Origin of the sequence: Streptosporangium carneum, assembly GCF_027922005.1 — a bacterium.
Taxonomy (GTDB): domain Bacteria; phylum Actinomycetota; class Actinomycetes; order Streptosporangiales; family Streptosporangiaceae; genus Streptosporangium; species Streptosporangium carneum.
This window is the reverse complement of record NZ_BSEV01000009.1, coordinates 84,860-142,530: the sequence shown is the minus strand read 5'-3', so window position 1 is coordinate 142,530 and position 57,671 is coordinate 84,860. Positions and strand designations below refer to the sequence as shown.

Below are 57,671 nucleotides of genomic sequence, written 5' to 3'. Positions count from 1 at the left end.
TGTCCTTGCGCGCCGAGATGATCCCGTCGACCACGTTGCCGCCGACGTTGCGGATGGCCGACAGGCCGAAGCGGACGTCGGTGCCGCGCGGGGTGAAGTCGAAGTCGGAGTCGTTGACGTCCGGCGGGAGCACCTTGATGCCCATCCGGCGGCACTCGTTGAGGTAGAGGGCCGACTTGTCCTTGTCGTCCTTGACCGAGGTCAGCAGACCTGCCATGTACTCGGCCGGATAGTTGGCCTTGAGGTACGCGGTCCAGTAGGAGACCAGCCCGTAGGCGGCGCTGTGCGCCTTGTTGAAGGCGTAGTCGGAGAAGGGCAGCAGGATGTCCCAGAGGGTCTTGATCGCCGCGGCGGAGTAGCCGTTGTCCTTCATGCCCTGCTCGAAGGACTCGAACTGCTTGTCCAGCTCGGCCTTCTTCTTCTTGCCCATCGCGCGGCGCAGAAGGTCCGCTTTGCCGAGCGAGAACCCGGCGACCTTCTGCGCGATGGCCATGACCTGCTCCTGATAGACGATCAGACCGTAGGTCGTGCCGAGGATGTCCTCCAGCGACTCGCGGAACTCCTCGTGGATCGGGGTGATCTCCTGCTGGCCGTTCTTGCGCAGCGCGTAGTTGGTGTGGGAGTTGGCGCCCATCGGGCCCGGGCGGTACAGCGCGCCGACGGCGGAGATGTCCTCGAAGTTGTCGGGCTTCATCAGCCGCAGCAGCGAGCGCATGCCGCCGCCGTCCAGCTGGAACACCCCCAGGGTGTCGCCCCTGCCGAGCAGCTCGTAGGTCTTGCGGTCGTCCAGCGGGAGCTTGAGCAGGTCGATCGCGGTGCCGGTGTTGGCCTCGATCATCTTCAGGCAGTCGTCGATGATCGTGAGGTTGCGCAGGCCCAGGAAGTCCATCTTCAGCAGGCCGAGCGTCTCGCAGGTCGGGTAGTCGAACTGCGTGATGATCACACCGTCGGAGTCGCGGCGCATGATCGGGATGTAGTCGGTCAGCACCTCCGAGGACATGATGACGCCCGCGGCGTGCACGCCGGTCTGCCGGATCAGCCCCTCCAGGCCCCTGCCGAGGTCCATCGCCGACTTGACGTCGACGTCCTCGTCGTACAGCCTGCGCAGCTCGCCGGCCTCGTTGTAGCGGGGGTGAGCGGAGTCGAAGATGCCCGACAGCGGGATGTCCTTGCCCATCACCGCGGGCGGGAAGGCCTTGGACACCTTGTCGCCCAGCGCGTACGGGTATCCCAGAACGCGGGCCGCGTCCTTGATGGCCGCTTTCGCCTTGATGGTGCCGAAGGTGGCGATCATGGCGACCTTGTCGGCGCCGTACTTCTCCGTCACGTAGCGGATCACGTCACCGCGGCGACGCTCGTCGAAGTCGATGTCGACGTCGGGCATGGAGACGCGGTCGGGGTTGAGGAACCGCTCGAAGATCAGGCCGTGCGGCAGCGGGTCGAGGTCGGTGATGCCCAGCGCGTAGGCGGCCAGGGAGCCCGCCGCGGAACCACGCCCGGGGCCGACCCGGATGCCGTTGTTCTTGGCCCACATGATGAAGTCGGCGACCACGAGGAAGTACGAGGGGAACCCCATCTGCAGGATGATGTCCATCTCGTAGTCGATCTGCTTCTGATGGACCTCGTCGACGCCCTCGGGGAAACGGCGGTCCATGCCCCGCCGGATCTCCTCGCGGAACCAGCTCTCCTCGGTCTGCCCCTCGGGCACGGGGAAGGTCGGCATCAGGTTCTTGAAGCCGAACATGCCGGTCGGGTCGACCTTCTCGGCGACCAGCAGCGTGTTGCGGCACCCCTCGGCCCACAGGTCGGAGGAGTCGACCGCGCGCATCTCGTCGGCGGACTTGATGTAGTAGCCGCTGCCGTCGAAGCGGAACCGGTCGGGGTCGGACAACTGCTTGCCGGTCTGGATGCACAGCAACGCGTCGTGGGAGGTCGCGTCCGACTCGTAGGTGTAGTGGGAGTCGTTGGTGACCAGCGGCGGGATGTTCAGCTCCCTGGAGATGCGGGTCAGCCCGTCGCGGACCCGGCGCTCGATGTCGAGCCCGTGGTCCATGACCTCCAGGTAGTAGTTGTCCTTGCCGAACAGCTCCTGGAACTTCGCCGCCGCCGCGACCGCCTCGTCGTACTGGCCCAGGCGCAGGCGGGTCTGCACCTCGCCGGACGGACAGCCGGTCGTGGCCATCAGCCCCTCGGAGTGCTCGGCGAGGGTCTCGGCGTCCATCCGGGCCCACTTGCGGACGAAGCCCTCGGTGTAGGCGCGCGAGGAGAGCTTCATCAGGTTCTTCAGGCCGCGCTCGTTGCGCGCCCAGATCGTCATGTGGGTGTAGTAGCCGCCCGCGGAGACGTCGTCGCGCTTCTGGTGCGGCTCACCCCACAGCACCGGCTTCTTCTGGTGCCTGGAGGCCGGGGCGACGTAGGCCTCGATGCCGATGATCGGCTTGATCCCGGCGCCGGTCGCCTGCCTGTAGAAGTCGTAGGCGCCGTGCATGTTGCCGTGGTCGGTCATCGCGATGGCGGGCATGCCCAGGTCTCCGACCTGTTTGAACATCTGCTTCAGACGGGCGGCTCCATCGAGCATGGAGTACTCCGTGTGAACGTGAAGATGCACAAACGAGTCGGACATGCGGCCTCGTTCCTCCCCCTAGTCGCGTGTCGGCGTGGGAAGCCTACGCCGTTCGCCGCCCTTTGGGGGCACCCGACGCCCTGCACGTGGAGTGACGATTGGATACTGTCCGTAACATCGTTTCCAGGCGGGGCAAACGGGGGGAAGCCATGAGGACCGACGAGGGCTACAGCCACGCGCTCGGCAATCGCCAGGTGCAGATGATAGCGATCGGCGGCGCGATCGGCGTGGGCCTCTTCCTCGGCTCCGGCGGGCGGCTCCAGGCGGCGGGCCCCGCGCTCGTGCTGTCGTACGCGACCGCCGGGCTCGCGGCGTTCTTCGTCATGCGGGCCCTCGGCGAGCTGGTGCTGTACAGGCCCACCTCGGGCTCCTTCGTAGACTACGCCGCCGACTTCGTCGGGCCGTGGGCCGCCTTCGCCAGCGGCTGGATGTACTGGCTCAACTGGGCCTTCACCGGCATCGCGGAACTGACCGCGATCTCCACGTACGTGGGCCTGTGGGCCCCGCAGTTCCCCCGCTGGGTCACCGCGCTCGTCGCGCTGGCGTTCGTGCTGGTGGTCAACCTGCTGTCGGTGCGGCTCTTCGGCGAGCTGGAGTTCTGGTTCGCCATGCTCAAGGTGCTGGCCATATGCGCGTTCCTGGTGGTCGGGCTGACGCTGGTGATCTTCGGGACGTCCCTGGGCGGGAGCACCGCGGGGGTCGGCAACCTCGTCGACCACGGCGGTTTCCTGCCCAACGGGTTCCCGGTGGTCCTGATGAGCCTGCAGTCGGTGGTCTTCGCCTACGCCTCGATCGAGCTGGTCGGCATCGCCGCGGGCGAGACCAGGAATCCCAGGGAGATCATGCCCAGGGCGATCAACGGTGTGGTCTGGCGGATCGCGATCTTCTACGTCGGCTCGGTCCTGCTGCTCGCGATGGTCCTGCCGTGGACCGCGTACGGCCCGGGCCAGTCGCCGTTCGTGACGGTCTTCACCGCCCTCGGCGCCCCCTGGGCGGCGGACGCCATGAACCTCGTCGTGATCACCGCGGCCATGTCGTCGTGCAACTCGGGCCTGTACTCGACGGGGCGCATCCTGCGGGCCATGGCCCTCAGGGGCGAGGCCCCCGCCTTCGCCGGGCATCTCGGCTCCCGCCACGTCCCCTACGGCGGCATCCTCATCACGGCGGGCGTGCTGTTGTCCGGGGTCGCCCTCTACTACTTCGTACCGGAACGCGCCTTCAACATCGCGACCGCGGTCGCCTCCCTCGGCGTGATCACCACCTGGGGCGCCCTCGTCTTCTGCCAGCTCCGCCTCCGCCAGGCCGCCGAGCGGGGCCTGCTGGAACGCCCGCGCTTCCGGATGCCGGGCTCGCCGTACAGCAACTGGCTCACCCTGGGCTTCCTGGCGCTGGTCGTGCTCCTCATGCCGTTCGCGGACGCCGACCAGCGCGTCGCCTTCCTCTGCATCCCGCTGCTGGCGGTCGCCATCACCGCCGGGTGGCGGATCGTCTCCTCCCGCCGCGACCGGTCACCCCTTGATCAATAGTACGTTACACGATATATATCGAATGTGGCCTTACGCGAGCAGAGCTATCTGATCCTGCTGGCCCTCTCCGAGGGCCCCCTGCACGGATACGGCGTGATCAAAACGGTTCGGGAGCTGTCCGAGGAGCGGGTACGGCTCGGCGCGGGCACCCTCTACGGCGCGCTCGACCGGCTGGCGGCCGACGGCCTGGTGGCCGTGGTGGGCGAGGAGGTCGTCGGGGGCCGCCACCGCCGCTACTACGACCTGACCGGGCACGGCCGCGAGGTCCTCACCGAGGAGACCGCCCGCCTGTCCCGGCTGGCCGCCACCGCCCGGCGCCGCCTGGACCCCGGACTCGGCCTGGAGACGTGAGTCCCCTCCCCCGCCCCGCCGCGCACGGGCCCGGTCCGGAGCGGACGCCCTCCGTGTCCCGTCCGGGTGCGGACCAGCCGCTCTCCGGACAGGACACGACGTCCTCTCGGCCGTGGCGGGCGCAGGCCCTAGGCCTGGGCGTTCGCCGCCCGCTCCTCCGCCAGGTGCAGGCCCGCCTCGATGACCGCGTTCATGATGGACGCGAGCCGCGCCTCGCCCAGGGTCGGGGCCCTGCGGGCCATCTCCTCGACCAGGCGGCGCTCGCGGTCCATGTCACGGCCGGCGAAGCCGCCGACGGGCTTGAGGCGCTGGATGGTGCCCGCGAGCTCGGCGCGGCGCTCCAGGAGGACCGCGAGGGCCGCGTCGACGCGGTCGATGGCGCTCCGCGCGGCCAGGACGGAGTCGGGGACCTCGGATCGGGTGACCGCTCCGACGATCCGCACGGCCTCCTGCGCGGCGAGGGCGGTCCGCTCGGCGGCGTCCTGGGCCAGCAGGAGCCCGTCGGCCCCCGCCGCGACGGCCGCCGCGGCCAGGGCGGGCTCCTCGCCGAGGTCGGCCAGGACAGGACGCCCGGAACGTCGCCTCGCCTCCCGCATCAGGGCCAGGTCGAGGGTGATCCCCGCCTGGTGCGTACGGCTGCCGCTCTCGCAGAGCACCACCCGGTCGTTGCCCTCGGCGACGCAGTAGTCGGCGATGGCGAGCCACTCCTCCAGGGTCGCGGCGGGACCGCGCTGGACCACCACCGGCAGGCCGAGCCTGGCGACCGCCCTGACCAGCTGGAAGTCCTGCATCCAGGCCGCGCCGACGATCACCCCTTCGACGTCGGCGACGATCTCCGGCAGGTCGGCCGCGGAGAACGGCTCGACCAGGATCGGCCCGGCCCACTCCGCGCGGACCGCGGCGACGGTCTCCGCCGCGGGCACCCGCCCGTGGTGGTCGCGCAGGCTGACCCAGCGGGCGTCCGCCCCCGCTCCGCCGATCACCACGGCCGGTCCGGCCCCCACCGTGAGCGTCCCCACCTGTACGGCGCCGCGCTCCAGGTGTGCGGTCAACGACATCTCGGCTCCCCATGCTCAGCCGGCGCGCACATCCCGTGGTCCGGCGAATCGTAAGAAACAAAAAAGGCAGAGACTGTGGCGTCTCTGCCCCTGCCGGCTCCGAACGGTCGCTACGTCACGCTGTCACGACCGGCTCCTCGGAGCCGGCTCGATAAACACGGAATAGCTAGTCATGAAAACGACGATAGGGCATCTCAGCCCCAGACGCCACTTGCAGGTCAACACCTCCGTGGGTACGGACTTCCAGATCCCAGGAGAGTCGATCACCCACCTCGGCCTATGAGAGTATTCGGGGGTTTAGAAAGGGGTAGGTGCGGTTGATGGCCGAAGCACAGCCTGAGGGACGTCGCGTTGCCTCCCGCTACCACCTGCTCGAACCCATCGGCCGGGGTGGCATGGGCATCGTCTGGCGGGCGCACGACGAGCTCCTCGACCGGGAGGTCGCGGTCAAGGAGGTCCGCTACGCCGACTCTCTCGGCGAGGACAACCAGGAGGACTTCAACCGGCGCACCAAGCGCGAGGCGCGTGCCGCTGGACGGCTGACGCACCCGAACGTGGTCGTCGTCCACGACGTGGTCGAGGAGGACGGCAGGCCCTGGATCGTCATGCAGCTGGTGGAGTCCCGCTCGCTCGGCAGGGTCCTGCGCCAGGACGGGCCGTTGCCCGCCAAGCGGGTCGCCGAGATCGGGCTGGCGGTGCTGGAGGCGCTGCGCGCCGCCCACGCCCAGGGGGTGCTGCACCGTGACGTCAAACCGGAGAACGTGCTGCTGGCCGACGACGGCCGGGTGGTGCTGACCGACTTCGGCATCGCGACGCTGGAGGCGGAGACCGCGCTGACCATGACCGGGATCGCGGGCACGCCCGCGTTCATCCCGCCTGAGCGGATCAAGGGCGCCAGCGCGCAGCGCGAGTCGGACCTGTGGTCCCTCGGGGCCACGCTGTACGCGGCCGTCGAGGGCAAGCCCCCGCACGACCGGGGCGGGGCGCTGCCGACCATGCACGCCGTGCTGAACGACGAACCCGAGCCCCCGGTGAACGCGGGGCGGCTCACCCCCGTCCTCGAGGGGCTGCTCCGCAAGGACCCTGAGCTGCGGATGTCCTACGAGGAGGCCTCGCGGCTGCTGCGCGAGGTGGTCGAGGACGACGACAGGCAGCGGCGGCCCGCCAGGACGGCCGTCATGCCCTCGGTGGCCGTCACCCCCGCGCCGACGCCCGTGGACGCGGATCCGGGGACGAGCGCGGCGACGGCCGAGACCGACCCGGGGATCCAGTACCGCGCGGAGGACCTGCCCGCGACGGGAGTGAAGCTCGGCTCCCCCGCGCAGGACGCCCCGGCGCGACGGCCCGAGACGGCCGAGCCCGCGGAGCGGGAGCCTCGGGAGCCTCGGGAGCAGGGCCGGCGACCGGGGTCGGCGCCCGCCTCGAAGCCTGCGCCGGTTCCGGGGGCGGACTCCGCCTCCGGAGCCGTCTCCCCTCCCGGACCGGTCAGGACGCCGCCGCGGAAACCCGTTCCCGGCCCGGCCCAGGCGCCGCGGAAACCCGATCCGGTGTCCGGGCAGGCCGGGCGTCCCGCGTCCGCCCCGGCGCGGATCCGGACCCCTGTCTCCGCCCCCGTCCCCCGCCCGGCCCCGGCTCCCGCCGCCAAGGCGGGGCGCGAGCCCGTCCCTCCGGTGCGCCGGGTCCAGGAGTCCCCGGCCGGGGTCGCGCCCGTCCCCAGCCGGGACCTCCTCGCCGACCTCAAGCCCTCCTCCCCCCGGGCCGTGCCGATGGAGGAGTATCTCGCCACGTCTCCCTCGGGAGTGCCGGAGGAGCCCTCCAGGTCGCCGCTGAGGCGGGCCCTGCTGCTCATCGTGCCCGCGCTCGTGATCGTCGGACTCGTCGCGGGATGGCTCGGGATGCGTTCCGGCCAGACGACGGGCGGTCTGCCCGCGCCGCGCCCCAGCGAGCCGAACGGGTCCGGCCTGCCCGCCGAGACGAGCGGGAAGCCCACCTCCGAGCCCTCCTCGGGCGACAGCCCGAGTCCCAGCCCGACCAAGAAGGAGAAGGACTCCAAGCTCCCCGACGGCTGGCACACGCACAAGGACGGCAACGGGTTCTCCGTCGGCCTGCCGAAGGGATGGGGCGTGGACCGGCGCTCCGGGCAGTCGGTGTGGTTCCGCGGTCCCGACCGGGTGAGCTACCTGCTGATCGAGTACACCGAGAACCCCAGCTCCGACCCGAAGAAGGACTGGCAGGAGCAGGAGCGCTACAGCCGGAGCTCCTTCAACGGCTACAAGCGCGTCCGGATCGACAAGGTCGACTACATGAAGAAGGCCGCCGACTGGGAGTTCACCTGGAACATGAGTTCCGGCAAGGCACGGGTGATCGACCGGGGATTCATCACCGAGGGCGGCCGGGGATACGCGATCTACTGGCACACTCGGGCCGACGAGTGGGACAAGAACCTGGGTCTCTTCAAGGGGTTCACCGCGACCTTCTCCTCGAAAAAGTAGGGAAGCGTCCTGACCGGCTACGATGCGTTGGTTTGGGAGGGGCGGGGAGAATGACCGAACGGAAGGTGGCGGGCCGATACCGCCTGCTGGAACCCATCGGCGAAGGCGGGATGGGCGTCGTCTGGCGGTCCCACGACGAGCTTCTCGACCGGATCGTCGCGGTCAAGGAGGTTCGCTACCGGGGGGTCGACGAGGCGGCGCGCGTCGACCTGAACCGGCGGACGATCCGGGAGGCGAAGACCGCGGGGCGGCTCGACCACCCCTCTGTGATCATCGTGCACGACGTGGTCGAGGAGGAGGGCAGGCCGTGGATCGTCATGCAGCTGGTCCGGTCGCGCTCCCTGGGCGAGGTCGTGCGCCAGGCGGGGCCGCTCTCCCCTGATCGGGTCGCCTCGGTCGGGCTGCACGTGCTGGGCGCGCTGCGGGCGGCGCACGCCGCGGGGGTGCTGCACCGTGACGTCAAGCCGGAGAACGTGCTGCTGGCCGACGACGGCCGGGTGGTGCTGACCGACTTCGGCATCGCCTCGATGACGCAGGAGACCGGGATCACCCGCACCGGCGGGATGGTCGGCACCCCCGCCTTCCTTCCCCCCGAACGGCTCCACGGGATGTCCGCGACCCCCGAGTCCGACCTGTGGTCCCTGGGGGCGACGCTGTACGCGGCCCTGGAGGGGCATCCGCCGTTCGAGCGCCCGACGGCCGCGGCGACCATGATGGCGGTCCTGAACGGCGAGCCCAGCCCCATGTCGCACAGCGGGCCTCTCGCCTCCGCGATCCTCGGCCTGATGGCCAGGGAGCCCGCCGCCCGGATGTCCGCCGACGAGGCCGAGGCCCTGCTCACCCGCGCCTCGGCGGACCGCCTCCCCGGCGGGGCCGCCACGGGCGACCGGTCCGCGCAGGCGGGCCCGGCCGCCCACCACGGCCGTGCGCCGCACGCGGGGCAGCCGCAGACCGGGCAGCCGGCGTACGACGCGGGACCCTACGGCGCCGCGTCGTACGCCGGAGCGCCCCACAACGGAGCACCTCACGCCGGGGACCCCCACACCGGCGCCCCGTACGGCGCGCAGGCGTACGGGTCGCACGGCGTGGAGGCGTACGGCGCCGCCCCGCACGCCGGAACCCCGCACGCCGGGGACCCCTACGCGGGCAACCAGTACGCCGTGGAGCGACGCCGCGCCGAAGAGGCCCGGTACGCCGCGGACGCCAGGTACGCCGGGGAGGCGCCGCGTCCCGCGGGCGTGCCGCCCACCGCCTGGCTTCCCCAGCACGGCCCTCCCCAGCACGGGGGGCAGCCGCCCCTCCCCCACGGCCAGGGGCACTCGCCGCGCACCGGCCCCACCCACGGTGGGCTGCCCTTCCAGCTCACCCACCCCTCCGGCCAGCCGCACCACGGCGACCTCCCGCACGCGGGGCGGACGCCGGCCACGAACGACCCGTTCCAGTCGCTCCACCCCCACAGCCCGACCAGGACGGAGCACCCGCTCCCCGGCGCCGACCCGTTCCAGCCGTCCTTCCCGGACCCCTCCGCCCAGGCGGGGCAGCCCTTCCAGCCCGCCGAGCAGCCGTACCCCGGCCCCAGGACGCGGCGGGGGCAGCACGCCTCGGACGACGACCCCACGTCGGCGCGGCGGCGTCCCGCCACCCGGCGGACGGCCCTCATGGTGGGCGCGCCCGTGCTCGCCCTGGCGGTCGGGGTCGGCGGATGGCTGGTGCTCCGCAACCTGGGGGGCGAGCCGGGGGACGTCCCGACCTCGCCGACGGCCACCGCCGCGGTCCCCGGCACGACGGTCTCCCCTTCCAGGTCGCCCAAGCCGTCCAGGACCTCCCGTCCCACCGCCTCGGGCCGTCCGACCCAGCTTCCCGACGGCTGGCAGCTCTACCGCGACCCGCTCGGCTTCAGCGTGGGGATGCCGCGCGGCTGGACGACCAAGCGCTCCGCCGGGCGCGACCGGGTGGAGTTCAGGGCTCCGGGGTCGGACGCCTTCCTGTGGATCGAGTCGACGGAGGACCCGGAGACGGACCCGGTCAGGCACTGGGAGAAGGTCGAGAAGGGCGGGCTGGCCAGGAAGCTCTGGCCGGGGTACGAACGGGTCGGCATCACCCCGCGGAGATATCGTGGGCTGGAGGCTGCCGACTGGGAGTTCACCTACCTGAAGAACGGCGTCCGGACCCACGTCCTGGACCGGGGGTTCCGCACGGCCGCCGGCCGTCCCTACGCGATCTACTGGGAGAGCCCCGAGTCCGAGTGGGACCGGACGTTCTTCGACAGGTTCACCGAGACCTTCAGACCGTGACGGGCCTGGGGGCGGGCCGGGAGACAGGACTGGGAGCGAGACAGGAGACCTGGCCCGGGGCGGGCCGGGAGGCCGGGCCGGAGACCGGCCTCGGGGCGGAGCCGGAGGCCGCGCGCTTCTGGCGAAACCCGGCGCTGCCCGGGGTCGACCTGCTCAGGGCCAGATACGTGACCCACAGGTTCACCCGGCACGCGCACGACGGATACGCCATCGGGGTGATCGTGTCCGGCGTCGAGGAGTTCGACTACCGGGGCGCCCGGCACCGCGCGGGCGCGGGAAGCGTGGTTCTCGTCGACCCCGAGCAGGCGCACACCGGGCACGCGGGCGAGCCGGACGGCTGGGCCTACCGGATGCTCTACCCCTCGGTCGAGGTCATCGCCGAGATCGCCGCCGAGCTGCTCGCCGGGCGCGGCACGCCGTACTTCCCCGAGGCCGTCGTCTCGAACCCGCACAGCGCGACGCTGCTGAGGGCCGCGCACGACGCCGCCGAGCGCGGCGACGACCTGGCCTCCTCGACACTGGCCCGCGCGGCCTTCGGCACGCTGCTGCGACACCACGCGGGCCGCCTGCCACCGGAGACGCAGCTGTCCGACGACCCCAGGGCGGTCCGGCTCGCGCGGGAGATCCTGCACGAGCGGCTCGTCGACCCGCCCACGCTGGAGGATCTGGCGCTGGCCGTACGGTCGAAGCCGTTCGCCCTCATCCGGGCGTTCAAGGCGGCGACGGGGCTGCCTCCGCACGCCTACCTGAACACGCTGCGAGTCCAGCGGGCCCGCGGACTGCTCGACTCCGGCGTGCCGCCCTCGCAGGTCGCCGGCGATGTGGGGTTCACCGACCAGGCCCACCTGACCAGGCACTTCAAACGGATGGTGGGCGTTCCCCCTGCCGCGTACCAACGTGCAGGAACGTACAAGACCCGGCCCTGAAGCCGGACATAACCTCGTCCACATGGAAACATCCACTCGTTCCTCAGCAATCAGGGACGGACTGGGAGTGGGGATCGCCGTCGGACTGGCCGGGCTCGCCTTCGGCGCCAGCGCGGTCACCGCGGGACTGAGCGTCACGCAGGCGTGCGTGCTGAGCCTGTTCGCCTTCACCGGCGCCTCGCAGTTCGCCATGGTCGGCGTCGTCGCGGGCGGCGGGAACCTCGTCGCGGGCACCGCGGGCGCGCTGCTGCTCGGAGGCCGCAACAGCCTGTACGGCCTGCGCATGGCCGACGTGCTGGGGGCCAGGGGCGGGCGCAGGTTCCTCATGGCCCATGGCGTGATCGACGAGACGACCGCGGTGGCCATGGCCCAGCCGGACGACGAGTCGGCCAGGACGGGCTTCGCCGTCACGTTCGCCAGCCTCTACCTGACCTGGAACCTCACCACCCTGCTGGGCGCGGTGGGGACCTCCTGGATCTCCGACCCGGCCGTGCTCGGCCTGGACGCGGTCGGTCCCGCGACGTTCCTCGCGATCCTGTGGCCCAGGCTCACCGGCGACGGCCCGGAGACCCGCACGCTGCGGACGATCGCGGCGGGCGGCGCGGCGATCGCGCTGGCCGCGACCCCGTTCACCCCGCCCGGCGTGCCCGTGCTCATCGCGGCGGTCGCCGCGCTCGCCGTGATCATGAGGAGGCCCCGGTGAGCGCTGTGTGGTGGGCTGTGATCGCCACCTGCGCGGGGTGCTACGCGCTGAAGCTGGCCGGGCTGTCCGCGCCGCGCAGGCTGCTCGACCACCCGCGGGTGCAGCGCTTCGCGGCGCTGGTCCCGGTGGCGCTGCTGGCCGCGCTGATCGCGGTGCAGACCTTCGCGCACGGCCAGTCGCTGCTGGTGGACTGGCCGCGTACCGCGGGGCTGGGAGCGGCCGTCGTGGCGCTGCTGCTGCGCGCGCCCTTCCTGGTGGTGATCGCGACGGCGGCCGTCGTCACCGCTGGGCTCCGCTGGCTGGTGGCCTGAGCGGGAGCCGTACCCGGAACGTCGCCCCCTCGCCGGGGCCGGAGGTCGCCCCGGCGTCGCCGCCGTGCGCGGCGGCGACGGCGGCGACGATCGACAGCCCGAGGCCCGCGCCCCCCTGACGGCGGGCACCGCCGCGGGCGTGCTCTCCCCGGTGGAAGCGTTCGAAGACCAGGGCGGCCTGCTCCTCGGTGAGCCCCGCCCCCTCGTCGGCCACCTCGATCACGGCGTGCGGGGCCTCGGCCGTGATCCTGACGACCGCCGGAGTCCCCTCCGGGGTGTGGCTGAGCACGTTGGCGAGCAGGTTGCCGACGATCTGGCGGATCCTGGCGGCGTCGCCGAGCACCTCGACCGGTCCTTCGCACTCCAGCGACAGCGGTCTGAGCGGTTCGATGGCCAGGGTGTCGGCGATCGCGTCGGCCGCCAGGGCGGTCAGCTCGACCGGGGCGCGCTCAAGGGGACGGCCCTGGTCCAGCCTGGCCAGCAGCAGCATCTCGTCCACCAGCGAGCCCATCCGGGTGGCCTCCGCCTCGATCCTGCTCATGGCCTTGGCCAGGTCCTCCGGCCTGGTGGCCGCGCCGCGCCGGAACAGCTCGGCGTACCCCCTGACAGAGGCGATCGGGGTGCGCAGTTCGTGGGAGGCGTCGGCGACGAAGCGGCGCAGCCGGTCCTGCGACGCCTCCCGCTCGCGGAAGGCGTCCTCGATCTGGGCGAGCATCTGGTTGAGCGCGTGACCGAGACGGCCCACCTCCCCGGTGAGCGGCGCCGTCTCGACCCGGCGGCCGAGGTCGCCCCCGGCGATGGCGGCCGCGGTCTCGACGATGCGCTCCAGCGGGCGCAGGCCCCGGTGGACGAGGTGCGCCGCCAGGAGGGTCAGGCAGACCAGCGCGAACAGCGACGAACCGATCATGACGTAGGCGATGCGCTCGGTCAGCTCGTCGGAGGCCGCCTCCAGCGCCTGCGGCGTGGTCAGGGCGAGCAGCCGGGAGCCGCCGGGCCCGCGCCAGTCCTGCAACGCGCCGAACGTCGCCCCCGCCGCCATGCCCAGCGCGAGGGCGACCAGGACGACGGCGGTCAGCACGAGGCGGACCCGCAGCGACATCAGTCCTCCCTCGGCAGGCGCAGGACGTATCCCACCCTGGGCACGGTGTGGATGAGGGGCGGGTCGAAGGCGTCGACCTTGCGGCGCAGGTAGCTGACGTAGGTCTGCACGATCCCGTCGTTGCCGCCGAAGTCGTACTCCCAGACGTGGTCGAGGATCTGCCGCTTGGAGACGACCCTTCCCGCGTTGAGCGCCAGGAAGCGCAGCAGCTTGAACTCCGTCGGGGTGAGGTCGACGCGGCGGCCGTCCCGCCGCACCTCGTGGGCGTCCTCGTCGACGACCAGGTCGGCGAAGGTCAGCCTGCCGCCGCCCGGGTCCGTCCGCCTGGTCCGCCGCAGCACGGCCCTTATCCGGGCGATCAGCTCCTCCAGGCTGAACGGCTTGGTGACGTAGTCGTCGCCCCCCACGGTCAGTCCGCTGATCTTGTCCTCGGTGGCGTCGCGGGCGGTGAGGAAGACCACCGGCGCCTGTGAGCCCGTGCTCCTGATCCGACGGCAGACCTCCGTGCCGAGCACGTCGGGCAGCATCACGTCCAGGACGATCAGGTCGGGGTCGAAGGCACGGGCCAGCGCAACCGCCGCGGCCCCCGTTCCGGCGATCGCCGTCTCGAATCCCTCGTAGCGCAGGGCGGTGGCGACGAGATCGGCGAGATAGGGCTCATCATCTACGACCAATATGCGGCTCACGCGACCAGTCTGGCCTGAAAGATCGCACGGAAGGCGCGAAGAACCCCGTGAACGAGGATTCACACGCCGCTCTAAGAACGGGCACAGGGCGGTCAAAGATCTTTTTGTTGGACTGACGGGCATGAAGAGACTTTCGGCCTTCGTCCTGCGGCGCAAGGGGCTGGTCGTCCTGCTCGCGCTGCTGGGACTTCTGGCGGGCATGGGCGCGACCCCGATCGCGATCCAGCGCCTCTCGGAGGAGTACTCCCACCCGGGCATGCCCGCCTTCGACGCCAACCGGGAAATCGTCAGGATCTACGGGAACGGCGGTTACCAGCGGCCGTTCGTCCCGGTCGTCGTGTTCCCCGAGGGGACGCGGGCCGAGGACCGGAGACAGGAGCTGGGCCGCGCCTTCGCCGCCGTCTCCGCCAGGCTGCCCACGTCCCGGGTGGTCTCCTACGCCGACACCGGCGACCCCCGGCTGATCGGCTCCGACGGCAGGACCTCCTTCGGGCTGGTCTTCCCCGGCGCCTACTCCGACGGCAGCCCGCCGGGCGGCGGCCTCGGGGAGACCCCGGACGAGGGCCCGGTCATCGTCGAGGCGATGACCCCCGCGCTGCCTCGGGGCACGAGCGTGCGCGTGACGGGCCTGGACACGCTCGCGCCCGGCGTGGACGCGGGCGGCGTCGACGTCCCTGCCAAGATCGGCGTCGGCGTGCTCGCCTCGGTGATCGTCCTGCTGCTGGTGTTCCGCTCGGCGCTGGCCCTAGTGCCGCTCCTCGTCTCGATCATGTCGATCTTCCTGGCGTTCGTCGTCATCCTGCTGCTGACGTTCGCGATGACCGTGCACGACGTGGCGCTCACCACGATGCCCCTGCTGGGGCTGGGCATCGCGGTGGACTACTCGTTGCTGCTGGTGGCCCGCTGGCGCGAGGAGCAGGCGGGCGGGTACCGGGGCGACGAGGCCGTGCACCGGGCGATGGCGGGCGCGGGACGCGCGGTGCTGTTCAGCGGCATGGCGGTCGCGACCGGGCTGGTGACCATGGTGGTGCTTCCGGTGCCGTTCCTGCGCAGCCTGGGCCTGGCCGGAATGGTCATCACGGCGACGAGCGTCGTCTCGACGCTCACCGTGCTGCCGGTGCTGCTCGCGCTGGCCGGGCGGCGTCTGGAGCGCGGGCGCGCCAGTGAGGGCGGTGAGCGGCCCCGCTTCCGTCGCGAGGCGAGGGCGGGAAGGGCCTGGTCGGCGTGGGCGCGCGGGGTGGTGCGGCTGCGCGTGCCCGCCGCGTTGCTCACCGGGGGACTGCTGGTCGCGCTGACGGTGACCGCCCTGGGCGTCGATCTCGGCCTGCCGGAGAGCGGGGACCTGCGCACCTCGGGCCCCGGTCACGAGGGGCTGGCGGCGCTGCGCGAGGCGGGCGTCCCCGTGGGCTCGATCACCCCGTTCGACGTGCTGGTCACCGGGGACCCCGGCCAGGCCGTCCAGCGGCTGAGAGGCGTGGAGGGCGTGTCCACCGTGCTCGCCCCCGACACCCCGTCCTGGCGCCGGGACGGGACCGCCGTCGTCACCGTGCTGCCGATCGCGGAGAACGGCGCCGCGGCGGGCGAGGCCACCGTCTCCCGGGTGCGCGAGGCCGCGCCGTCGAACGCGCGGGTCGGCGGCAACGCGGCGCAGAGCATGGACTTCCAGGAGCGCGCCTACGGGGCGTTCCCCTGGATGCTCGCCCTGATCGCGCTGGTCACGTTCGTGATGCTGGCGCGGGCCTTCCGCTCGCTGCTGCTGCCGCTGAAGGCGATCGTCCTGAACCTGCTCTCGCTGGGTGCGGTGATCGGCGCGATGGTGCTGCTGTGGCAGTTCGGCTGGGGCACCAGGCAGCTGCTGGACATCCAGCCGACCGGGTCGATCGGCGAGTTCGTGCCGCTGACCGTCTTCGCCTTCCTCTATGGCCTGAGCATGGACTACGAGGTGTTCATCCTGGCCAGGATGCGTGAGGAGTACGACAGGTCCGGCAGCACCGAGCACGCGGTCGTCGAGGGCGTCGGCCGTACCGGGCGGCTGGTCACCTCGGCGGCGCTGATCCTGTTCGTCTCCTTCGCCGCGCTGGCCATGACGCCGGAGCTGGACGTGAAGGTGTTCGCCAGCGGCCTGGCGCTGGGCGTCCTCCTGGACGCCACCCTCATCCGGGGCGTCCTGGTCCCGGCGGCGGTCGCGATGATGGGCCGCTGGAACTGGTGGCTGCCCGTCTGGGCCGCGCGACTCCTGCGAACCGAGCCGTCAGCGCCGCGCGACGAGGGCTCCGCGCCCGTCCGGATCCCCGAACCCGCCTGAGCCCGGACGCCGGGCCCCGCGACAGGGGCCGGGGCCGGCACGAGGCTCCGAAAGTTCACCCCAGATGCTGATCATTGCGGCGGTCTGCGTGATTCGTCCTGAATACCGGGACGGATCGGGGGTAGTCGGCAGCCCATGACCGATTCTCAGGGGATCATCGGCACGCGGTACCGGCTGCTGGAGCACATCGGCCGGGGGGGAATGGGCACGGTCTGGCGAGCGAAGGACGAGGTTCTCGGCCGCGACGTCGCGGTCAAGGAGGTCATCCCCTCGCCGGACCTGACGGGCCCCGAGCGTGAGGTGTTCACCCTCAGGACGCTCAGGGAGGCCCGCGCGGCGGGCAGGATCGGCCACCCGGGCGTCGCCACGGTCTACGACGTGATCGAGGAACACGGACGTCCGTGGATCGTCATGCAGCTGGTCGAGTCCAGGACGCTCGGGGCGGTGGTCCGCGAGGACGGGCCGCTGCCTCCGGTCCGGGTGGCGCAGATCGGGCTGGAGGTGCTCGGGGCGCTGGTCGCCGCCCACAACGCGGGAGTGCTGCACCGCGACGTCAAACCGGACAACGTGCTGCTCGCCAGGGACGGCAGGGCCGTGCTGACCGACTTCGGCATCGCGGTGCTGGAAGGCGACTCGTCGGTGACCAGGACCGGCGCCCTCATCGGCACCCCGGCGTTCATCGCGCCGGAGCGCGCGGGCGGAGGGCCCGCGGAGTTCGCCTCCGACCTGTGGTCGCTCGGCGTGACGCTCTACGTGGCGGTCGAGGGCCGCTCGCCCTTCGAGCGCGCCCACCCGCTGGCGACGCTCAGCGCGGTCATGCACGAGGAGCCCGCCCCCCTCAGGCACGCCGGGTCCCTGGGACCGGTGATCTACGGCCTGCTCCGCAAGGACCCCGCCCAGCGCATGTCCGCCCAGGACGTGCAGATCCACCTGCGCTCCATCGTGAACGGGACCGCCCCCCAGGCCACCATGCCGATCGACCTGCCCGTCCCCGTCCCCGTGCCGGTGACCGGCCAGGTCGCGGAGCAGATCGCCGGGCAGGTCCCGGGGCGGGGGACCGCACCCGGGACGCCGCCCGTCGCGGCGGCGCCTGCCGGCGGCGAGGACGCCGCGGCCGTCCCCGGCGCGCGGCGGCGACGCCCGGCCGCGCTGGCCAGGGTCGCCGCGGCGCTCGCGGTCGCCATGACCGCGGGCGGGGCGGCCTGGGTCGCGCTGAACTCCTCCCCCGGCGTCTCCGGGGAGCCGTCGACCTCGGCGAGCACCCCCGCGGGGAACGGCTCACCCCGGACGAGGCCCGAGCAGGCCAGGCTGCCCACGAAGAAGAAGCCCGCGCCCACGGAGACCGAGCGGGAACCCGCCGCTCCCCCGGTGACCCCGGACGAGCCGCAGAGCGAGCCTCCGCCGTCGACGAGCGAGCCCTCCGAGGCTCCCCCGAAGAAGGGCCCGGAGAAGGACTCCAAGGACCCCGAGAAGGACTCCGGCAAGGATCAGAAGCCGGATTCCGACAAGAAAGACGACAAGGGCAAGGGCAAGGGCGGCGGCAAGGGGCAGGAGAACGAGGACGGCGCGGACTCGGGCAACGGCGAGAGCGGCTCGGAGCCCGAGCAGGGGGACGAGCAGAGCGCGGGCGAGCAGGACCAGGGGGACCAGCCGTTCGGCGAGGTCGACCCCGGGGCCGCGCTGGAGACCCTCGCGAAGGTCTCCTGATCCCGGCCGGAGGCCGGTCCGCCTCAGAGCCCGGCCGCCCGCCTTCGCCTCCGCGGCGGGTGTCAGGAGGCCGTCGTGACGGCCGTCACCAGGACTCCTCGCCGACGACCTTCAGGGCGTGGGCGAGGTCGTCGGGATAGTCGGTGGTGAAGCCGACCCACTCGCCCGTCGTCGGATGCTCGAACGCCAGGGAGACGGCGTGCAGCCACTGCCGGGCGACGCCCAGGCGCGCGGCCAGCGTCGGGTCGGCGCCGTACATCATGTCGCCGACGCACGGGTGGCGCAGCGCCGACATGTGGACCCGGATCTGGTGGGTCCTGCCGGTCTCCAGCTTGATGTCCAGCAGCGACGCGGCGCGGAACGCCTCGATCGTGTCGTAGTGGGTGACCGACTCCTTGCCTCCGGCGACGACCGCGAACCGGCCGTCCCCCGAGGGGTGCCGGTCGATCGGCGCGTCGACCGTGCCGCGCAGCGGGTCGGGGTGGCCCTGGACGAGCGCGTGGTAGCGCTTGTCGACCGTGCGTTCCTTGAAGGCCCGCTTCAGCCGCGAGTAGGCGTGCTCGCTCTTGGCCACGACCATGGCGCCGGTGGTGTTGGCGTCCAGCCGGTGCACGATGCCCTGCCGCTCGGCGGCGCCGCTGGTCGCCACCCTGTGCCCGGTGCCGAGCAGGCCGCCGATCACGGTCGGCCCCGTCCATCCGGTGGTCGGGTGGGCGGCCACGCCGATGGGCTTGTTGACGACGACGATGTCGTCGTCCTCGTAGACGATCGTCATGCCGGGGACCGGTTCCGCCACCGGCGTCGGCGCGGCCGGCGGCGGGGGGAGGGTGACGTCGAGCCACGCGCCCGCGTGGACCCGGTCCGACTTGGCGGCCGGCGAGCCGTCGACCAGCACGTCGCCGTCGACGATCAGCTCGGCCGCACGGGTGCGCGAGAAGCCGAACAGCCGGGACAGGGCCGCGTCGAGACGCTCGCCCTCCAGCCCGTCGGGGACCGGGAGACTCCGCTGTTCAGCCATCACTCTTGCTCTCTGTCCCGTTCTCCGCGTCGCTCTTCGCGGTGCTCTCCGTGGCGTTCTGTGTGGTGTTCTGTCCGGTGTCGCGCGTGCCGTCGATCTGGTACCCCCGCCAGGCGAGGAAGACGGCCAGGATGCCCCCGCAGACGATGGCCGAGTCGGCGACGTTGAAGACCGGGAAGTGGCCGGGGAAGGCCTCGACGAAGTCGACCACGTGCCCCTGGAGTCCTCCGGGCGCGCGGAAGAGCCGGTCGGTCAGGTTGCCGAGCGCCCCGCCGAGCATCAGGCCGAGCGTGACGGCCCACGGCAGGCTGCGCAGGTTGCGCGCGGTGCGCAGGATGGCGACCACGACGCCGCTCGCGATGATCGTGAAGACGATGGTCATGCCGGTGCCGATGCTGAAGGCGGCCCCCGCGTTGAAGATCACCCGGAACTGGAGCAGATCGGGGATCAGGACGAACGGCTCCCTGCCCTCGAGCGTCCTCAGCACGATGGTCTTCGTCAGCAGGTCGAGGCCGTAGACGACCACCGCGAGGGTCGCCAGCACGGCCAGCCTGCGGGCCCGCCTAGGGACCGCTCGCGAGCCCTCGGCGCCGCCCCCGTCAGCGACGGCGTCGGCGCCGGCGCCGGCGATCCCCTCGCCGACGCCGTCGGCCGCGCCGCCGGTCAGCGGCGCTCCTCCCGCTGCTTGCAGACCACGCACAGCGTCGCCCTCGGGAACGCCTGAAGGCGCTCCTTTCCGATCGGCTTGTGGCACGATTCGCACACTCCGTAAGTCCCCGCGTCGATCCGGGCGATCGCTCGCTCGTTCTGCGCGACCAGATCGCGCGCATTCAGGGTAAGGGCGATCTCACGTTCCCGCTCATACGTCCTGGCGCCCGCGTCCGCCTGGTCGTCTCCGGCTCCGTCGGTGACGTCGCTCGAGGCTATCTCGCTCTCGGCCCTGACGATCTCCCGGTTCAGCTCCTCGATCTCCGCGGCCAGCCGCCCGCGGACCTCCGCGAGTTCCTCGGCCGACCAGGTGACGGCGCTCCCGTTCTCCGACGGTGCCACCGCGCTCTCGTCCGCGCGTACAGTCGCGGCCATGGCGGCCTCCTTGCTCGATCGGACCGTCTCCAATGTGGTAAACGGTGCGGGCAGCTTAGGTCTCCCATAACAGAACGGCAAACGACCCGCCGTGATGTTTACCACTCCCGTAACATCCGGCCCCCTCCTCCGGATTCCACCTCCGACCTCGACGTACGGAAGATATTCGGGAAGTTTCGCGCGGGTGTGTGCGTTATGGTGTGAGCCTGCAAGGCGTTGATGGGGACGACTACCTCCGAGCCCCTCGCGTGAGCGACCCGGGGACGGTGCGAGCCCGGGGCGATGCCCGGAGGGAAAATCACCCCTGAGCCGCCGGAAGAACGGTCGCGGTGACCCAGTAGAACCGGCAGCAGAGCCAAAGGAAGAGGGCCTTCTCCCGAAGGCCAAGGAGGGTGGTACCGCGGGGCCCATGGCCTCGTCCCTCCACGCCACTGCCAGCACCAGCGTGGAGGTTCCGCCCGTCATGTCCGCCTATTTCCGCTCTCTTCCCGCGCAGGTCGCCCTGCCCGCGCTCGAACACGAGGTGCTCGACCGCTGGCGTGACGGCAAGGTCTTCGAGCGCTCGGTCGAGCAGAACGTCGGCGGGCCCAACTGGGTCTTCTATGAGGGTCCCCCCACCGCGAACGGCATGCCCGGCGTGCACCACGTCGAGGCCCGCGTGTTCAAGGACCTCTTCCCCCGATACCGGTCGATGCGCGGCTACAACGTGCCCCGCAAGGCGGGCTGGGACTGTCACGGCCTGCCGGTCGAGGTCAGCGTCGAGAAAGAGCTCGGCCTCTCCGGCAAGAAGGACATCGAGGCGTACGGCATCGCCGAGTTCAACGCCAGGTGCCGCGAGTCGGTGCTGCGGCACGTGGACGCCTTCGAAGAGATGACCGAGCGGATGGGCTACTGGATCGACCTGTCCCAGGCCTACCGCACGATGGACCCGTCCTACGTGGAGTCCGTCTGGTGGTCGCTGAAGGTCATCTTCGACAAGGACCTCCTCACCCGCGACTTCCGGATCACGCCCTACTGCCCGCGCTGCGGCACCGGTCTGTCCGACCACGAGCTGGGCCAGCCCGGCGGCTACGAGACCGTCACCAGCCCGTCGGTCTACGTCCGCATGCCCGCCGTCTCCGGGCCGCTGGCCGACCTCGGCGCCTCGCTGCTGATCTGGACCACCACCCCCTGGACGCTGGTGTCCAACACGGCGGTCGCCGTGCACCCCGACGTGACCTACGTCGCGGCCCGCCCCGCCGGGTCGGAGGAGGTGCTGGTGGTCGCCGAGCCGCTGCTCGCCTCCGCCCTGGGCGAGGGCGCCGAGGTGCTGGCCTCCTTCCGGGGCTCCGAGCTCGAGCACACCGCCTACTCGCGCCCCTTCGACCTGGTCGACATCCCCGGCGCGCACTACGTGGTGCTCGGCCACTACGTCACCACCGAGGACGGCACGGGCCTGGTGCACCAGGCTCCCGCCTTCGGCGCCGACGACATGACCACCTGCAAGCGGTACGGCCTGCCGGTGGTCAACCCGATCGGGCCCGACGGGCGCTTCCTCGACAGCGTCCCCCAGGTCGGCGGCCAGTTCTTCAAGGACGCCGACGAGGGCCTGACCGCGGACCTGCGGGCGCGCGGCCTGCTGTACCGGGGCGGCCACTTCGACCACAGCTATCCGCACTGCTGGCGCTGCCACACCGCGCTGCTCTACTACGCGCTGCCCGCGTGGTACATCCGCACCACCGCGATCAAGGACCGGCTCCTCGCTGAGAACGAGAAGACCAACTGGTACCCCGGGACGATCAAGTGGGGCCGGTTCGGCGAGTGGCTGCGCAACAACGTCGACTGGTCGCTGTCCCGGTCGCGCTACTGGGGCACGCCGCTGCCGCTGTGGGTCTGCTCGGCCGACGACTCGCACATCACCTGCGTCGGCTCGCTCGAGGAGCTCGGCAGGCTGTCGGGGCAGGACGTCTCCGCCCTCGACCCGCACCGCCCCTACGTGGACGACGTCACCCTGCCCTGCCCCACCTGCGGCGCCGAGGCCCGCAGGGTGCCCGACGTGATCGACGCCTGGTACGACTCGGGCTCGATGCCCTTCGCCCAGTGGGGCGCGCCGCACCAGAACGCGGAGATGCTCCAGGAGGCCTACCCCGCGCAGTTCATCTGCGAGGCCACCGACCAGACGCGCGGCTGGTTCTACTCGCTGATGGCGGTCGGCACGCTGGTCTTCGACAGGTCCTCCTACGAGAACGTGCTCTGCCTGGGCCTGATCCTCGCCGAGGACGGCCGCAAGATGAGCAAGCACCTGGGCAACGTGCTGCAGCCGATCCCGCTGATGGAGCAGCACGGCGCCGACGCGCTGCGCTGGTACATGGCCTGCTCCGGCTCGCCGTGGGCGGCCCGCCGGGTCGGGCACGCGGCCATCGAGGAGATCGTCCGCAAGGTCCTGCTGACCTACTGGAACACCGCGTCGTTCTTCACCCTCTACGCCAACGCCGAGTCGTGGTCGCCGTCCCGGCTCTCCGAGGCCCCCGCGTACGGCGAGCGCCCGCTGATCGACCGCTGGGCGCTGGCCGAGCTGCACCGCACCGTGGCCGAGGTCACCGCCGCGATGGAGGACTACGACACCGCCAGGGTCGGGCGGCGTCTGGCCGACTTCCTCGACGACCTGTCCAACTGGTACGTGCGTCGCTCGCGCCGCAGGTTCTGGTCCGGTGACTCCTCCGCGTTCGCCACGCTGTACGAGTGCCTGGAGACGGTCACCCGCCTGATGGCGCCGGTGACGCCGTTCGTCACCGACTACGTCTGGGACGTCCTGCGCGACACCGACGCGCCCTCCTCGGTGCACCTGGCGAGCTGGCCCTCGGTGACCGAGGAGCTGCTGGACGAGACGCTGTCGGAGCAGATGGCGCTGGTCCGCCGCCTGGTCGAGCTCGGCCGCTCCGCCCGCGCCTCAAGCGGGGTGAAGACCCGCCAGCCGCTCGGCCGCGCCCTGGTCGGCGCCCGCGGCTGGAGCGCACTCTCCCAGGAGCTGCGCGACCTGATCGCCGACGAGCTGAACGTGCAGGGCCTGGAGGACCTGGGCGGCATCGAGGCCGACCTGGTCTCCTTCACGGTCAAGCCCAACTTCCGGGCGCTGGGCAAGCGGTTCGGCTCGCAGACCAAGCTGGTCGCGGCGGCCGTCACCTCGGCCGACGCCGCGGTGCTGGCCCGCGTGCTCCGCTCGGGCTCGGCGGTCTCGGTGGACGCGGGCGAGCTGGGCACGGTCGAGCTGACGGCCGAGGAGGTGATCGTCACCGAGCAGCCGAAGTCCGGCTGGGCGGTGGAGACCGGGGCGATCGACACCGGGACCGGGGAGACGGTCGCGCTCGACCTGACGATCACCGACGAGCTGCGCCGCTCCGGCCTGATCCGCGACGTCATCCGCCTGCTCCAGGACGCCCGCAAGTCCACGGGGCTGTCCATCTCCGACCGGATCGACGTGTGGTGGTCGGCCGCCGACGCCGACCTGGCCGAGGCCCTGCGCACCCAGGGCGGCACGGTGGCCGACGAGGTCCTCGCCGTCTCCCTCACCGAGGGCGACGCCGACGGCCTGCCCGTCCACCGGGACGCCGACCTCGGCCTGACCTTCCAGCTCCGCCGCGCCGGCTAGGAGCCGCCTCGGCCAGGGCTTGTGGCTCGCCGTACCGGACGACCGCGCACCTCCGTCGTGCGCGCCGGTACGGCGGGCCTCAGCCGTCCGCGGCGTCCTCGGTCTCCCAGCGCAGCAGGTCTCCGGGCTGGCACTCGAGCGCCTCGCAGAGCGCGGCGAGCGTCGTGAAGCGCACCGCCTTGGCGCGGCCGTTCTTGAGCACCGCCAGGTTGGCGGGCGTGATCCCGACGCGCTCCGCGAGCTCGCCCACGGACATCTTCCGCTTGGCCAGCATCACGTCGATGTCGACGGCGATCGGCATCAGATCACCTCTTCCAGCTCGGCCTGCATCTGCGCCGCCTCGATGTCGCGCGCGACGGCCTGGGCGAGCAGCATCCGCAGCACGAGCACGACGAGCGCGACCCCCAGGACCGCCACGGCGGCCCCGCAGATCAGCAGGACGATGCCCGGGGGGACGGCCTCTCCCGGCGCAAGGAGGACCGCGAACGCGAAGACCAGGAGGGCGGCCGCCACGACCGCGCCGATCACGATGTGCACGTACCTGAAGGCGGCGTGGGAGAACACGGTTCCGAGCCGCACCATCGTCACCAGCCGCCACACGCAGACCAGGACGACCTGGGCCGTCACGACGCCCAGCACCGTGATCGCCAGGAACGGGGTGCGCAGGTAGGCGTAGTCCGGGCTGAGCTCCTCCATGTCGGTGGCCAGCAGGGGCACCATCACTGTCTGCACGAACACCGATCCTGCGAGCAGCGCCACGATCACGGCGCGCAGCGCGAGCACTGTCAGTTTTCCCATCGTCTCTCCCTCAATCGACCAGCGATGGAAATCTATCGACAATCGATAGATGCGGCAAGAGGTCACACAGGCCGACGCGGTGAGACTCCTGTACGGATTCGCAGGCTGACGCTCCGGAGTCCGCCTTCAGAGATCGTCGAACAACGGGGTCACCACGGGTGAGTGGGACCCGGCGTCGACGCGACACGGCCGGACGCCGCTTCGAGCGGTTCGAAGGCGTCCGGGGCGTCGCCCCCGACATGACACGACCGCCGCCTCCCACGAGGCGGCGGTCGCACTCACGTCGTCCCCGCCTCCGGGCGGGAGATCCGTTCGGAGACGGAGCCTAGCTGCCGGGCCTGCAGACCGAGCAGCTGCGCATGCCCGCCTTCTCCGCCTCGGCCAGAGGCATGCTCTCCAGACCGCTGCCCTCGAGCCCCTTGATGGCGTCGAGGCCCTTGATCAGGGGACAGTCCGGGCTGTGGAAGCGGCGGGTGCCCGAGATGATCCTGACCGTCTCCGAGCCGCCGGCGGGCTGGTCCTTGACGGCCGGGATGCCGCGCGGGTTGGTCTCTGCTCCCTCGTCGTCGCCGTCCGAGGGCTTCTTCGCCGCGGAGGGAGCGGGCCTGTCGCCCGAGGGGGCCGGCCGTGCGGGGTTCGCGGAGGTGGAGCCGACCGGCGCCGGTCGCCCGGCGCGCCCGGGTCCGGTCTCGGCCGACTCCACCGGCTCCGCGGTCCGGGCAGGTTCGGCGGCGGGCCCCGCGGGGGCCGCCTGCTTCGCCGAGGACGGCGCAGGGGTCTTCTGCCCGGCGGGGGCGTCGGCCCGGGGGTCCGCGTCGCTTCCCGGCTTCGTCTCCGGGCGGGCGTCGCCGGTCCGGGGTCCGGCCTCGGCGGGTTCGTCCACGGTCGCCGGGGAAGCGGCCTTGACCGGCTTGACCGGCTTGTCCGGGGACTCCTCCGGTGCGGCTCCCGCGGCGGCCCGCTCCTTCGCGGAGGGCTCGGCCCCCGGCTGCGCGGGTTCGCCTCCTGAGGCGAGAGATGCGGCCAGGTCGCGGCTGAACCAGCTGGTGGCGTTGGCGTCGGCCGGGGTCTCCGGTTCGGGGACCGGGAACCTGACCGGGAAGGCGGTGGCGGGCTCCGCCGCGCGGAGCGGCGGGGTGGTCGCCCGTCCGGCCGGCGACTGCTCATTCCCCCGGGGGCGGGACTGCTCGCCGGGAGCGGGGGAACCCTGGACGTAGGGCCGGGTCACCGGGGCGTCCTGGTCGCCCGGCGCGGTGACGGGCGCGTAGGGCGAGGCGAACCGGGCGGTGGGCTCCTGGACGCCGGACTCGCCGGCGTCGCCCGAGCCGCTCTCACCCGGGCGGGAGGGGCCTGGCTCCTGGGAGGCCGTACGGGGAAGGCCCGGTCCCTGAGGGGAGGGGACGGCGGGCTCCTGGGCCTCCGGGGAGGCGCTCTGCTGGATCCCCGCGGTGAACTCGGGCAGGCACGTGGTGCAGGGCGTGAAGCCCTCCTCCCGTGCCTCCTCGTGAGTGAGTTCCTCATGATCCCGGCCTGCCAGCTGGCGGCAGCCCGCGACGTGGTAGCGCTTACGCCCCGGGATCACCAGGACGATCGCCTCGTCGTCCAGGGGACCCCGCCTCGCGGCGGGAACCGGCCCGGACGGCCCGGCCTCCGGACGGCCCAGCGGAGGCTGGGGCGCGACGGGGGCCGTCTGCCGCACACCGTAGGGCGCCGTCGTCTGCGGCGCCTGGGCGGCGGGAGGCTGGTTCTGCGTCGTGGGCGGCCCCTGGGGAACCGGCCCCTTCTGCGGGAACGGCGGAGCTGCCCCGGCGCGTCCGCCGCCGGGGAACAACTCGTGGCGGCGCAACAACGCCCCGATCACCAGGAAGACCGCGGACAGCACACTGACCGCGATCGACCACATGACCAGAAACGGTTTGGCCAGCACGAATCCCGCGATGAGCAGAACGATGGCCGTGAGCACCAAACCAGCGCTGATAAGGATCACAGAGGAACTCCCGGATACGGGTCAGAGGGAATGACCCGACACCCTAGCGGCGGTCGTTGTGCGGACCGTCCACACCCTGGAAGGCGCCCGAGTGCTGCGTGGGCTCGCCGCCGAACGGGTTGGCCGCGCCCTGGATGGACGGCTGCGGGCCGGGAGCCACCGCGTGGGACATGGCCGGGGGCCCGCCGACGATCGGGAACCCACCGCTGCTCTCGGCGGCGACGGTCAGCTCGGCGAGCTGGTTCTCCAGGTACAGCTTCAGGCGGCTGCGGTACTCCCGCTCGAAGCTGCGCAGCTCCTCGACCTTGCGCTCAAGCTCGTCACGGGTCTGCACCAGCGATCCCATGGCCTGCCTGTGGCGCTCCTGCGCGTCGCGCTCGAGCGTCTCGGCGCGGGCGCGGGCGTCGCCGATGACCTGCTCGGCCTGGCGGCGTGCCTTGCCGAGGATGTCGTCGGCCTCGCGACGGGCCCGGGTCACCGTCTCGTCCGCCTCCCGGCGGGCGTCGGCGATCGCCTGGTCGGCCGTCTGCTGGGCGAGGGCGAGCACGCGGGCCGCGGTGTCCATGTTGTCCTCGGCCGGGGGCATGCCCATCCCGACGGGAACGGGCTGCTGGTGCTGCACCGGCTCGGGGGGCCTGATCGGCTCGGGCTGCTGCATCATCATCTCGGGCTTGGGCTCGGCCACGGGGGCGGGCGCCATGGCCATGCCCATTCCGCCGGGCACCTTGCCCCGCAGGCACTCCGCCAGTTTGGCGCGGAGCTCCTCGTTCTCCTGGATGAGACGGTCGAGTTCGGACTCGACCTCGTCGAGGAAGGCGTCTACCTCTTCCTCGTCGTAACCCGGCCTCAGCCGGGTCGTACTGAATTGCTTGTTCCGCACATCAGCGGGCGTCAGCGGCATTTCGGTCTCCTTGGCGCGCTTGGAGTCTGTCCGGAGGACGGTACCCGATCAACGAAGCGCGGACACGAGTTGGATCAAGACCAAGACCCCAATGAACAGCATGGTGAAGCTTAGGTCAAAGGCCACCGTACCCAACCGGAGTGGCGGAATGAAACGGCGGAGGAACTTGAGAGGTGGGTCGGTCAGCGTGTATACGACCTCCGCCAGAACCAGGACGACCCCGGTGGGACGCCACTGGCGCGCGAACGACTGCACCATCTCAAAGATCATTCTGCCGATCAGCAGAACGAGGTAGAGGGACAGGACGGCGACCAAGATCTCGCTAACGATCCCCACGGCCTGGGCCCGCCTCCACTCTTCCGTTCCGCCGTCCCCGGTCCCTTCGGGACCCGTTCGGCCGGTCACTGTTCATGGTGGAACTCTAGCTCTGGTTGAAGAATCCGCGTTCCGCGATTCGAGCCTTGTCCTCGGCGGTCACCTCGACATTGGCAGGGGACAACAGGAACACCTTGTTGGTAACACGTTCAATGCTGCCATGTAGGCCAAAGACAAGACCTGCCGCGAAATCCACAAGCCGCTTCGCGTCGCTGTCAACCATCTCGGTCAGGTTCATGATGACGGGCGTCCCGTCGCGGAAGTGTTCGCCGATTGTGCGCGCCTCGTTGTAGGTGCGGGGATGAAGCGTGGTGATACGCGCCAGATCGGTCGTACGACGCTCCAGAACGGCCGTCGCGGGCCGGGGAGCGGGGACTCCGGTCTCGGTGTCGTCCTCGCGGTCGTGGACCGTGCCAGGCCGCTCGTCGCCGGCTCTCCGCGAGTCCTCGAACTCGTCGTACTCGTCGTCGGAATAGCTGTCGTATCTCTCGTAGCGGTCGTCCTCCACAAGACCGAGGTAGACCGCCATCTTGCGCATCGCGCCGGCCATCGCTACTTCTTCCTCCGCCTTACTTCGATCTGCCTGGGGCGGCAGCCGCACCCCCTTGGAGCTCACCACCGATCGACCTCTATCTGGATACGCGGACGCCAAGGTCCACTTGAAGGGACATTACCTGACGAAGGGCTTTCTACGACCGAGCAACGCCGTACCGACACGCAGGTGTGTCGCGCCGTTCGCGACGGCCTCGGACAGATCACCGCTCATCCCCGCGGAGATGACGTCGGCGCCGGGGTGGTCCGCCCGCACGGCCTGTGCGATCTCCCACAACCTCGCGAAGGCCCTGCCCGGCTCCTCGCCCAGCGGCGCCACGGCCATCACCCCGCCGAACCGCAGCCCGTCGGCCGCGGCGAGGGCGTCGGCCAGCGCCGCCACCTCCACCGGCCTGGCGCCGCCCCGGCCCGGATCGTCGTCCAGGGCCACCTGCACCAGACATGTGACCTCCCTGCCCGCTCGCACCGCCTCGTGGCTGAGCGCGCTCACCAGACGCGGCCGGTCGACCGAGTGGACGACGTCCGCGTACCCGACCACGGAACGGGCCTTGTTGGTCTGCAGCTGGCCGACGAAGTGCCAGGTGAGATCCAGGTCCGCGCATTCACGTGCCTTGACGGAGGCTTCCTGGTCCCGGTTCTCCCCCACGTCCCTCACCCCCAGCGCGGCCAGCAGCCGCACGTCGGAGGCGGGATAGGTCTTGCTCACCGCGACGAGCGTCAGCTCCTCGCGGGCACGGCCCGCGGCCCGGCAGGCCTGGGCGATGGTCGCCTCGACCTCGGCCAGGCCGGCCGCGATCTCATCACGTCGTGTTGTCTCCGTCACGTCTCCGCCGCTCGAACACTGGAAAACCGGCGAAGCCCATTCTTCCTGTCACGACCGGGTGGTCCGTCTCCTGCCCGGCCGTGAGCAATGTCACTTCAGGAAGTCCGGAACGTCGAGCTCTTCTTCCTGCTCCTCGAAGATCACCGGACGACGCCTCGCGGGGTCGGAGACCCTCGCGGAGATGGGCGTCGGCTGGGGCGGCTCGGGCGCGGGCCGCGGGATCGACACCGGGGGAACCGGGGGCTCCTCGGCGCGGTGCGGCTCGGCGTGCTCCACCGGAAGGTGGACGGGCGGAGCGGGCTGCACCGGGTGGATCTGCTGGACCGGCTGCGGCGCGGGCGGGGGCGGCGTCTCCGCGACGGGGAGGGGCGGCGGCGCGTTGACCACCGGCCTGACCGGCACGGGAGGCTGCTCGGCCCTCGGCTCGGGCCGGGGCTCGGCCTTCACCGTGGGCGCGGGCGGGCGCACCTGCGCGCCGACCGAGGGAGGCGGCGCCACGGGGCGCGCCGCGGGCTGCTGACGCGGCGCGGGCTGTGCCGCCGCCGCCTTGTTCTCGGCCACCGGCTCGTCGAACCCCGCCGCGATCACGGTGACGCGCACCTCGTCGCCCAGCGCGTCGTCGATGACCGTGCCGAAGATGATGTTGGCGTCCGGCGCGGCGGCGTTCGAGACCAGCTGGGCGGCCTCGTTGATCTCGAACAGGCCGAGGTCGGAGCCGCCGGCGATCGACAGCAGCACGCCGTGCGCGCCGTCGATGCTGGCCTCCAGCAGCGGGCTGGAGACGGCCATCTCGGCCGCCGCGACCGACCGGTCGTCGCCGCGCGCGTGGCCGATGCCCATGAGCGCCGAACCCGCACCCGACATGACCGACTTCACGTCGGCGAAGTCGAGGTTGATCAGACCGGGCGTGGTGATGAGGTCGGTGATGCCCTGGACACCGGAGAGCAGCACCTGGTCGGCCGCCTTGAAGGCGTCCAGCACGCTCACCTGCCGGTCGGAGATCGACAGCAGCCGGTCGTTGGGGATCACGATGAGGGTGTCGACCTCCTCGCGGAGCGTCTCGATCCCCGCCTCCGCCTGCATCGCGCGGCGCCTGCCCTCGAAGCTGAAGGGCCGGGTCACCACGCCGATGGTCAGGGCGCCGAGGGAGCGCGCGATGTTGGCCACCACGGGGGCGCCGCCCGTGCCCGTGCCACCGCCCTCTCCCGCGGTGACGAACACCATGTCGGCGCCCTTGATGACCTCTTCGATCTCCTCACGGTGGTCCTCTGCCGCCTTGCGTCCGACTTCGGGGTTGGCCCCCGCGCCGAGGCCGCGCGTGAGCTCACGTCCGACGTCGAGCTTGACGTCGGCGTCACTCATCAGCAGCGCCTGGGCGTCGGTATTGATGGCGATGAACTCGACGCCCTTGAGTCCCTCCTCGATCATCCGGTTGACGGCGTTGACTCCGCCTCCGCCGATTCCAACAACCTTGATGACCGCGAGGTAGTTCTGCGGTGCTGCCACGACGAGGGGCCTTTCCGCTCGTTGACTTGCAATTTCATGCGGCACGGGGCCCGTGCCGTCGTTTCCAAAACTCTCACCCTCAAGTTGAGATTTAGATTTATGTCAACCTGAGGAGTGATACGGACAGTAGGAGTTGCGCTCCAGGTGGGTCAACTAACCGCGCCGCAAGCGTGCCCGGCGTGTCGCGGGCCGTCCTTTTCCGCGAACCCGTGCGAGGCGACGAGATCACTTCACCGTCACGACGTCGGGTGAGCTCACGTCATAACTGTCGGCCGGGCGTTTCAGCAGCGTGGTGAGGATGCGCGCCTTGTCGGCCGGGCGGTCGGGACCGCCCCACACGACCGCGCGGCCGTCCTTCAGACGCAACGAGACGGTTTCCGGGGAGGGGGCGAGCACCTCCGCGATCCGCGGGACCAGATTCGGCGGCAGCGCGCCGATGACGGCCAGCGCGGCCTCGGTCGCCGGGTCCCCCGTCTGCGGGCGGTCCACCCGGAGCACGGGAAGGGTCGGCGGCGCGACGGTCTCGACCTCGGTCACCACTCCGTGACGGTCGACGACCGCGAACTTCCCGCCTATCGGGATCACGGCCACCGGTTCGCGCTCGGCCACCTTCACCACCAGCGTGCCCGGCCAGCCCCGGCTGACGGCGACCGACTCGATCTGCCTGATCCCCTTGAGGCGGTTCTCGACCTCGGTCACGTCGACGGTGGCCAGCGGCGTGCCGTCGGCCACCCCCGCCGCCTGCCGGATCTGCTGGGCGGGGATGGCCAGGTTGCCGACCACCTGGATGTCCCGCACCCCCAGCACCGAGGAGAAGAACACCAGCCAGGCGGCGGTGCCGACGACCCCCACGGTGAGCAACGCCAGGAAGGCGGGCCTCCACAGCCCGTTCATCGCCCCACCCCGTCCGGCGGCCCTGACGCCCGCGCCCGGCGTCTCCTGGCGTGGGTCACCGCGCGGCCAGCTCCGCCACGATCAGGGGACCCAGCTCGGTCACGTCGCCCGCGCCCATCGTGAGCACGATGTCACCGGGCCTGGCACGCTCGGCGACCAGCGCCGGGACGATCTCACGGCGCGGCGCGTAGGCCACCTGGGCGGCCGGAAGCGGCACCCTGTCCGCCACCAGGGCCCCCGAGACGCCCGGCTCCGGGTCCTCACGCGCGCCGTAGACGTCCAGGACGACGGCCTCGTCCGCCAGGCCGAGCGCGGCGCCGAACTCGTCGGCGAAGAACCTCGTGCGCGAGTAGAGATGGGGCTGGAAGACCGCGATCACCCGCCCCGTGCCGGAGAAGGAGGCGACCACGTCCCGCGCCGCCCGCAGGTCCGCGGCGAGCTCGGTCGGATGGTGGGCGTAGCTGTCGAAGACCGCCACTCCCCCCGACTCCCCCTTGGCCTCGAAGCGCCGCTTCGCCCCGGTGAAGGCCGCGAGGCCGTCGCGTATCTCGTCGAAGGACACGCCCAGCTCCGCCGCCACGGCGATGGCCGCGGTGGCGTTGAGCGCGTTGTGACGGCCCGGGACGGAGAGCCTGACCTCCCCGTGGCCGACGACCGTGAAGGAGACGCCCATGCCGTCGGGGACGATCTCGCTCACCCGCAGGTCGGCGTCCTCGGCCTCGCCGTACGTGATCACCTTCAGGCCGCGCGCGCGGGCGATGGGGACCAGCGCGGCGGAGCCGGGGTCGTCGACGCAGAGCACCATCGACCTCCCCACCCGCTCGACGAACCGCGCGAAGCTGTCGTAGACCGCTCGCGGGTCGCCGTAGTTGTCCAGGTGGTCGGGTTCCACGTTGGTGACCACGGCGATGTCGGGAGCCAGCATGAGGAAGGAGCCGTCGCTCTCGTCCGCCTCCGCGACGAACGCCCCGCCCGCCCCCTCGTCCGCGCCCAGCCCGGTGGTCACCAGCTGGCCGCCGACGCAGTAGGACGGATCGGCGCCGCACTTCTGCAGCGCGACCGTGAGCATCGAGGTCGTGGTGGTCTTGCCATGGGTGCCCGCCAGGGCGATCCCGATCCGGCCCGCCATCACCGAGGCCAGCGCGGCGGCCCGGGGAATCACCCGCAGGCCCTGGCGCAACGCCTCACCCAGCTCGGGGTTGGAGTCGCGGATCGCGGTCGAGACCACCACGGTGTCGACGTTCTTGATGTGCGAGGCGGCGTGGCCGATGTGAATCCTGCCCCCCAGCTCCCGCAGTTCGTTCAGCAGGTCGGAACCGCGCGAGTCGCTGCCGGAGACGGGCACGCCCCGTTTGAGCAGGATCCTGGCGATGCCGGACATCCCGGCGCCGCCGATCCCGATGAAGTGCACCCGCCCGAGCTCCTCAGCCGCGACCGGATCCACCAACTTGACCAAGCTCATCGGTCGCTCACCGCTCCTCATTCGCTACGCGGACGATCTCGTCCCTCGACCGCCCACTCCGCTCACTCCGTCGAGCTCGCTCCCCGCCTACCGGTCGCTCGCCCTCCTCGTTCGCCACGCGGACGATCTCGTCCCTCGACCGCCCACTCCGCTCACTCCGTCGAGCTCGCTCCCCGCTCATCTCTTCCCCTCCGCCGCGATCTGCAGCACCCTGCGGGCGAGCGTCACGTCGGCGTCCTTTCTGCCCATCCTGGCCGCGGCCTCGGACATGGCGACCACGCGTTCGGGGTCGGACAGGATGGGCAGCACGTTCTGAATGATCCACTCCGGTGACAGGTCGGCGTCGTCGGCCATCAGGCCGCCGCCCGCCTGCACGATCGGCTCCGCGTTGAGCCGTTGCTCACCGTTGCCGTGCGGCAGCGGCACATAGGCGGCGGGCAGGCCGACGGCGGTCAGCTCCGCGCAGGTCATCGCGCCACAGCGGCACAGGGCGAAGTCGGCGGCGGCGTAGGCCAGGTCCATCCGGTCGACGTACTGCAGCACGACGTACTGCGGGTCGCCCGGCGGCGGCTCCTCCTCCAGCGTGTTCTTCGGGCCGATGACGTGCAGCACCTGAACCCCGGCCCTGCGCAGCACGGGAGCGGCGCCCAGCGCCGCCTGGTTGAGCGAGCGCGCGCCCTGCGAGCCGCCGGTGACCAGCAGCGTGGGCAGGTCGGCCTCGAGGCCGAACCAGGAACGCGCCTTGTCGCCCATGGAGAGCCGGTCCAGGCCCACGATCTCGCGGCGGAGCGGGATCCCCACATGCTGGGCGTGGGGCAGGGGCGTGTTCGGATGACCGGTGAACACGTGATCGGTGAGCCGGGCGCCGAGCCGGTTGGCCAGGCCTGGCTTCGGGTTGGCCTCGTGCACCACGATCGGCACCCCGCGCCTGCGCGCCCCCAGGTAGGCGGGGGTCGCCACATAGCCGCCGAACCCGACCAGCACGTCGGCCTGGACCCTGTCCATGATGCCCGCCGCCGTGTTGATGGCCCCCGCCAGACGTCCGGGAACGGTCAGCAGCTGGGGCGTGATGGCCCGGGGCAACGGCACCGCGGGCACGAGCTGCAGGTCATAGCCCCGGGCGGGGACCAGCCGGGTCTCCAGACCGCGTTCCGTGCCGAGGCAGGTGATCCCGATGTTCGGGTCCAGTTGGCGCAGCGCGTCGGCCAGGGCCAGCGCCGGTTCGATGTGACCGGCCGTCCCGCCGCCGGCGAGGACCACCCTCATGTCGGTCCTTTCACTTATCGTCTCTCGCGGACCGGCCGTCGTCTCCGTGCCGGACCACCCAGGCCAAGCCAGCTTAGGCCCCGCGCCACCGGTCCGGGGCCACGGGCGGCGAGAGCCTCACGCGCTCCCGGCTCGAGTTTGGCGAAGGACAGCAACATGCCGAGTGCCGCCAGGGTCGGCAGCAGCGCCGACCCGCCGTAGGACACCAGGGGCAGCGGAATGCCCGTGATGGGCAGCACGCCGATGACCGCGCCGATGTTGACGATCGCCTGGCCGGCGATCCAGGCGACGGCCGAGGCGGACGCCAGGCGGACGAACGGGTCCTTGACCCGGGTCGCCACCCGCAGCCCGGCGTAGCCCAGCAGGCCGAACAGGGCGATCACCACCAGGGTGCCCATGAGGCCCAGCTCCTCACCGAGGATGGAGAAGATGAAGTCGCTCTCCGCGTGCGGGAGCCTGCCCCACTTCTGCCTGCTGGAACCGAGCCCGAGCCCGAACCAGCCGCCGCTGCCCATGGCGATCTGCCCCTGCACGGCCTGGTAGCCGGCGTCCTGGGCGTTGCCCCACGGGTCGAGCCACCCCTTGATCCGGTCGGAGCGGTATCCCTCGGTGCTGATCATAACGATGGTCGCGAGCACCGCGACCGCGAGGATCCCGCCGAACAGACGCAGCGGCGCGCCGACCACCCACAGCAGCGACAGGAAGACGAGCATCAGCACCAGCGTGGTGCCCAGGTCGCGTCCCAGCATGACCATGACGGCCAGGATCACGGTGCCCGGCATCAGCGGGATGAACAGGTTGCGCCACTCGATCATCCCGTTCCGCGCCTTGCGGGCCAGCAGGTCGGCGCCCCACAGCAGCAGCCCCAGCTTCGCGGGCTCGGAGGGCTGCAGGTAGATCGGCCCCAGGTCGATCCAGCGCTGGGCGCCGAGCTGGGAGGTGCCGACGAACAGCACCAGGACCAGGGCGATGATCGACACGACCATCAGCGGGTATCCGGCGAGCCTGAAGAAGCGCTGGGGCAGCATCGAGCAGATCCACATGATCGGGATGCCGAGGGAGACCGAGACCGACTGCTTGAAGAACCAGTAGAACGGGTTCCCCTTCTCCTGCAGCGCCTCGATGCTCGAAGCGGACAGCACCATCATCAGGCCGAGGGCGAGCAGCAGCGCGCTGCAGCCGAGGATGAGGTAATAGGAGGTCAGCGGCCGGTTGAGCAGCTCCCGGAACGCGGCGAGCTGCTCGCGCAGCCCGCTGTGCCGCGCGGCGTCCCCGCCTCTTCTGATCCTCTCAGGCCCGGCGCCCTGGTGCGCCGCCGTGCTCACTCCCGCCCGCCGTCGTGCCGGGTGACGAGCCGGTGCACGGCTCGCGCGAACGCCTCCCCCCGCGCTGGGTAGCCGGCGTACATGTCCAGGGACGCTCCGGCGGGGGCCAGCAGCACGGTGTCTCCCGGGGCGGCGAGCCTGGCGGCTTCGGTGACGACGCGGTCCATGACCCCAGTGTCTTGCCCCGGCACCTCGACCACCGGAACATTCTCGGCGTGTCGCGCCAGCGCCTGACGAATTCGCTCGCGGTCGACGCCCAGCAGCACCGCGCCGCGCAGCCGCGGCGCGGCGCGGCGTACCAGGTCGTCGACGTCGGCGCCCTTGAGCTGCCCGCCCGCGACCCAGACGATCGACGGGTAGGCGGCGAGCGAGGCCGCGGCGGCGTGCGGGTTCGTGGCCTTGGAGTCGTCCACGTAGTCGACCTCGCCGACCCGCGCGACGTGTGCGATCCGGTGCGGGTCGGGGACGAAGTCGAGCAGGCCCCGGCGTACGGCCTCGGCGGGCACGCCGTAGGACCTGGCCAGCGCCGCGGCGGCGAGGGCGTTGGCCACGTTGTGCGGCGCGAAGGGCCTGACGTCGGCGAACGAGGCGAGCTCCTCGGCGTTGCGCACCGGGTCGGCCACGAAGGCGCGGTCGACCAGCAGGTCGTCGACCACGCCGATCTGTCCGGGCCTGGGCACGTCGAGGGTGAAGCCGACCACACGCCCGTGCTCGCCGTACGGCCCGGCCAGGCGGACCGGCCACTCGTCGTCGGCGTTGTGGACGATCGTCCCCGCCCTGGCGAAGATCTCCCCCTTGGCCCTGGCGTACTCCTCGAGGGAGCCGTGCCAGTCGAGGTGGTCCGGCGCGACGTTGAGCAGGGCCGCGGCGTGCGGGGCGAGGCTGGGCGAGCGGTGCAGCTGGAAGCTGGACAGCTCGACGGCCAGCACGTCCCACGGCCCGGTGACCGCCTCGACGACGGGGGTGCCGACGTTGCCGACCGCGAGGGCCCTGTGCCCCGCGGCGGTCAGCATCGAGGTGAGCATCCGCACCACGGTGGTCTTGCCGTTGGTGCCGGTCAGCGCCAGCCACGGAGCCGCGCCCTCAGGGCGCAGCCGCCAGGCCAGCTCGACCTCGCTGACGACCTCGATCCCGTCCTCCGCGGCGGCCAGGAGCAGCGGGTGGTGCGGCGGCCAGCCGGTGGTGACGACGAGACGGGTGCCGTCGGGCAGCCCGGCGGGCGCGCCGAAGCGGACCTCGACGCCCGCCTCGGCCAGCTCCGCGGCGGCCGCCCTGGCCCGCTCGCTCTCCTTGCCCTCGATGACGACGACCTTCTCGCCCCTGGCGGCCATGGCGCGGGCGGCGGCCGTGCCCGAGACCCCGAGACCGGCGACGCAGATCACGCCGTCACCTCCGCGTCGCGGGGACTCGTGTGCGTTGTCACTGCTTCGGCATCCATTCGACGTAGAACAGTCCGAGACCGGCGGCGGCGCAGAGCCCCGCGATGAGCCAGAAGCGGACCACGATGGTCGTCTCCGCCCAGCCTGACAGCTCGAAGTGGTGCTGGAGCGGAGCCATTCTGAAGACGCGTTTGCGCGTCATCTTGAAGAAGCCCACCTGGATGATCACCGACGCCGTGATGACCACGCACATGCCCGCCAGGATGAACAGCAGGCCCTGGGTACGGGTGGTGATGGCCAGGCCCGCGAGCACACCGCCCAGGGCCAGGGAGCCCGTGTCACCCATGAAGATCTTGGCGGGCGGGGCGTTCCACCACAGGAAGCCGACCAGCGCGCCGAGCACCGCGGCCGCGACCACGGCCAGGTCGAGCGGGTCACGGACCCAGTAGCAGTTGGGGCCGAGCTGGGTGGTGCAGTTGTTGCGGAGCTGCCAGTTGCCGATCAGGACGTAGGAGGCCAGCACCACTCCGGTCGCGCCGCTGGCCAGGCCGTCGAGGCCGTCGGTGAGGTTCACCGCGTTGGAGAAGCCCACGATCATGATGAGCACCCAGATCGTGAACCCGATGAGGCCGATCGACGGGCCGAAGTCCCGCAGGAAGGACAGGCGAGTCTCCGCCGGGGTGATCAGGTAGGCGTTGGGGAAGCGGGTCACCAGGACGGCGAAGACCGCCCCGACGATGAGCTGGCCCAGCGCCTTGGCGCCGCTGCGCAGGCCGAGGCTGCGCTGCTTGTAGATCTTGATGAAGTCGTCGAGGAAGCCGACCGCGCCCAGGCCAGTCATCAGGAACAGCACCAGGATCGCCGAGACCGTCGGCAGGGTCCGGCTGTACAGGTGGGCGCAGATGAACCCGAGCAGCGCCGCGATCACGATGACGGTGCCGCCCATGGTCGGGGTGCCGCGCTTGTCGTGGTGGCCCGAGGGCCCTTCCTCACGGATGCTCTGGCCGTAACCGCGCCGCGAGAACAGGCGGATGGCCAGCGGGGTGCCGAACATCGACAGCAGCAGTCCGACCGCCGCCGCGATGAGGATCTCCATCATTGGCGCTCACCCCCGGTCAGCGCCTGGGCCACGCGCTGGAGGCCGGCGACCCGCGGCCCCTTGACCAGCACCACGTCGCCGGGGGCCAGCAGCGCGGAGAGCCCGGCGACCGCCTCGGCGACGTCGGCGACGTGGACGACCCTGGTGCGGGACGGCGCGTCGGGCGGCGTGCCCGGCGGAGCGCCGTCCTGAGCCCGCGGCTCCCCCTCTGATCCGTCCGCGGCCCGCGGGGCGGGATCCGCGCCGCTCCCGGCCCGCGGAGGGTCGCCCGCGCCGCCCGTGACGGACGCGGCGCCCGCCAGGACGGGGTCGGCGTCGGCTCCCACGACGAAGAGGGCTTCGAGGCCCGCGCTCGCGGCCAGGCGTCCCACTCCCGCGTTGAGCGCGGGGCCCTCCTCGCCGAGCTCCTGCAGCGCGGCGATGACCGCGAAGCGGCGACGGCCGCCCGCGAGGGCGTCCAGGGCGCCGAAGGCGGCGCGCATGGAGTCGGGGTTGGCGTTGTAGGCGTCGTTGATCACGGTGACGCCGTCCGGCCTGTCGGTGACCTCCATCCGCCAGCGGCTGCGGGGCTCGGCCTCCGACAGCTCCTCCGCGATGGTGGTGACCGGCAGACCGAGCTCGTAGGCGGCGGCCGCCGCGGCCAGGGCGTTGTCCACGGCGTGCTCGCCGTACAGGCGAAGTTCGACCGGCGCGGCCCCCGACGGGGTGCGCAGCGTGAAGCGGGCCCTGCCCCGCTCGTCGAGCGTCACGTCCTGCGCGCGGACGGCGGCGGTCTCGGCCCTGCCGTACCAGGTGACGCGGGCCGCGGTCCGCTCCGCCATCGCGGCCACCAGCGGGTCGTCGGCGTTCAGCACGGCCACGCCGTCGGCGGGCAGCGCCTCGACCAGCTCGCCCTTCGCCTGCGCGATCGCCTCCTTGCCGCCGAAGACGCCCAGGTGGGCGCTTCCGACGTTGAGGACCACGCCGATCCTGGGCGGGGCGATGCGGGCGAGGTCGGCGATGTGGCCCGCGTGCCTGGCGCTGAGCTCGAGCACCATGTAGCGGGTGTCCTCCGCGGCCCTCATGACGGTGAGGGGGTGGCCGATCTCGTTGTTGAACGACTCCACAGGGGCGATCGTCGGGCCGACCCTGGCGGCGAGACGGGCCAGCAGATCCTTGGTCGTGGTCTTGCCCGCCGAGCCGGTCACGCCGATGACCGTGGCCTCCGGCAGGCCGGCGGCCACGGCGGTGGCCAGCTGCGCCAGGGCCGCCAGGATGTCACCGACGACGATCGCGGGGGCGTCGACGGGCCTGGACGCCAGGACGGCGACGGCGCCCGCCGCGACCGCCTGGGCCGCGAAGTCGTGCCCGTCGGCCCGTGCGCCCTTGATGGCCACGAACAGCGACCCCGGCTCGACGGCGCGGGAGTCGATGACGACCGGGCCGCGCACCACCGCACGGGGATCGGCCATGCCGGCGAGGGCCCCCGAGGTGATCTCGGCGATCCTGGCCAGCGGCAACGGGATCATGATGCGTCTTCCCTACTCTCCATACGTGCTTCGGCCCGTGCCTCGGCGCCCGTCCGGTCGCGCCGTCTGACGATCGCCTCGGCCACGACCTGCCTGTCGTCGAACGGGAGCACCTCGCCCCCGACGTACTGTCCCTGCTCGTGCCCCTTGCCCGCCACGACGACGACGTCTCCGACGCCCGCCCTGTCGATCGCCAGGCGGATGGCGGCGGCCCGGTCCGGCTCAATGATCACATGTGCGCGCTCGTCCCCGGGCACGGAGAGGACTCCGTCCATCATCTCGGCCAGGATCCGCAACGGGTCCTCCGAGCGTGGGTTGTCACTGGTGAGAACGGCCACATCGGCGAGCCTGGCGGCCGCCTCCCCCATCATCGGGCGCTTGCCCCTGTCGCGGTCGCCGCCGCAGCCCAGCACCACGGTCAGCCTGCCTGTCGTGATCTCGCGCAGGGCGTTCAGCACGGACTCGACGGCACCCGGTTTGTGGGAGTAGTCGACGACGGCCTGGAAGCCGTCGCCTCCCGGCACCCGTTCCATCCGGCCGGGCACGCCCGTCACCGTGGCGACGCCCGCGACCGCGGCACGCAGCGGCACTCCGGCCTCGACCAGGGAGACGATCGCGCCCAGCGCGTTGGCGACGTTGAACGGGCCCGGCAGCGCGACCGTCGCCTCCTCCTCGACCCCACCGGGGCCGACCACGCGGAAGGAGCCGCCCTCGGCGCTCAGGCGGACGTCCGCCGCCCGCCAGTCGGCCTCGGCGTCGCCCTTCGCGGAGAAGGTGGTCATCGGGATCTTGCTGAGCCCCAGCAGCTCGCGCCCGTGCGCGTCGTCGACGTTGACGACGCCGGTTCGGCTCATCTCGGGAGTGAAGAGGCGGGCCTTCGTGGCGAAGTACTCCTCGAGGTCCTTGTGGAAGTCGAGATGGTCCTGGGACAGGTTGGTGAACAGCGCGACGTCGTAGAGGACCGCGTCGACGCGGCCGAGCGCGAGCGCGTGGCTGGAGACCTCCATCGCCGCCGCCGTGACGCCCTGCTCGCGCATGAGGGCGAACAGGCCCTGCAGGTCGCTGGCCTCCGGCGTGGTCAGCTTGGGGGTGAAGCGCAGCTCGCCCGCGCGGATCTCGACGCCGCCGATCAGCCCCGTCGTGTGCCCCGCGGCCCGCAGCCCCGCTTCCAGCAGGAAGGCGGTGGTGGACTTGCCGCTGGTGCCGGTCACCCCGATGACGGCCATCTCGGCCGAGGGGGCGCCGTACACCCAGGCGGCGGCCTGCCCGAGCAGGGCGCGCGGGTCCGGCACGACGAGGACCGGCAGGCCGGTCGCGACGGCGGCCTCACGCCCCTCGGGGTCGGTCAGGATCGCGGCCGCTCCCGCGGCGAGGGCCTGGGCGGAGAAGTCGGCTCCGTGGGACGTGGCGCCCGGCAGCGCGACGTAGAGGTCTCCGCGCTGGACCTGGCGCGAGTCGATGGTGACCCCGGACACCGCGGCCAGCGGCGCTCGCGACGTGCCGGAGGGCGCGCCGAGCAGGCTCGCCAGCCCCGAGAGCGGACGGGGTGAGCTGGTTGAGGGTCGCATGGACGACGGGGGACGCACGGCGAGAGCGTACCTTCCCTCATCATTCCCCGGCGCGTATCCGCACCGCGGGCGGCCTGGTTCCGGTGGGCGGGATCTTCTTGCTCTTCAACGCGAACGTCATCACTTTCTTGAAGACGGGAGCGGCGATCTCCCCGCCGTAGTGCCCCTTCTGGGGGTCCTGGACGACCGCCAGGACGACCAGGCGGGGCTTGTCCGCCGGGGCGAAGCCAACGAATGTGGAAGTGTATCCGCAGTAGCCTTGACACCTGGTGTCATAGCGCATCGCGGTGCCTGTCTTGCCCGCCACCCGGTAGCCGTCGATGGCGGCGAGGTTGCCGGTGCCGTCCGTGCTCACCGCGGCCTCCAGCATCCCCGCGATCTCCTTGGCCGTGCGCTCGCCGATGACCCGGGTCCGCGCGCCGGGTGCGGAGGGGGTGAACACGCCCTCCCCGTTGGTGGTCCCGGCCACGATCCGCGGGGTGACGCGCGTGCCGCCGTTGGCGATGGTCTGGTAGACGCTGGCGGTCTGGAGCGCGGTCACCGAGACGCCCTGGCCGTAGGCGACCGTGCAGCGCTGGCTGCCCGACCAGTTCCTCCAGTCGGGCAGGAGCCCCGCCTCCTCGCCGGGCAGGCCGCTGCCCGGTTTGACGCCGAAGCCGAAGCGCTGCAGCATCCCGTACAGCTTCTCGTCGCCGACCTTCTGGGCGGCGAGGATCGTGCCCACGTTGCTCGAGGTCGCGACCACCCCGGAGAAGGTCAGCCGCTCCATCGGGTGCGGGTGGGAGTCCCTGAGCACCTGGTCGGCGCATCTGATGTTGTCCCGCACGGAGAACACGCTCTCCGGACGCACCGCTCCCGACTCCAGGGCGGCCGCCGCGGTGATGACCTTGTTGGTGCTTCCGGGTTCGAACACGTCCGTCACCGAACGGTTGACCCAGTCCTCCGGTGGGGCCTTCTGCCAGTTCTTCAGGTCGAGCTCGGGCGCGTTGGCCATCGCGAGCAGGTGTCCGGTCTGCACGTCCATGACGATGGCGCTGCCGGTGCGCGCGCCGACGGCCTTCACCTGGTCGGCGATCGCCTTCTGCGCGGCCCACTGGATGTCGCGGTTGACGGTCAGCCGCACGCTCCCGCCGTCGACCGGCGCCTTGAGCGTGCCGCCGGTCATCGGGATGCGCTGCCCTTCGAGACCCGTCTCGACGAACTGCTCGCCGTCGCGGCCCGCGAGCAACTTGTTGTAGGTGCTCTCAAGCCCGCTCAGGCCCGTGCCGTCGCTGCCGACGAAGCCCAGCAGGGTGCCCGCCAGGTCGCCGCCGGGGTAGTCGCGCCGATAGCGGTGCTTGCTGCCGACCCCCTTGAAGTCACGGTCCATGATCCGCTGCGCGACCGTGGGGTCGACGGCCGCCGCCACCTGCTGGTAGCGGCCGCCCGCGGCGAGCTTGGCCATGATCGGCTCTTTCTGGACCCCCAGCTCGGCGGCCAGGGCCGTGGCCACCTGGTCGCGCTTGGCCGCGCTCACGACCGAGGGGTCGATGAAGATCTCGCGCGCCTCCAAGGTCAGCGCGAGCTCGTGGCCGTCGGCGTCGGTGATCGCCCCTCGCCGCGCGGGCAGCTTCTCCGGGCGGACCCGCTGCTCGGCGGCCTTGGCCGTGTAGACCTTGGAGTCCAGGCCCTGAAGCTGGATGAGCCGTCCCGCGAAGATGGACAGCACGAAGGTCATCCCGATCAGGCCGACGCTGATGCGCCTGCCGGGGTTGCCGAGGCGCAGCACGGCGGGAGGGCGCGCGGGAGGACGGGGCGGCGTGCCGCCGAGGCGGATCCTGCCCCCTGCCCTGCCGAGGTCGCCCGCCCGCCCGTCACCGCGCCCCGCGCCGGGGCGGGCCGTGCCGGGGGCGACGTCCTCTCCTGGCCTCGGCGGGCGCCGGGGCGTCCGCGGGCCGCCCGCGTCCTCCTGACGCGTCGGCCCCGCCACCGACTCGAACCGCACCGGCCTGCCCGAGGACCCCGGCCCTCTGGTCCCTGCCGAGGCGCCGGGTCTGCCCGGACTCCTCTCGGGACGCGCGGACCCGCCCGCTCCCGTCTGGCCGCCCTGCCTGCCCGAGGCCCCCTCGGAACGCGGCCTGCCGCCCCCCGCGGGGCCGCCGGGCCTGCCCGGGGTTCCCTCGGAACGCGCTCTGCCGCCTCCGCCTGAGGCGCCGGGCCTGCCGGGTGAGCCCCCGGGACGCGGCCTTCCCGCGCCGCCCTGGCCCGTCTGCCTGCCCTGGCCGCCCTCGGGACGCGCGGACCTGCCCGCTCCCGTCTGGCCGCCCTGCCTGCCCGAGGCCCCCTCGGAACGCGGCCTGCCGCCCCCCGTCTGACCGTCGGATCTGCCGGAGGTCCCTCCTGGACGCGGCTTGCCCGCTCCTGCCGGACGGCCCGGCGTGCCGGGTGAGCCCGCAGGACGCGGCCTTCCCGCGCCGCCCTGGCCCGTCTGCCTGCCCTGGCCGCCCTCGGGACGCGCGGACCTGCCCGCTCCCGCCTGGCCGCCCTGCCTGCCCGAGGCCCCCTCGGAACGCGGCCTGCCGCCCCCCGTCTGACCGTCGGATCTGCCGGAGGTCCCTCCTGGACGCGGCTTGCCCGCTCCCCCCGGACGGCCCGGCGTGCCGGTCCCCTCCCCCGGCTGCCTGCCGGAGGAGCCCGGTCTGCCTGTGCCCGCGCCGTCCGGCCTGCCCTGCCCGTCAGGGCGGGGACGGCCAGGGGCGCCTTGCCCGTCGGGACGCGGAGGACGCCCCGAGGCTCCCGGCTTCCCTGTGGCGTCCTGGCCTCCCGGCCGCCCGGTACGGCCTGGACCTCCTGGAACACGGCGGCCGGAGCCTCCGGCGGATCCGCTGCCGGAACCGCCGCGCCCCGGACCGGGGCCCCGCCCCCCGGTCTCCCTCACCGGCCCGTGCCCGGCACTCGCTCCTGCCCCGCGGGCGTCTGGCCGTCGCTGGCGGCCTTGCCGTTGGCGGAGCCGTCGGTGATGACGTTGAGGTCGTCCCAGTCCGGCTGCTGCCCCTGCTTCTCGGCGTTCTGCGCGAGCCACTCGGGGGTGTCCATCTGGGCGTTCAGGTGCTTGAGCTCCTCCTTCTTCTGGCGGAGCTGGTTGTTGCCGTTACGCAGCTCGTTGGCCCTGAAGGAGTCCTGGGCGAGGATGGTGTTCAGCAGCAGGAGGCTGACCAGGCCGCCGCAGAGCAGGCCGACCACGAGCAGCAGGAAGGGAGCGCGCGGCGCCCGCCCCCGGCGGCGTGCCGCGGACGCGGCCGCCGTGGGCGCCGCGACCGTCCTGACCGCCTGGCCGGCGGCGGGAACGGTCCTGACCGGCCTGGCCCTGCGCGCCGGGGGCGTCGCACGGGGGACACGCGCCGGCCGTCCGCCGCGACCTGGCGCGGTGCGGCGAACGTCTTGCTCACTCCTCGTCAACTGCCTCACGAATCCTCTCCGCCGCCCGGCACCGGGCGGAGGCGGCACGCGGGTTGCGGGCCACCTCTTCTTCGCTCGGGAGCTCTGCTCCCCTTGTCAGGAGGGCGAACCTCGGCTGGTGAGCCGGCAACGGGACGGGCATCCCCGGCGGCCCCGTCTCCTTGGTCCGCGTCGCGAGGACCTGCTTGGTGAGCCGGTCCTCGAGGGAGTGGTAGGCGAGCACGACCACGCGCCCGCCGAGCGTCAGCGCGTCGAGCGCGGCGGGGAGCGCGCGTTCCAGTGCTGTCAACTCCGCGTTCACCTCGATCCTCAACGCCTGGAAAGTCCTTTTGGCGGGGTTGCCCCCGGTCCGTCGAGTGGCGGCGGGGATTGCCTCACGGACAATCTCCGCAAGCCGCTTAGTCGACGTTATGGCCTCCTTGGCCCGTTCCTTGCCGATTAGGTGCGCGACACGCGGGGCGAATCGTTCCTCGCCGTAATCCCGGAGGATCCGGATCAGCTGGGGAACCGGGTAGGTGTTCACGACGGTCTCGGCGGTCAGCTCCTGGTCCCGGTCCATGCGCATGTCCAGCGGCGCGTCGTAGGAGTAGGCGAAGCCACGCTCCGCCTCGTCCAGTTGCGGGGAGGAGACGCCCAGGTCGAACAGCACCCCGTTGACCCGGGGATGCCCGCTGTCGGCGAGCACCTCGGTGAGCTCGTCCGAGACCGCCCTGACCAGGGTGGTCCTGTCGGCGTACGGCGCGAGCCTGGCGGTGGAGCGCTCGATCGCGGTGGGGTCCCGGTCGATGCCGACCAGGTGCAGCGAGGGGTGGGCCGCGAGGAGCGCCTCGGCGTGACCGCCGAGGCCGAGGTTGGCGTCGACCACGACGGGGTGGGGCCCGGACAGCGCCGGGGCCAGGAGCTCGAGCACGCGCTCGAGCATCACGGGCACATGGCCGCCGGAGGCCGGAAGATCATGCTTGTCGTTTTCGGCGCGCATGAAGCGCAACCCCCTTCTCGCCGCCACGATCGCGGTTGTGCGACGGACGCTCATCGGTGTCTCTTGACTGGCTCCCACCCCCGGGGGCCGTCCGGCCAGGTCCCCATCCGCACCCGTGTGCCGCCTGTCACCTGACACCGGGGAAGGTGCATCAGCTGACAGGCATGTGGTTGCGGGTGGAGACCTCGCCGAACGACGTTTTCACCCATGAGTCGACCGTGGAGTCACAGAATCCCTGGCAGCACCTCCTCCGACAGATCGGAAAAAGCCTGCTCTTGGTCGGCCAGATACTTGTCCCAGGCGCACGCGTCCCAGATCTCCAGCCGGGTGTTGGCGCCGATGACCGCACAGTCACGACGCAGGCTGGCGTACTCGCGCAGAGCCTGCGGGATGGTGATCCGGCCTTGCTTGTCGGCGACCTCGTCGGAGGCGCTGGCGAAGAAGACACGGCTGTAGTCGCGGACCGCCTTGGCGGTCACCGGCGCGGTGCGCAGAGCCTCGGTAATGCGCTGGAACTCCTCTACGGGGAAAACGTAGAGGCAGCGCTCCTGGCCTTTGGTGATCACCAGACCCTCCGCCAGCTCCTCACGGTACTTCGCCGGCAGGAACAGCCGTCCCTTGTCATCGAGACGCGGGTGATGAGTGCCGAGGAACACCGGCCCCACCTCCCGTGCCTAGCGGAGCACCTGGCGCTGTAGCCCCTGCCCTCCACTGCGCACCACCATACTCCACTTCTCTCCACCGTCAACTGATTCTACGGGTCTTAGCGATGGGTTTCGCCGTTATTTCCCCAGCTCAGAAAGGGTGGGGCGGAGTGGAGGGGGTAAGCCGCCCCCACATGTCACGGGCGTGTCGAGAAGGTGAGCGACAGCCGGGCAATCGCGAAATCGACCGGCCGGCGACACCGAGGGGGGAAAAGTGGAGCGCCGGGAGGCCTGCGGCGGGCCCGGGACGCCTTTCCCCGAGCGGCCCCCGCCCGCTCGTCACGAGATCCGCACGACTCTCCGACAAGAACAGGATGCTCAGCTCACACACTGTGTCTGTCCACCCAGAAACAGCCCTAATACCCACATAGAGTCGCTCTGGAACCCACAGCGTCGTAGTGTCGGTACGCACAATGGAAAAGGGGCTATAAAGGCCCCGAAAATACAACCCCCCGGCGCGAAACCGCCGCAGCTTCATGGAGGCCTGGTGGCAGTAACCCACGACGTCTCACCTCGACTCGATGATCTGGTCGTCACGGCGCATCGCATCCGCCAGGCGATCGAGTCGGTGATCGAGGGCAAGGGCGACGCCGTCCGCCTGACCTTGACCGTCCTTCTCGCCGAAGGGCACCTTCTCATCGAGGACGTGCCCGGAGTCGGCAAGACGATGCTCGCCAAGGCGCTGGCACGATCCATCGACTGCCCGGTCCGCCGGATCCAGTTCACCCCCGACCTGCTGCCGAGCGACATCACGGGGGTCAGCGCCTACAACCAGCAGACCAGGGAGTTCGAGTTCAAGCCCGGTCCGGTGTTCGCCAGCATCGTGGTGGGCGACGAGATCAACCGAGCCTCGCCGAAGACGCAGTCGGCGCTGCTGGAGTGCATGGAGGAGCACCAGGTCACCGTGGACGGCACGACCTACGCGCTGGACAGCCCCTTCATGGTCATCGCGACCCAGAACCCCATCGAGATGGAGGGCACCTACCCCCTCCCCGAGGCGCAGCGCGACCGCTTCACCGCCCGGATCGCGATGGGCTACCCCGCGCCGGGCGCCGAGCTGGAGATGCTCGACGTGCACGGCGCCACCTCTCCGCTGGACAAGCTGGAGCCGGTGGCGACGACCGCGGAGGTCAAGGCGCTCATCGAGGCGGTGCGCGCGGTCTACGTCTCGCAGCCGATCAAGAAGTACGCCGTCGACCTGGTGACCGCCACCCGCCACTCCCCCGAGCTGCGCCTGGGCGCCTCTCCACGTTCGACCCTGCAGCTGGTCAGGGCCGCCAGGGCGCACGCGGCGCTGGCGGGACGCGACTACGTCATCCCCGACGACCTGCAGGAGCTGTGCGTTCCCGTCCTGGCGCACCGGCTGCTGCCCAGCGTCGAGGCCCAGGGCCAGCGGCGCATGCCCGAGCAGGTGATGGCAGACCTGGTCCGCCAGGTTCCGGTGCCCGAGGCCCAGACGAAGTGATCTCAGGCCTCAAAGCGCTCACCGCCCGCGGCCGGTCCTTCCTCGCGTCCGGTGTCGCGGCACTGCTGTGCGCCTTCCTCCTCGGGGAGCACGACCTGCTCAGGATCGGGGTGCTGATCGTCACCATGCCGCTGCTCGCGGCGATGGTGGTCAGCCGCACCCGCTACCGGCTGAGCTGCGCGCGACGCCTGGACCCGCCCAGGTGCCCGGTGGGCAGCGAGGCCACCGTGACACTGCGTCTTGAGAACGTCACCCGGCTGCCGACCGGCCTGCTGATGATCGAGGACACCGTTCCCTACGCGCTGGGAGCCCGGCCCAGGTTCGTGCTGGACCGGGTGGAGGCGCAGGGCGTCCGGGAGATCGACTACCGGGTCAGGTCCGACCTGCGGGGGCGCTTCGGCATCGGCCCGCTCACCGTGCGGATCAGCGACCCGTTCGGCCTCGTCGAACTGACCAGGTCCTTCACCATCAGCGACACCCTCGTGGTGACCCCGCACGTCGTGCCCCTGCCCCGGGTCCGTCTGTCCGGGGAGCTGGCGGGCGGAGGCGAGAGCCGTACCAGGAGCGTGGCGGCCGCGGGCGACGACGACGTCGCGCCGCGCGAGTACCGGCAGGGCGACGACCTGCGGCGGGTGCACTGGCGCTCGACCGCCAGGTACGGCGAGCTGATGGTGCGGCGCGAGGAGCAGCAGTGGCAGAGCCGGGGCGCGCTGCTGCTGGACACCCGCAGGTACGCGCACCGGGGTGAGGGCCCGCGCTCCTCCTTCGAGGTCGCGGTCTCGGCCGCGGCCTCCATCGGCGCGCACCTGGCCCACGAGGGACTCGGCCTGCGTCTGATCACCGACCAGGGCGCGGAGCGGCTCCCCGAGACCGGGCTCGGCTGGTCGCTGCTGGACGCCCTCGCCGAGATACGGACCAGCTCGGCGCGTTCCCTGGAGTACGGCATAGCCGCCCTGCGGCAGGGCGGCGGCGAAGGCCTGATCGTCGCGGTGCTCGGCGTGATGGACGTCGAGCAGGCCAGGGCGCTGGCCAGGCTCAGGCACGGCAACGTGACCGGGGTGGCCGTGATGCTGGACGTGGCGGGCTGGGAACTACCCGAGCTCGGCGAGAACGAGCACTACCAGGCGGCGCGGGGGGTGCTCGCCGGGGCCGGGTGGCGCGTCGTGCGGCTGCCCGCGGGCGCCTCGATCGCGAACGTGTGGCCTGACGCCGCGCAGCGCGGACGATTCGCATTCACCGGGGGCGGCTCATGAGACTTCCCATCGCGTCAGGCGCGGCCACGGCGGCGGTCGCGGTCACGCTCTACCCCCTCTTCCAGGGCGGCGCCTGGTTCTGGACGAGCCTCGGGGCCATCGTGGTCGTGACCGGCGTCGGCATGCTGGCCAGCCGCCTCACCCTGCCGGACTGGCTGGCGCCGCCGGCCCAGCTCGTCGCACTGTGGATCTACCTGACGGCCGTGTTCGCCGGCGGCAAGGCGTGGGCGGGCGTCGTTCCCACCCGGGATTCGCTCCTCGCCCTGGGCAGGCTGCTGCTCACCGGGTTCGCCGACATCCAGCGCTTCGCGGCCCCCGTGCCCGCGACCGTCTCCATCACGCTGCTGACCTGCGGGGGCGTCGGCCTGATCGCGATCGTGGTCGACCTGCTGGCCTCCCGCGTGCGCCGGGCCGCGCTCACCGGGCTGCCGCTGCTGGCGCTGTTCACCGTTCCCGCGGCGGTCGTCACCGAGCCGATCGGCTGGCCCGCGTTCATCATCTCCGCCCTGGGCTACCTCGGGCTGCTGGTGGCCGACGGCAGGGAGCGCGTCAGCCACTGGGGCAGGGCGGTGCTGGTGCGCCGGACCTCGGCCTACGCCAGGCCGAGGACCGCCTCGGACCCCGGGGTGCTGCGCCTGTCCGGCAAGCGCATCGGGGTGACCGCGATCGTGCTGGCCGTCCTGCTGCCCGCGCTGCTTCCCACCCTGGAGCCGGACCCGCTGTTCGGCTTCGGCGTCGGCAACGGAAGGGGCAGGGGCGGCAACTCGATCAGCATCCCGAACCCGATCGTCAACCTGCGGGGCGAGCTGTCGCTGCCGGTCAACTCCGACATCCTCACCTACACCACCAGCGACAACTCTCCGCGCTACCTGAGGATGTACTCACTGGACATCTTCGACGGCCAGCAGTGGACGATGACGGGCCCGAACGGCCGTCCCGAGGACCGGACCTCGGAGGGGCCGCTGCCCCGTCCTCCGGGCCAGGGCACGGGCGTGCCCGTCACGAACGTGACGACCAAGATCACGGTGAGCGACGAGATCAGGAACCTGAAGTTCCTGCCGCTGCCGTACCCTCCCGGCAGGATCGACGTCGAGGGCGACTGGCGCCCCGACCGGGACACGCTGATGGTCTTCTCCACGCAGGACACCGCGGAAGGGCTGACCTACACCGTCGTCAGCGACGAGCCGAACCCGACGGCGGAGATCCTCAAGTCCACCAGGCCCATCCCCCCGGAGATCGCCGAACGCTATCTGCAGCTGCCGAGGAACCTGCCCCGCGAGGTCAGGGAGCTGGCCGCGCGGGTGGCGGAACGGAGCGGCGGCCACTACGAGCGGGCGGTCCGGCTCCAGGAGTTCTTCACCAAGGACGGCGGGTTCACCTACAGCCTGTCCACCCAGGGGCACGACGAGCAGGCGCTGACGGACTTCCTGATCCACAACCGGGCCGGATACTGCGAGCAGTTCGCCGCCTCGATGGCAGTGATGGCGAGGATCCTGGGCATCCCCGCCAGGGTCGCCATCGGCTACACCGGCGGCAGCAGGCTCGGCGAGCGGTGGCAGGTGCGCATGCACGACTCCCACGCGTGGCCGGAACTCTACTTCGAGGGGGTCGGGTGGCTGCGGTTCGAGCCGACCCCGACCGGCAGCGGAGGCCAGGGCAGCGCGACGGTTCCGTCCTACACCCGCACGGAGGCCGCCAAGCCCGAGGGCGGCCGGCCGACCACGGCTCCGACCGTCGGCTCCGGCGCGCTCGACCTGCCCAACGGGTCGGCGAGCAACCCCCGCAACCGGATGCTCGACCTCGAGTACGGCGGCGGCGCCCTCGTCACCGCGGACGAGGGCACGCCGACGGCGGTGCGGATCGGCCTCGGCGTGGCGATCGCGGCGCTGGTCGGGCTCGTCCCCGCGCTGCTCCGCTGGCAGCTGCGCGCCCGCCGCCGAAGGTCCTACTCCCGCGCCGCCTCGAGCGCCCCCGTCGTCCTGGAGTCGACCGGCGTCACGGCGGCCAGGACCGGCAGGTGGGAGTCGGCGACGACGGCGGCCTGGGCCGAGCTCGACGACGCGTTGTGCGACTACGGGATGTCCCGGCAGCCGAGCGAGAGCCCCAGGGCGCTGGCCGGGCGGCTGATCGGGCAGTACGGGTTCGACGCGGAGGCGGCGGCCTCGATGACGAGGATCGCCACGGCGGTCGAGCGGATGCTCTTCGCCAGGACCCCCGGCGAGATCGGCTCGCTGCGGGAGGACCTCCGCGTGGTGCGCCGGGCGCTGGCGGCCACGGTGACGCGTGGCAGGCGGATCCGGGCGGTCCTGCTGCCGCCCTCGACGCTCCTGCGGATGCGGCGCCTGGGGGGCCGCCTGCTCGACGGTTTCGACCGGCTCGAGAACCTGAGGCTGCGCAGGCCCGCCAGGCGGAACGTCTGACCTGCCTCCCGGCCTCCGGCGACGGTCCCCCGTGGGGACGCCGGAGGCCGGGAGGCACCGGGAGATCCGGCACACCGGGGATCGGGGTCCTCCGGAGACGCGGGGCCCCGAAGGTCCTGGAGGGCACGGGCGTCCGAAGACCCGAAGGAGCCCTGCGGGGCCGGGGAGGCACGGGCACCCGAAGACCTGGAGAAGCCCCGAAGGGCCGGGGAGGGCAGCGCGTCCGAAGGCCCGAAGGGGCCTCGAAGGGCCGGGAAGGCGCGAGGATCCGGGAGGGCCGCCTCCGGCGGAGGCGGCCCATGACCGTCAGAACCAGTGGCCCGCGACCGTCACGAGGACGGGCCCAGGCCCGCTAGCGCTCGTCGTGGCGACGGCGCCAGCGCTCTTCCATCCGCTCCATGAAGCTCGGCCGGGGGCCGCCACGGCGCCTGGCTCTGCCCGGCTGACCGGAAGGGCCGGCCGCTGAGGCCTCGCCGAATCCGTTCATCCGCTTCCAGCTGGATAGACCCCACAAACACGCGGCGAGCATGACCACGAAACCGACAACGCCGAGCAGGATGTAGTTCATGACGCCGACCATCAACAGGACGACGCCCAGGATGAAGCCGATGGAGGCCTTCACCAGGCGGCGCTTGTAGTGGCTGCGCGGATCACTGATCCTTACGGTATTGGCCCACTTCGGGTCCTCGGCGTAGAGGGCCTGCTCGATCTGGTCGAGCAAGCGCTGCTCGTGCTCAGAGAGCGGCACGGCGCCTCCCAAGGACAGCCCCAGTACGGGGAAGACGGTGACGGACGACACGGGGTGTCCGAACCTCGCGGTCGGTTATCCCCAGAATACGAGGCTGTAGACGTAGACGAAAGAAAACGTCCAACGTAGTCCAAACCGGAGGCGGTGTCATAGATCTATTTCATCAAACGACGGGCGAACAAGCGACGCCGGGAGCACCGCATCACGGCCGAACCTGCGCGTCGCCCGGTCCACCGCCTGCTCGGCCTCCCGCCAGCCGGTCTCCCGCTCTCCCAGGCCGAGCTGCCTGGTCACCTCGGCGGCCGGACGGAGGTTCTCGACCCGCACTCCGACCAGGCGGAGCCGTATGCCGTCCAGATCCGCGGCGGCGTACAGGTCGCAGGCGGTGGTGTAGATCACCCTGGCGACGTCCGTCGGCTCCCTGAGGGTCCTGGAGCGGGAGATGGTGGTGAAGTCGGCGCGGCGGAGCTTGACGCTGACCGTGCGGCCCGCGTGAGCGCCCTCCCTGAGCCTGGCGGCGACCCGCTCGGAGAGACGGAGCAACTCCTTGCGGATCTTCACCGGGTCGCCGACGTCCGTGGCGAACGTCTCCTCGGCCCCGATGCTCTTGTCGGGCGCGTTCGGGGTCACCCTGCGCTCGTCGCGCCCCCAGGCGAGCGCGGCCAGGTGAGCGCCGATCGCCTGGCCCAGATCGCGCTGGAGCGTCTCCACCGGGACCCTGGCGAGATCGCCGACCGTCTTGATCCCCAACCGCACCAGGGACTGCTCGGTGCGCTCTCCGACGCCCCACAGCGCCGCGACGGGGAGCGGGTGGAGGAAGTCGACCACCCTGTCCGCGGGCACGACCATCAGGCCGTCGGGCTTGCAGTGCTGCGAGGCGAGCTTTGCCACGAATTTACTGTTCGCCACCCCGACGGAGCAGGTGATCCCGTGCTCGCGCACGACCCTCTCGCGGATCATGGCGGCGATCGCGGCGGGCGGGCCCAGCCGCTTGCGGGCCCCGCCGACGTCGAGGAACGCCTCGTCCGAGGCGATCGGCTCCACCTCCGGGGTGAACGTGTGGAAGATCTCCATGACGCCCCGGGAGACCTCGGAGTACTTCCCCCGGCTCGGCGGGATGATCACTGCTCGGGGGCACAGGCGCCGGGCCCGCGTCATGGGCATCGCCGAGTGCACCCCGAATCTCCTGGCCTCGTACGTGGCACTGAGCACCACGCCGCGGGCGCCCGGCGCGCCGACGATGACGGGGACGCCCCGCAGCTCGGGCCGCTCGCGCAGCTCGACGCTGGCGTAGAAGGCGTCCATGTCCACGTGGAGGATCGGGCAGCCCGTGTCGTCGGAACCCAGGTCGGAACCGGGACGCGGCACCTGCTGTTTCCTCGACACGCCCCCATTGTATGGGAACGCGCGTTCGACGGAAGGCTCACCGGCGACCGAGGGCGTGCAGCTGGGTCGCGATGTCCCTGAGCACCGGGTGGGCGGCGGCGGCCTGCTCGAGGGCGACCAGCGCACGCGCGGCTCCCGGTTCCCCGTCGAGCAGACGGCTCGGCACCAGGTCCGCGAAGATCCGCACGCCGTGGACCTCTCCGAGGGTGAACCCGGTCACGGCCAGGAGCCGGGACAGGGCCTCCCTGGTGAAGCGCCTGGGAGTGGGGTCGCGATCGCCCCACCGGCCCTCGGGGTCGTCAAGGACCTGGAGCGCCTCGTCGAAGCGGCCCGCCACGGAACGGTGCAACGCGGCCGCGAGCGGGTTGGCGGCCAGCACGCTGACCGCGCCGCCCTCGCGCAGCAGGGCGGCCATGGCGCTCAGCGCGCTGACCGGATCCTCGACGTACTCCAGGACGCTGTGACACAGCACCAGGTCGGCGCCGTCGACGGGGAGGAGCTCCCTCAGGTCCGCGGCGTCCCCCTGCAGGGCGCGCACGGTCACTCCCGCCTCCGCGGCACGGCGCTCGAGCGCGGCCAGCGAGTCGGGGCTGGGGTCGACGACCGTGACGGCGTGCCCGAGACCGGCGAGCGGCACGGCGAAGCCTCCCGTCCCGCCTCCTGCGTCGACGATGTCGAGCCGATCCCTGCCGGTCGCGGTCACCCGGTCGGCGAGCACTGCCCGCAGCACGTCCCATACGACGGCGGTGCGGACCGCCGGGGTGCCTGATGGGCGCGAGATGCCTACGGCGCGCAACTTCAGATCGCCTCCTCTTTCGCGGTACGAGCCCAGCCTACGCCGGGACGGCCGCGGGACCGTCCGAGGGCGATCCATGGCCCCGCCTGATCGAGTCTTTCCCCGGTGCGGACCGCCAGCGTGGAGAGCAAGCGACCAGAAGGGGAAAAATCCATGTATGGCTCCCGCGGCACGCCTGTGGAGGGACCGGGTCGCCCGATCCCTCCATGGGCGTGGCCTACAGCGCGAGGGACGGCTTGAGCTGCTTGAAGCGGGCCATGAGGCCGTTGACGAACTGCGGCGACTCGTCCGTCGACAGCTCGGACGCCAGACCGACCCACTCACTGATGACGACGCCCTCGGGGACGTCGGGCATCCACAGCAGCTCGTAGGTGCCACCGCGCAGCAGGTTGCGGTCGACCGCGGGCATGCGGTCGAGCGTCCAGCCCTCGGCGTAGGTGGTGATCAGCTCGTCGATGCGCGCGCGGTGTCTGCACACCCCCTCGACGATCGTCGCGGTGTACTCGTTGACGGGCGGCTCCGCCCGCTCAAGGCGCTCGGCCAGCACGCTGAGCGGGTCCTGGCTGCGCGCCTCCGCCTCGAACAGGATGTCCAGCGCGCGCCTGCGCGCCTTACCCCGTGCGGACATCAGGCGCGGCCGAGGTAATCGCCGGTGCGGGTGTCGACCTTGACCTTCTCGCCGGTCGTGATGAACAGCGGCACCTTGATCTCGGCGCCGGTCTCCAGCTTGGCGGGCTTGGTGCCGCCGGTCGAGCGGTCACCCTGCAGGCCGGGCTCGGTCTCCGCGATGATCAGCTCGACGGCCGCGGGCAGGTCGACGTAGAGCACGTTGCCCTCGTTGACCGCCACGGTGGCGAGCATGTTCTCCAGAAGGTAGTTGGCGGCGTCGCCGACAGCGGGGCGCGAGACGTTGAGCATGTCGTAGGTCTCGGTGTCCATGAAGACGAAGTCGTCGCCGTCCATGTAGGAGAACTGCATCTCGCGCTTGTCGACGTTGGCCACCTCGACCTTGACGCCTGCGTTGAAGGTCTTGTCGACGACCTTGCCGGAAAGGACGTTCTTCAGCTTGGTGCGGACGAACGCACCACCCTTGCCGGGCTTGACGTGCTGGAACTCCACAACGGTCCAGAGCTCACCGCCGTCGAGCTTGAGCACCAGGCCGTTCTTGAGGTCGTTCGTCGTCGCCACTAGTTTCTCCTGCGTACGGCCGCTCTAAAGGACAAGCAGCTCTTTGGTCGTCCGTGTGAGAAGTTCCGGTCCGTCATCACGCGTCACGAGCGTGTCCTCGATGCGGACGCCGCCCCTGCCCGGCAGATAGACGCCGGGCTCGACGGTGACCGGAACTCGATCCTCTAGTCTAGCGTGCTCGCCGTCGGGTTCCGGCTTCGGCGGAGACAGGAACGGCACCTCGTGGATCTCCAGCCCGACGCCGTGACCGAGGCCGTGCCCGAAGCGCTCGCCGTAGCCCGCCTCGGCGATCAGGTCGCGGGCCGCCGCGTCGACCTCGTGGGTGACCGCGCCGGGCCGTACGGCGTGGCGACCGGCCCGCTGCGCGGCGCGGACCAGGTCGTAGAGCTCCCGCTGCCAGGCCGCGGGCTCGCCGATCGCCACCGTCCTGGTCATGTCGGCGTGGTAGCCCGCGTACAGCGCCCCGAAGTCCATGGTGACCAGGTCGCCGCGCTCCAGTGGCCGGTCGGAGGGCGAGTGGTGGGGAATCGAGCCGTTGGGGCCGGAGGCCACGATCGAGTCGAAGGCGGGTTTCTCCGCGCCCAGCTCGATCATCCGGGTCTCGAGCGCCCTGGCGATCTCCTTCTCCGTCACCCCGGGCCGCAGTCTGGGCAGCACGTCGGCGAAGGCCTGGTCGGTGAGCGCGCACGCGGTGCGGATGAGGTCGATCTCCCCCTCGTCCTTGACCCTGCGCACCGACTCGACCAGCCCGGACAGCCGCAGCAGGTCCTCGCCCAGGCGGAAGTAGTCGGCCACCGGCATGTGGTGCGCCTCGACGGCGACCCGGTCGGCCAGCGGAACCAGGCTTCCCGCGACGTCGCGCTCCTCGACCACCTCGATGTCCGAGCAGATCCGTCTGGCGGTCTCGGCGTATCGGGAGTCGGTGGCCAGCGTGGCCACCGCGTCCGCGGTGACCAGGACGGCCGCGTTCGAACTCGCCAGGCCGGTCAGGTAGCGCACGTTGACGGGCCGGGTGACCAGTAGGGCGTCCGCCTCGTGAGCGGACAGCATCGCCGCCAGGCGTTCGCGGCGCTGAGCGTGGATGACGGTCATGACCTGCATGCTATTGACGATGTTCGTCCCTGTCGTCCCCTGGCGTCGTTCGCCGTCTCTCGTGGCGTGGGAAGGGCGCGGGGACGCGCCGGGGCCGGGCGTCCCGTCCTGAGCCGTGACGCGTCCGCACCCGTCCGGCCGGGAACGGGCTCGCTCCGTCGGCGCCCCGCCCTCCGGTCGCGTCGTGCGCCGCCGCCCGCGCGGCCCCGTCCGGCGGACGGCGGGGAGAGCTCATGTTCCCCGGGGCCCGGAGCGGGCACTGTGATCCCGTGTTCACACCGACTGCCCATCGAAGGCGAGAGGGAGCATGGGCCGTTCATACGTGGTGACAGGCGGCGGGCGCGGCAGACGCCTCCCTGCACTCCGCGCCCACCCGGCGGGTGCTGGAGCTCATCGCGGCCAACCTGAACGCCGCCGTCGTCGGATGCGCGACCGCGGTACGCCGTTTTCTCGCGGCGGGGACGCCGGGGGCGATCGTCAACGTCTCCTCGCACCAGGCGCGGCAGGCGGTCAGGGGCTGCGTGCCGTACGCGACGGCCAAGGCCGCCGTCGAGGGGATGACCCGCGCGCTCGCGGTGGAGTACGGCGCGCACGGCATCCGCGTCAACGCGGTGGCCCCCGGTTCGGTCGAGACCGAGCGCTACACGGAGTTCCTCGTCTCCCTGGGGCCGGAGGGCGCCGCCAGGATCGAGCGGGAGATGGCGCTCCTGCACCCGATCGGCAGGGTCGCGCGCTCCGGGGAGGTGGCGGACGCGATCGCCTACCTGCTGTCCGACGGGGCCGGGTTCATCACCGGGGCGACCGTTCCCGTCGACGGCGGGCGGACGGTCCTCGCCCACGACCCCGAGTCGTGGGCGTCGTGGTCGTCCACGAACGCCGATCGGAATGTCCCGGTAACCGGATGTGACGCTCTGAACTCATGCGGCATTGAGGGCTCCATAGGAGAATT

The 57,671-nt window shown here is 71.8% G+C and carries 47 protein-coding genes (1 of these 47 cut by a window edge); 14 read left to right on the top strand and 33 right to left on the bottom strand.

Annotated elements, in window-relative coordinates:
- Positions 1-2,623, bottom strand: the 5' portion of a protein-coding gene (gene dnaE / locus PKF00_RS20910) for a DNA polymerase III subunit alpha (protein WP_271219268.1). It extends 899 nt beyond the left edge of the window; only the first 2,623 of its 3,522 coding nucleotides appear in the window; the start codon lies at positions 2,621-2,623; its stop codon lies beyond the left edge, outside the window.
- A 149-nt stretch (positions 2,624-2,772) separates the two neighbouring features.
- Between dnaE and PKF00_RS20905 the strand changes: the two genes are divergently transcribed.
- Positions 2,773-4,149 carry an amino acid permease gene (locus PKF00_RS20905; protein ID WP_271219267.1) on the top strand — a complete coding sequence of 459 codons (1,377 nt, stop codon included), beginning with the start codon at positions 2,773-2,775 and terminating at the stop codon, positions 4,147-4,149.
- A gap of 24 nt (positions 4,150-4,173) precedes the next feature.
- Positions 4,174-4,500 (top strand): PadR family transcriptional regulator, encoded by a 327-nt coding sequence (locus PKF00_RS20900; protein ID WP_271219266.1) that lies wholly within the window; start codon positions 4,174-4,176, stop codon positions 4,498-4,500.
- Between the two features lie 128 nt (positions 4,501-4,628).
- Here PKF00_RS20900 and PKF00_RS44510 read toward each other — a convergent pair whose 3' ends face one another.
- Positions 4,629-5,558: a chorismate mutase gene (locus PKF00_RS44510; protein WP_309298423.1), complete on the bottom strand. Its 930-nt coding sequence runs from the start codon at positions 5,556-5,558 to the stop codon at positions 4,629-4,631.
- Positions 5,559-5,878: 320 nt separating this feature from the next.
- Here PKF00_RS44510 and PKF00_RS20885 point away from each other — a divergent pair, with 320 nt between their 5' ends.
- From PKF00_RS20885 to PKF00_RS20865, 5 genes are read left to right on the top strand one after another with little or no spacing between them, the layout of a single operon-like run.
- Complete coding sequence (locus tag PKF00_RS20885; RefSeq protein ID WP_271219265.1) at positions 5,879-8,050, top strand: serine/threonine-protein kinase; 2,172 nt, start codon at positions 5,879-5,881, stop codon at positions 8,048-8,050.
- Between the two features lie 50 nt (positions 8,051-8,100).
- Complete coding sequence (locus PKF00_RS20880; protein WP_271219264.1) at positions 8,101-10,344, top strand: serine/threonine-protein kinase; 2,244 nt, start codon at positions 8,101-8,103, stop codon at positions 10,342-10,344.
- Positions 10,341-11,270 carry an AraC family transcriptional regulator gene (locus PKF00_RS20875; protein ID WP_309298422.1) on the top strand — a complete coding sequence of 310 codons (930 nt, stop codon included), beginning with the start codon at positions 10,341-10,343 and terminating at the stop codon, positions 11,268-11,270. Before PKF00_RS20880 ends, PKF00_RS20875 begins: the two co-directional genes overlap by 4 nt.
- Positions 11,271-11,292: 22 nt before the next feature.
- Positions 11,293-11,973: an AzlC family ABC transporter permease gene (locus PKF00_RS20870; protein ID WP_271219263.1), complete on the top strand. Its 681-nt coding sequence runs from the start codon at positions 11,293-11,295 to the stop codon at positions 11,971-11,973.
- The gene (locus tag PKF00_RS20865) at positions 11,970-12,284 is read left to right on the top strand and encodes an AzlD domain-containing protein (protein ID WP_271219262.1); all 315 of its coding nucleotides are present in this window, start codon (positions 11,970-11,972) and stop codon (positions 12,282-12,284) included. Before PKF00_RS20870 ends, PKF00_RS20865 begins: the two co-directional genes overlap by 4 nt.
- Here the strand turns inward: PKF00_RS20865 and PKF00_RS20860 are convergent.
- Both PKF00_RS20860 and PKF00_RS20855 read right to left on the bottom strand, forming a co-directional pair.
- Positions 12,253-13,383, bottom strand: a complete 1,131-nt coding sequence (locus tag PKF00_RS20860; protein ID WP_271219261.1) for a sensor histidine kinase — start codon at positions 13,381-13,383, stop codon at positions 12,253-12,255. The two genes, PKF00_RS20865 and PKF00_RS20860, sit on opposite strands and share 32 nt — an antisense overlap.
- The gene (locus PKF00_RS20855; RefSeq protein ID WP_271219260.1) at positions 13,383-14,069 is read right to left on the bottom strand and encodes a response regulator transcription factor; all 687 of its coding nucleotides are present in this window, start codon (positions 14,067-14,069) and stop codon (positions 13,383-13,385) included. The genes PKF00_RS20860 and PKF00_RS20855 overlap by 1 nt, the downstream gene beginning before the upstream one ends.
- Positions 14,070-14,190: 121 nt before the next feature.
- On the opposite strand from PKF00_RS20855, the gene PKF00_RS20850 reads away from it, so the two are divergent.
- Positions 14,191-16,374, top strand: a complete 2,184-nt coding sequence (locus tag PKF00_RS20850) for an MMPL family transporter (protein ID WP_271219259.1) — start codon at positions 14,191-14,193, stop codon at positions 16,372-16,374.
- 135 nt (positions 16,375-16,509) lie between these two features.
- A complete protein-coding gene (locus PKF00_RS20845; protein WP_271219258.1) occupies positions 16,510-18,081 on the top strand; it encodes a serine/threonine-protein kinase in 1,572 nt (523 codons plus the stop codon).
- 85 nt (positions 18,082-18,166) lie between these two features.
- Here the strand turns inward: PKF00_RS20845 and PKF00_RS20840 are convergent, their stop codons facing one another.
- Genes PKF00_RS20840 through PKF00_RS20830 form a run of 3 tightly spaced genes read right to left on the bottom strand, consistent with a single transcriptional unit; the run spans position 18,167 to position 20,182 of the window.
- The gene (locus PKF00_RS20840; RefSeq protein WP_271219257.1) at positions 18,167-19,099 is read right to left on the bottom strand and encodes an RluA family pseudouridine synthase; all 933 of its coding nucleotides are present in this window, start codon (positions 19,097-19,099) and stop codon (positions 18,167-18,169) included.
- Positions 19,092-19,799: a signal peptidase II gene (lspA, locus tag PKF00_RS20835; protein WP_271219256.1), complete on the bottom strand. Its 708-nt coding sequence runs from the start codon at positions 19,797-19,799 to the stop codon at positions 19,092-19,094. The genes PKF00_RS20840 and lspA overlap by 8 nt, the downstream gene beginning before the upstream one ends.
- Positions 19,763-20,182, bottom strand: coding sequence for a TraR/DksA family transcriptional regulator (locus tag PKF00_RS20830; protein ID WP_271219255.1), 420 nt, complete (start codon positions 20,180-20,182; stop codon positions 19,763-19,765). The genes lspA and PKF00_RS20830 overlap by 37 nt, the downstream gene beginning before the upstream one ends.
- 463 nt (positions 20,183-20,645) lie before the next feature.
- Between PKF00_RS20830 and ileS the strand changes: the two genes are divergently transcribed.
- Positions 20,646-23,810: an isoleucine--tRNA ligase gene (ileS, locus tag PKF00_RS20825; RefSeq protein WP_271219254.1), complete on the top strand. Its 3,165-nt coding sequence runs from the start codon at positions 20,646-20,648 to the stop codon at positions 23,808-23,810.
- Between the two features lie 79 nt (positions 23,811-23,889).
- Here ileS and PKF00_RS20820 read toward each other — a convergent pair whose 3' ends face one another.
- The 20 genes from PKF00_RS20820 to mraZ all read right to left on the bottom strand — a co-directional run bounded on the left by PKF00_RS20820 (position 23,890) and on the right by mraZ (position 46,326).
- Positions 23,890-24,111: a helix-turn-helix domain-containing protein gene (locus PKF00_RS20820; protein ID WP_271219253.1), complete on the bottom strand. Its 222-nt coding sequence runs from the start codon at positions 24,109-24,111 to the stop codon at positions 23,890-23,892.
- Complete coding sequence (locus PKF00_RS20815) at positions 24,111-24,608, bottom strand: DUF2975 domain-containing protein (protein ID WP_271219252.1); 498 nt, start codon at positions 24,606-24,608, stop codon at positions 24,111-24,113. The genes PKF00_RS20820 and PKF00_RS20815 overlap by 1 nt, the downstream gene beginning before the upstream one ends.
- Before the next feature lie 325 nt (positions 24,609-24,933).
- Entirely contained in the window at positions 24,934-26,595 is a 1,662-nt protein-coding gene (locus PKF00_RS20810) for a hypothetical protein (RefSeq protein ID WP_271219251.1), read from the bottom strand.
- Positions 26,596-26,638: 43 nt separating this feature from the next.
- Entirely contained in the window at positions 26,639-27,496 is an 858-nt protein-coding gene (locus PKF00_RS20805) for a DivIVA domain-containing protein (RefSeq protein ID WP_271219250.1), read from the bottom strand.
- A gap of 48 nt (positions 27,497-27,544) precedes the next feature.
- On the bottom strand, positions 27,545-27,832 hold the full coding sequence (locus PKF00_RS20800) for a YggT family protein (protein ID WP_271219249.1): 288 nt from the start codon (positions 27,830-27,832) through the stop codon (positions 27,545-27,547).
- Between the two features lie 85 nt (positions 27,833-27,917).
- Positions 27,918-28,421: a cell division protein SepF gene (locus tag PKF00_RS20795; RefSeq protein ID WP_271219248.1), complete on the bottom strand. Its 504-nt coding sequence runs from the start codon at positions 28,419-28,421 to the stop codon at positions 27,918-27,920.
- 120 nt (positions 28,422-28,541) lie between these two features.
- Positions 28,542-29,246 carry a YggS family pyridoxal phosphate-dependent enzyme gene (locus tag PKF00_RS20790; RefSeq protein WP_271219247.1) on the bottom strand — a complete coding sequence of 235 codons (705 nt, stop codon included), beginning with the start codon at positions 29,244-29,246 and terminating at the stop codon, positions 28,542-28,544.
- A 90-nt stretch (positions 29,247-29,336) separates the two neighbouring features.
- Positions 29,337-30,752 (bottom strand): cell division protein FtsZ, encoded by a 1,416-nt coding sequence (ftsZ, locus tag PKF00_RS20785; RefSeq protein ID WP_271219246.1) that lies wholly within the window; start codon positions 30,750-30,752, stop codon positions 29,337-29,339.
- 225 nt (positions 30,753-30,977) lie between these two features.
- Entirely contained in the window at positions 30,978-31,646 is a 669-nt protein-coding gene (locus PKF00_RS20780; protein WP_271219245.1) for a cell division protein FtsQ/DivIB, read from the bottom strand.
- Positions 31,647-31,701: 55 nt separating this feature from the next.
- Positions 31,702-33,108 (bottom strand): UDP-N-acetylmuramate--L-alanine ligase, encoded by a 1,407-nt coding sequence (murC, locus tag PKF00_RS20775; protein WP_271219244.1) that lies wholly within the window; start codon positions 33,106-33,108, stop codon positions 31,702-31,704.
- Positions 33,109-33,285: 177 nt separating this feature from the next.
- On the bottom strand, positions 33,286-34,374 hold the full coding sequence (locus PKF00_RS20770) for a UDP-N-acetylglucosamine--N-acetylmuramyl-(pentapeptide) pyrophosphoryl-undecaprenol N-acetylglucosamine transferase (RefSeq protein WP_271219243.1): 1,089 nt from the start codon (positions 34,372-34,374) through the stop codon (positions 33,286-33,288).
- A 14-nt stretch (positions 34,375-34,388) separates the two neighbouring features.
- Positions 34,389-35,660, bottom strand: coding sequence for a putative lipid II flippase FtsW (gene ftsW, locus PKF00_RS20765; protein ID WP_425582239.1), 1,272 nt, complete (start codon positions 35,658-35,660; stop codon positions 34,389-34,391).
- 35 nt (positions 35,661-35,695) lie between these two features.
- Positions 35,696-37,081: a UDP-N-acetylmuramoyl-L-alanine--D-glutamate ligase gene (murD, locus tag PKF00_RS20760; protein WP_271219241.1), complete on the bottom strand. Its 1,386-nt coding sequence runs from the start codon at positions 37,079-37,081 to the stop codon at positions 35,696-35,698.
- Positions 37,082-37,118: 37 nt separating this feature from the next.
- On the bottom strand, positions 37,119-38,177 hold the full coding sequence (mraY, locus tag PKF00_RS20755; protein WP_271219240.1) for a phospho-N-acetylmuramoyl-pentapeptide-transferase: 1,059 nt from the start codon (positions 38,175-38,177) through the stop codon (positions 37,119-37,121).
- On the bottom strand, positions 38,174-39,685 hold the full coding sequence (locus tag PKF00_RS20750; protein ID WP_271219239.1) for a UDP-N-acetylmuramoyl-tripeptide--D-alanyl-D-alanine ligase: 1,512 nt from the start codon (positions 39,683-39,685) through the stop codon (positions 38,174-38,176). Before PKF00_RS20750 ends, mraY begins: the two co-directional genes overlap by 4 nt.
- Positions 39,682-41,253, bottom strand: coding sequence for a UDP-N-acetylmuramoyl-L-alanyl-D-glutamate--2,6-diaminopimelate ligase (locus tag PKF00_RS20745; protein ID WP_271219238.1), 1,572 nt, complete (start codon positions 41,251-41,253; stop codon positions 39,682-39,684). The genes PKF00_RS20750 and PKF00_RS20745 overlap by 4 nt, the downstream gene beginning before the upstream one ends.
- Before the next feature lie 40 nt (positions 41,254-41,293).
- Positions 41,294-43,021, bottom strand: coding sequence for a peptidoglycan D,D-transpeptidase FtsI family protein (locus tag PKF00_RS45300; RefSeq protein WP_486389268.1), 1,728 nt, complete (start codon positions 43,019-43,021; stop codon positions 41,294-41,296).
- A gap of 1,145 nt (positions 43,022-44,166) precedes the next feature.
- A complete protein-coding gene (gene ftsL / locus PKF00_RS20735; RefSeq protein ID WP_271219236.1) occupies positions 44,167-44,700 on the bottom strand; it encodes a cell division protein FtsL in 534 nt (177 codons plus the stop codon).
- Positions 44,678-45,670, bottom strand: a complete 993-nt coding sequence (gene rsmH, locus PKF00_RS20730; RefSeq protein ID WP_271219441.1) for a 16S rRNA (cytosine(1402)-N(4))-methyltransferase RsmH — start codon at positions 45,668-45,670, stop codon at positions 44,678-44,680. Before rsmH ends, ftsL begins: the two co-directional genes overlap by 23 nt.
- 224 nt (positions 45,671-45,894) lie before the next feature.
- Entirely contained in the window at positions 45,895-46,326 is a 432-nt protein-coding gene (gene mraZ, locus PKF00_RS20725; RefSeq protein WP_271219235.1) for a division/cell wall cluster transcriptional repressor MraZ, read from the bottom strand.
- 535 nt (positions 46,327-46,861) lie between these two features.
- Between mraZ and PKF00_RS20720 the strand changes: the two genes are divergently transcribed.
- From PKF00_RS20720 to PKF00_RS20710, 3 genes are read left to right on the top strand one after another with little or no spacing between them, the layout of a single operon-like run.
- The gene (locus PKF00_RS20720; RefSeq protein WP_271219234.1) at positions 46,862-47,839 is read left to right on the top strand and encodes an AAA family ATPase; all 978 of its coding nucleotides are present in this window, start codon (positions 46,862-46,864) and stop codon (positions 47,837-47,839) included.
- Complete coding sequence (locus PKF00_RS20715) at positions 47,836-49,092, top strand: DUF58 domain-containing protein (protein WP_271219233.1); 1,257 nt, start codon at positions 47,836-47,838, stop codon at positions 49,090-49,092. The genes PKF00_RS20720 and PKF00_RS20715 overlap by 4 nt, the downstream gene beginning before the upstream one ends.
- A complete protein-coding gene (locus tag PKF00_RS20710) occupies positions 49,089-51,512 on the top strand; it encodes a transglutaminase TgpA family protein (RefSeq protein WP_271219232.1) in 2,424 nt (807 codons plus the stop codon). Before PKF00_RS20715 ends, PKF00_RS20710 begins: the two co-directional genes overlap by 4 nt.
- A gap of 352 nt (positions 51,513-51,864) precedes the next feature.
- Here the strand turns inward: PKF00_RS20710 and PKF00_RS20705 are convergent, their stop codons facing one another.
- The 6 genes from PKF00_RS20705 to PKF00_RS20680 form a co-directional block, all read right to left on the bottom strand.
- Positions 51,865-52,260, bottom strand: a complete 396-nt coding sequence (locus tag PKF00_RS20705) for an SCO2097 family morphological protein (RefSeq protein ID WP_271219231.1) — start codon at positions 52,258-52,260, stop codon at positions 51,865-51,867.
- A gap of 147 nt (positions 52,261-52,407) precedes the next feature.
- Positions 52,408-53,646 (bottom strand): DNA polymerase IV, encoded by a 1,239-nt coding sequence (locus PKF00_RS20700; RefSeq protein ID WP_271219230.1) that lies wholly within the window; start codon positions 53,644-53,646, stop codon positions 52,408-52,410.
- Positions 53,647-53,683: 37 nt separating this feature from the next.
- A complete protein-coding gene (locus tag PKF00_RS20695) occupies positions 53,684-54,442 on the bottom strand; it encodes a methyltransferase domain-containing protein (protein WP_271219229.1) in 759 nt (252 codons plus the stop codon).
- A 217-nt stretch (positions 54,443-54,659) separates the two neighbouring features.
- Positions 54,660-55,070 (bottom strand): transcription antitermination factor NusB, encoded by a 411-nt coding sequence (gene nusB, locus PKF00_RS20690; protein ID WP_086577701.1) that lies wholly within the window; start codon positions 55,068-55,070, stop codon positions 54,660-54,662.
- Positions 55,070-55,630, bottom strand: coding sequence for an elongation factor P (gene efp / locus PKF00_RS20685; RefSeq protein WP_271219228.1), 561 nt, complete (start codon positions 55,628-55,630; stop codon positions 55,070-55,072). The genes nusB and efp overlap by 1 nt, the downstream gene beginning before the upstream one ends.
- 24 nt (positions 55,631-55,654) lie before the next feature.
- Entirely contained in the window at positions 55,655-56,722 is a 1,068-nt protein-coding gene (locus tag PKF00_RS20680; RefSeq protein ID WP_271219227.1) for a M24 family metallopeptidase, read from the bottom strand.
- Between the two features lie 380 nt (positions 56,723-57,102).
- Here PKF00_RS20680 and PKF00_RS20675 point away from each other — a divergent pair.
- Positions 57,103-57,671: SDR family NAD(P)-dependent oxidoreductase (locus PKF00_RS20675; RefSeq protein WP_271219226.1), on the top strand; the 569-nt coding region annotated here is incomplete at its 3' end.

Bases quoted from the DNA above. Each gene is read 5' to 3' on its own strand.
- PKF00_RS20905 (WP_271219267.1), top strand. From the start codon at position 2,773: ATGAGGACCGACGAGGGCTACAGCCACGCGCTCGGCAATCGCCAGGTG.
- PKF00_RS44510 (WP_309298423.1), bottom strand. From the start codon at position 5,558: ATGTCGTTGACCGCACACCTGGAGCGCGGCGCCGTACAGGTGGGGACG.
- PKF00_RS20885 (WP_271219265.1), top strand. From the start codon at position 5,879: ATGGCCGAAGCACAGCCTGAGGGACGTCGCGTTGCCTCCCGCTACCAC.
- PKF00_RS20880 (WP_271219264.1), top strand. From the start codon at position 8,101: ATGACCGAACGGAAGGTGGCGGGCCGATACCGCCTGCTGGAACCCATC.
- PKF00_RS20870 (WP_271219263.1), top strand. From the start codon at position 11,293: ATGGAAACATCCACTCGTTCCTCAGCAATCAGGGACGGACTGGGAGTG.
- PKF00_RS20860 (WP_271219261.1), bottom strand. From the start codon at position 13,383: ATGTCGCTGCGGGTCCGCCTCGTGCTGACCGCCGTCGTCCTGGTCGCC.
- PKF00_RS20850 (WP_271219259.1), top strand. From the start codon at position 14,191: ATGAAGAGACTTTCGGCCTTCGTCCTGCGGCGCAAGGGGCTGGTCGTC.
- PKF00_RS20845 (WP_271219258.1), top strand. From the start codon at position 16,510: ATGACCGATTCTCAGGGGATCATCGGCACGCGGTACCGGCTGCTGGAG.
- PKF00_RS20840 (WP_271219257.1), bottom strand. From the start codon at position 19,099: ATGGCTGAACAGCGGAGTCTCCCGGTCCCCGACGGGCTGGAGGGCGAG.
- PKF00_RS20830 (WP_271219255.1), bottom strand. From the start codon at position 20,182: ATGGCCGCGACTGTACGCGCGGACGAGAGCGCGGTGGCACCGTCGGAG.
- ileS (WP_271219254.1), top strand. From the start codon at position 20,646: ATGTCCGCCTATTTCCGCTCTCTTCCCGCGCAGGTCGCCCTGCCCGCG.
- PKF00_RS20820 (WP_271219253.1), bottom strand. From the start codon at position 24,111: ATGCCGATCGCCGTCGACATCGACGTGATGCTGGCCAAGCGGAAGATG.
- PKF00_RS20815 (WP_271219252.1), bottom strand. From the start codon at position 24,608: ATGGGAAAACTGACAGTGCTCGCGCTGCGCGCCGTGATCGTGGCGCTG.
- PKF00_RS20805 (WP_271219250.1), bottom strand. From the start codon at position 27,496: ATGCCGCTGACGCCCGCTGATGTGCGGAACAAGCAATTCAGTACGACC.
- PKF00_RS20795 (WP_271219248.1), bottom strand. From the start codon at position 28,421: ATGGCCGGCGCGATGCGCAAGATGGCGGTCTACCTCGGTCTTGTGGAG.
- PKF00_RS20780 (WP_271219245.1), bottom strand. From the start codon at position 31,646: ATGAACGGGCTGTGGAGGCCCGCCTTCCTGGCGTTGCTCACCGTGGGG.
- murC (WP_271219244.1), bottom strand. From the start codon at position 33,108: ATGAGCTTGGTCAAGTTGGTGGATCCGGTCGCGGCTGAGGAGCTCGGG.
- PKF00_RS20770 (WP_271219243.1), bottom strand. From the start codon at position 34,374: ATGAGGGTGGTCCTCGCCGGCGGCGGGACGGCCGGTCACATCGAACCG.
- mraY (WP_271219240.1), bottom strand. From the start codon at position 38,177: ATGATGGAGATCCTCATCGCGGCGGCGGTCGGACTGCTGCTGTCGATG.
- PKF00_RS20750 (WP_271219239.1), bottom strand. From the start codon at position 39,685: ATGATCCCGTTGCCGCTGGCCAGGATCGCCGAGATCACCTCGGGGGCC.
- PKF00_RS20745 (WP_271219238.1), bottom strand. From the start codon at position 41,253: ATGCGACCCTCAACCAGCTCACCCCGTCCGCTCTCGGGGCTGGCGAGC.
- rsmH (WP_271219441.1), bottom strand. From the start codon at position 45,670: ATGCGCGCCGAAAACGACAAGCATGATCTTCCGGCCTCCGGCGGCCAT.
- PKF00_RS20710 (WP_271219232.1), top strand. From the start codon at position 49,089: ATGAGACTTCCCATCGCGTCAGGCGCGGCCACGGCGGCGGTCGCGGTC.
- nusB (WP_086577701.1), bottom strand. From the start codon at position 55,070: ATGTCCGCACGGGGTAAGGCGCGCAGGCGCGCGCTGGACATCCTGTTC.
- PKF00_RS20680 (WP_271219227.1), bottom strand. From the start codon at position 56,722: ATGACCGTCATCCACGCTCAGCGCCGCGAACGCCTGGCGGCGATGCTG.